Below are 42,076 nucleotides of genomic sequence, written 5' to 3' on the forward strand. Positions count from 1 at the left end.
GGCGAAAGTGCGCGCCCATATGCCGGAAATTCTGCAGTGGCAGCGCGACCGCCTGGTTGCCAAGCTGGAAGATGCGGAAGTACAGCTGGAAAACAACCGCCTGGAGCAGGAGCTGGTGCTGATGGCCCAGCGCATCGATGTGGCCGAAGAGCTGGATCGCCTGGAAGCCCACGTCAAAGAGACCTATAACATCCTGAAGAAAAAAGAGGCCGTTGGCCGTCGCCTGGACTTCATGATGCAGGAATTCAACCGTGAGTCGAATACGCTGGCCTCGAAGTCAATTAATGCCGATGTCACAAATTCAGCTATCGAGCTGAAAGTGCTGATCGAGCAAATGCGCGAGCAGATCCAGAACATAGAATAACCCGCCAAAGTATACAAAACATCAATGCCCGCAATATTGTGGGCATTTTCATTTCAGGTAGTTTCTTTTTTTGCAGCCGCATAGCATTATTATCGCCCCTTTCATTAAGGGTGATTATGGAAAAGACCCGATATATCAGTCCATTATTAAAAGATCAATTAACCCATTATTTTTTATCATTAAAAAGAATAGGTCTATCTGTTTCTGTGGTCTGAGAACGGTCTAATTATATCTTAAGCATTGGTAGCTAGACTGGCCGCCTTTACCTCACCATTAAGTTTAACATATGCAATTTATGACGACTCAGAGTACGCCAGCCTTCAGCTGGAAAGCCCTTGGCTGGGCTATATTGTATTTTTGTTTCTTTTCAACAGCATTACAGCTTGTTATTTATGTATCCGGCTATAGTGGCTCTAACGGCCTCAGAGACTCCATCCTGTTTAGCTTACTGTGGCTAGCTCCTGTCTTCTTGTTCCCTAAGAAAACCCGGCTTATTGGTGCCGTTATCGGCGTTATGCTCTGGGCTGCCTCACTCGCGGCAATAAGCTACTACGTTATTTACGGGCAGGAGTTCTCACAAAGCGTTTTATTCGTGATGTTTGAAACCAATACCAATGAGGCGGGCGAATTCTTCAGCCAGTATTTCAGCCTTAAAATTGTGCTGGTAGCGCTGGTCTACACCGCCATCGCGATTCTGCTCTGGACGCGTCTACGACCGGTTTATATTCCAAAGCCATGGCGTTGGCTGGTCTCTTTCGCCCTGGTCTATGGCCTGATTCTTAACCCACTCGTCTCCGGCGTCGTTATCAAAGGCAAGCCGGTTGGCGACGTGCTGGACGGTCTATCCACGCGCCTTGGGCCCGCTGCGCCCTGGCAGTTCATTACCGGCTATTACCAGTATCGCCATCAGCTGAATAGCCTGACCCAAATGCTCAATGAGAACCACTCTCTGCCGCCGCTGGCAAATTTAAAAGACAGCACCGGCGACGCGCCGCGTACGCTGGTGCTGGTTATCGGTGAATCGACCCAGCGTGGTCACATGAGTCTTTACGGCTACCCGCGTGAAACCACGCCGGGGCTAGACGCATTGCACAAGTCCGACCCGAACTTCACCGTCTTTAACGATGTCGTCACCTCGCGCCCGTATACCATCGAGATTCTGCAGCAGGCGCTGACCTTCGCCAACGAACAGAACCCGGATCTCTATCTGACCAGGCCATCGCTGATGAACCTGATGAAACAGGCAGGTTATAAAACCTTCTGGATCACCAATCAGCAGACGATGACCTCACGCAATACCATGCTGACCGTCTTCTCCCGACAGACCGACCAGCAGTTCTATATGAACCAGCAGCGCACCCAGAGCGCCCGCGAATACGATGCCAACGTACTGGCGCCGTTTAAGCAGGTACTGGCCGACCCTGCGCCGAAGAAGTTTATTATCGTTCACCTGCTGGGAACGCATATTAACTATGAGTACCGGTATCCTGAAAACTGGAACACGTTCTCTGGTAAAACCGATAGCATGCCGGCCGGTTTAAGTAAGGATCAGCAGGAGACGTACAACAACTATGACAATGCCAACCTGTATAACGACTATGTCGTTTCAACGTTGATTAAAGACTACAAGGCGACGGATCCAAACGGCTTTTTGCTGTACTTCTCTGACCATGGGGAAGAGGTGTACGACACGCCACCGCACCAGACCCAGGGGAGAAATGAGAAGGAGCCGACACGCCATATGTACACCATCCCGTTCCTGCTGTGGACGTCGGAAAAGTGGCATGAGGCTCATCCACGCGATTTCTCGCAGGACGTGAATCGCAAATACAGCAGCTCAGAGCTCATTCATACCTGGTCCGATCTGGCTGGGCTGAGCTACGACGGATTTGACCCAACCCGTGCACTGACCAACCCTCAGTTTGTTGAAAACACCCGCTGGATTGGTAACCCGTACGATAAGAAAGCACTTATCGATTACGACACGCTGCCGTACGGCGAGCAGACTGGCAACCAGTAACCGCTGCAATGGCCACTTCAGCATGAGGTGGCCATTTACGCAGCCAGCCAATCAAAACAATTAGATTTTCTAATGAAAAAAATCATATCAGAATTCACCCATCCTCAATATACCTGCGATAAAACCCAACATCTGTATTATTTTTTATAATCTAAAACCACTCACCTTAGAAAATCTCAATCGTGACTCAGCGCGCAAATCGCTACCCTGCTGTCATTCATTCTGGGAGCAAATATGTTACTGCACATCCTCTACCTGATTGGCATCACCGCTGAAGCCATGACCGGCGCCCTGGCAGCCGGCCGTCGTCGCATGGACACATTCGGCGTCATTATTATTGCCACCGCAACGGCGCTGGGCGGCGGATCCGTGCGCGATATGCTGCTCGGCCACTATCCGCTAGGCTGGGTGCAGCATCCGGAATACATCATCACCGTCGCCGTGGCGGCCGTGCTGACCACCATCGTCGCACCGGTCATGCCGCACCTGCGCCGCCTGTTTCTGGTTCTCGATGCCGTGGGGCTTATCGTGTTCTCGATCATCGGGGCTCAAATCGCGCTGGATATGGGCGAAGGCCCGATTATCGCCGTCATTGCCGCGGTGATTACCGGCGTTTTTGGCGGCGTGCTGCGCGATATGTTTTGCAAGCGCATTCCGCTGGTCTTTCAGAAAGAACTTTACGCCGGGATCTCTTTTGCCGCCGCCGTGCTCTACGTTGCGCTACAGCACTATGTCAGCAGCCACGATGTAGTAGTGATTTCAACGCTGCTGTTCGGCTTTACCGCGCGCATGCTGGCCCTGAGGCTGAAGCTTGGCCTACCGGTGTTCCACTACCGTCACGAAACACACTAATCAAAACCCGTCACGCCCAGCGCGCGGAGCTTATCGGCAAGCAACACGATGGTGGGATGGTGGAGAAAAGCGACCAGGCTGCGGGCCCTCTCCCGCCCAATGCCCGGAAGCCTTTGCCAGGCTTGTTCATCACGCGATGTCATCTGTTGCCAGGCGCTATCGCCAGATGCCTTGAGCGCCGCCTCGGGCAACGGCACGCCCAGCGCCTTTACCCACAGCCGAAAGGGCTGACGGCGCGTCATGTCAAAACGATGCCATAGTTGTTCGGCACGCCCCGGCGATAACCCCGACGTCTCTTTTAGCTGAGCCGCCGTCCATTCAAGCCAGGAAAAAAGGTGGCTGAATGGCTGGGCTGTCATCAGCCTGATCCAGCCCGCCTCACCCACACCCTCCAGATTAAAAACCTGCGGCGAAGAGAGCCAGCGCAGGCGAGCCAGAAACTGCTCCCGGCAGCCATCCGTCAGGAAATAGCAGGTCAGCGAGTGGTATTCGCCCAGTGGAGGCGTCGGTTTCGTTCGATCCTGGCCGCGCCAGACCACGCTATCCAGCCGGGGAATACCCTGACCCGCCAGGCTCACCAGCAACTGATCGCCCATGGTGAAATCCAGGCTTCGCCAGCGAGCAACGGACCCCACGTTCACCCGTCGCACCTGTTTATCATCCAGCTGCACCGGCTCCAGCTCGGCAACAACCGAGATCTTGCCGCTACGCCCTATCGAGAAGTGGATGTCGTTGACCTGCGCTACCCGGGCAACCGGCGGATATTTCCACGCCGCTACCCAGCTACCCTGTGCGGGTAGCCAGTGGGTACCTTCCGGCTCTTTGGCTGCGCGAATAACAATGCCATCGGTTGCGAACGGCAGCGGCGTGGTCAGCCAACGCTCGCGCCACTCGGCCACCGCCTGAACGCTGGCAACGGCGTGAGAATAGTGCTGCGCAAGTTCGAAACCGGACGCCGCCAGCAGCGCCAGGCGCTCAGTCATAGCGGCAGGCCCATCCGGCCACGCCCAGATAAACAGCGATAGCGCCGACAAAGATTTCTGTTCACCCTCCCGCATCAGCATACCCGCCACCTTCGCGCGAGCGTTCATTCCACCCATTTTTCGCTGCACATGCCCGTCAGCGCGTAAAAAGATCTCACCCTGTAAAACGCTGTTTGCCAGCGCCCCCTGAACCGCCTTCGGCAGCGACGGGATCTGCCGTACTTTTTCCGTCCAGTCTTCCCCTGCCAGGCCATCACCTCGGCTAATGGCCTGGTAAAGCCGCCCCTGACGATAAACCAGCGTGACCGCGACGCCATCGACCTTTGGCTGCACCCACAGGTCTTTTTTACCCTGCATCCACTGCCCCACGGCGTTTGCATCCGCGAGCTTTCGTACCCCGGTATGGGCCACAGGATGCTTCAGCACACCGTTTAGCGGCGGCAAGCTCATACTCTCTACTGGCTGCACGCCAAAACAGCGCTGCCACTGCGCAAGCCGTGCCGCAAGCTGGTCATAGACGCCATCGCTGACCTCGCTGGCGCCCTGCCGCCAATAGTCCTCGTTCCACCGGGTCATCTGGCCCTGTAGCTGCGCAATCTCCTGCCCGGCCCGCGCGGGAGACCACACTGGACAGCTGGCTTGCGCCTGCGCCATCAGCAGCCAGCCCAGTGCTATCATCCATGCTTTCATACCTTTTCCCCGTCAGTACGCCTGGCCCGTTTGTAACGCAGCGGCTTTCAGGATGCGAGCGCGCGTGCGCCGTTTCACGAGCAGGCTTCAGGGAAAATGCATTCGTTGCTGCAACACGGGGATAAATCAGGAAAACGGCTCGCAAAATAAAAGAATCTGGCGCAAAAAGTGTGACAAAGGCTACGTCGGGCAGCGCCGCCGTGTATAATAGGCTCGTATGTAAGTTCTCTTTCGATAATCACATACAAAAGACACTCATGGCTCAAGGCACGCTCTATATTGTTTCCGCCCCTAGCGGCGCGGGTAAATCCAGCCTGATTCAGGCTTTATTAAAAACCCAACCGTTGTACGACTCCCAGGTCTCTGTTTCACATACCACGCGCGCGCCGCGTCCGGGTGAAGTGCACGGTGAACACTATTTCTTTGTAAATCACGACGAATTTCGTTCGATGATTGGCGAAGGTGCGTTTCTGGAACACGCTGAAGTCTTTGGTAACTATTACGGCACCTCGCGTCAGGCTATCGAGCAGGTACTGTCGACCGGCGTTGATGTCTTCCTGGACATCGACTGGCAGGGCGCACAGCAAATCCGCAAAAGCATGCCGGGCGCGCGCAGCATTTTTATTCTGCCGCCGTCTAAAATAGAACTGGACCGCCGCCTGCGTGGCCGCGGCCAGGATAGCGAAGAGGTTATCGCAAAACGTATGGCTCAGGCAGTTGCAGAAATGAGTCATTACGCGGAATATGATTACCTTATCGTCAATGATGATTTCGATACCGCGCTGGGTGATTTTAAAACCATCCTCCGCGCTGAACGTCTGCGTATGAGCCGCCAAAAGCAGCGACATGACGCTTTAATCAGCAAATTATTGGCAGACTGAACCCACTTTCAGTATCATGCCCCGTCATTTCTTCACCTGTGGAGCATTAAAGTATGGCACGCGTAACTGTTCAGGACGCTGTAGAGAAAATTGGTAACCGTTTTGACCTGGTACTGGTCGCCGCGCGTCGCGCTCGTCAGATGCAGGTAGGCGGCAAGGATCCGCTGGTACCGGAAGAAAACGATAAAACCACCGTAATCGCACTGCGCGAAATCGAAGAAGGTCTGATCAACAACCAGATCCTCGACGTGCGCGAGCGCCAGGAACAGCAAGAGCAGGAAGCCGCTGAATTACAAGCTGTTACCGCTATTGCTGAAGGTCGTCGTTAATTAGATAGCGGGTCGCCCTTGTATCTGTTTGAGAGCCTGAATCAGCTGATTCAAAATTACCTGCCGGAAGACCAGATCAAGCGTCTTCGGCAGGCCTATCTCGTTGCACGTGACGCTCACGAGGGGCAAACACGTTCAAGCGGTGAACCCTATATCACGCACCCGGTAGCGGTAGCCTGCATTCTGGCCGAGATGAAGCTCGACTATGAAACGCTGATGGCCGCCCTGCTGCACGACGTGATTGAAGATACCCCTGCCACCTACCAGGACATGGAGCAGCTGTTTGGCAAAAGCGTTGCCGAGCTGGTAGAGGGGGTTTCTAAACTTGATAAGCTCAAGTTCCGCGACAAGAAAGAGGCGCAGGCCGAAAACTTTCGCAAAATGATTATGGCGATGGTGCAGGATATTCGCGTCATCCTCATCAAGCTTGCCGACCGCACCCACAACATGCGCACGCTGGGCTCATTACGCCCGGACAAACGTCGCCGCATCGCCCGTGAAACCCTCGAAATTTACAGCCCGCTGGCGCACCGTTTAGGTATCCACCACATCAAAACCGAGCTGGAAGAGCTGGGCTTTGAAGCGCTGTATCCCAACCGTTATCGCGTCATTAAAGAAGTGGTGAAAGCCGCGCGCGGTAACCGTAAAGAGATGATTCAGAAGATCCTTTCTGAAATTGAAGGGCGTTTACAGGAAGCGGGAATTCCCTGTCGCGTCAGCGGTCGCGAGAAGCATCTGTACTCCATCTACTGCAAGATGGTGCTCAAAGAGCAGCGTTTCCACTCGATCATGGACATCTACGCCTTCCGCGTCATCGTCCACGATCTGGACACCTGCTACCGCGTGCTGGGCCAGATGCACAGCCTGTATAAGCCGCGCCCGGGCCGCGTAAAAGACTACATCGCGATACCCAAGGCGAACGGCTATCAGTCGCTGCACACCTCCATGATTGGGCCGCACGGCGTCCCGGTCGAAGTCCAGATCCGTACCGAAGACATGGATCAAATGGCAGAGATGGGTGTGGCCGCGCACTGGGCTTATAAAGAGCGCGGGGGCGAAAGCAGCACCACCGCGCAAATCCGCGCCCAGCGCTGGATGCAGAGCCTGCTGGAGCTGCAGCAAAGCGCCGGTAGCTCGTTTGAATTTATCGAGAGTGTTAAATCCGATCTGTTCCCGGATGAGATTTACGTTTTCACCCCGGAAGGCCGCATTGTCGAACTGCCCGCTGGCGCTACGCCGGTGGACTTCGCCTACGCCGTGCATACCGATATCGGCCATGCCTGCGTCGGCGCGCGCGTCGACCGTCAGCCTTACCCGCTGTCGCAGCCGCTTTCCAGCGGCCAGACGGTAGAAATCATTACCGCGCCGGGCGCCCGCCCGAACGCCGCGTGGCTCAACTTTGTCGTCAGCTCTAAAGCCCGCGCCAAAATTCGCCAGATGCTGAAAAACCTCAAGCGCGACGACTCCGTCAGCCTGGGGCGTCGTCTGCTGAACCACGCGCTTGGCGGCAGCCGCAAGCTGGCGGAAATTCCGGCGGATCACGTGCAGCGCGAGCTTGACCGTATGCGCCTGGCAACCCTTGACGATCTGCTGGCCGAAATCGGCCTTGGCAACGCCATGAGCGTGGTGGTCGCGAAGAACCTCCAGCAGGGTGAAGCCACGCCTTCGGCACCGGGCGCTTCCGGGCATAGCCATCTGCCAATTAAAGGCGCGGACGGCGTGCTGATCACCTTCGCGAAATGCTGTCGCCCGATCCCTGGCGACCCGATCATCGCCCACGTCAGCCCGGGTAAAGGGCTGGTTATCCACCATGAATCCTGCCGCAACATCCGCGGCTATCAGAAAGAACCTGAGAAATTCATGGCGGTAGAGTGGGACAAAGAGACGGCGCAGGAATTTATCACCGAAATTAAGGTCGATATGTTCAACCATCAGGGGGCGCTGGCCAACCTGACGGCAGCCATCAATACTGCGACGTCCAACATTCAAAGCCTGAATACGGAAGAGAAAGACGGCCGCGTGTACAGCGCCTTTATCCGTCTGACGGCGCGTGACCGCGTGCATCTGGCCAATATCATGCGCAAAATTCGCGTGATGCCGGACGTTATCAAAGTCACCCGTAATCGAAACTAGTTTTATGAATTCACAGCGTTATGCGCGTATCCGCGAGATGCTCGCCAGGCGTCAGCCTGACCTGACGGTCTGCATAGAGCAGGTCCACAAACCTCACAACGTCTCGGCGATCATTCGCACCGCTGATGCGGTAGGCGTCCACGAAGTGCACGCCGTCTGGCCAGGTAGCCGCATGCGCACCATGGCCTCGGCGGCGGCAGGCAGCAACAGCTGGGTGCAGGTGAAAACCCACCCAACCATTGGTGACGCGGTCGGGCACCTGAAAAGCCAGGGCATGCAGGTTCTGGCAACCCATCTGTCCGACAAAGCCGTCGACTTCCGCGAAATCGACTACACCCGCCCCACCTGTATTCTGATGGGTCAGGAAAAAACCGGCATCACCCAGGAAGCGTTAGATCTCGCAGACCAGGACATTATCATCCCGATGATCGGCATGGTGCAGTCGCTGAACGTCTCCGTCGCTTCCGCATTGATTCTTTACGAAGCGCAGCGCCAGCGGCAGAACGCCGGCATGTATCGCCGGGAAAACAGCATGCTGCCGGGCGACGAGCAGCAGCGCCTGCTGTTTGAAGGCGGCTATCCGGTGCTGGCGAACGTCGCCAGACGTAAAGGTCTTCCGTATCCCCACGTCAACGAGCAGGGCGAAATTGAAGCCGATGCTACGTGGTGGTCCACCATGCAGGCCACGGAGTAACCGCCATGCAAAGCCGTCTGCTGGATGCCGTTCCGCTCAACACATTGACCGGCGTAGGCGCCGCGCAGAGCAGCCGGCTGGCAAAAATTGGTCTGCACACGGTGCAGGATTTGCTCCTGCACCTGCCGCTCCGCTACGAAGACCGCACCCAACTTTATCCCATCGGTGATCTGCTTCCCGGCATCTATGTGACCGTGGAAGGCGAAGTCATGAACTGCAACATCACCTTCGGCGGCCGCCGGATGATGACCTGCCAGATTAGCGACGGCACCGGCATCCTGACGATGCGCTTCTTCAACTTCAACGCGGCGATGAAAAACAGCCTCGCCACCGGGCGGCGCGTGCTGGCCTATGGCGAAGCGAAGCGCGGCAAGTACGGCGCGGAGATGATCCACCCGGAATACCGCGTGCAGGGCGACCTCAGCACGCCGGATTTGCAGGAGACCTTAACGCCGGTCTATCCCACCACCGAAGGCATCAAACAGGCCACGCTGCGTAAGCTGACCGATCAGGCGCTGGATCTACTGGACACCTGTGCCATCAGCGAACTGCTGCCGCCGGAACTGGCGCAGGGAATGATGAGCCTGCCGGAGGCGCTGCGCACGCTGCATCGCCCACCGCCAACGCTCCAGCTCGCCGATTTAGAAACCGGTAAGCACCCCGCACAGCAGCGGCTAATTCTGGAAGAGCTGCTGGCGCACAACCTGAGCATGCTGGCGCTGCGCGCGGGCGCACAGCGCTTCCATGCCCAGCCGCTCAGCGCCAACGACACGCTGAAAGATAAGCTGCTGGCGGCGCTGCCGTTTAAGCCCACCGGCGCGCAGGCGCGGGTCACCGCCGAAATTGAACACGATATGGCGCTGGATGTGCCGATGATGCGCCTGGTGCAGGGCGACGTCGGCTCCGGTAAAACGCTGGTTGCCGCGCTGGCCGCGCTGCGCGCTATCGCCCACGGTAAGCAGGTGGCGCTGATGGCGCCGACCGAACTGCTCGCCGAACAGCACGCCAACAACTTCCGCAGCTGGTTTGCGCCGCTGGGCGTTGAAGTGGGCTGGCTGGCGGGCAAGCAGAAAGGCAAGGCGCGTCAGGCCCAGCAGGACGCCATTGCCAGCGGCCAGGTGCAGATGATTGTCGGCACCCACGCCATTTTTCAGGAACAGGTGCAGTTTCACGGCCTGGCGCTGGTCATCATTGATGAACAGCACCGCTTCGGCGTCCACCAGCGTCTGGCGCTGTGGGAGAAAGGCCAGCAGCAGGGTTTCCATCCGCATCAGCTGATCATGACCGCCACGCCGATCCCGCGCACCCTGGCGATGACCGCCTATGCTGACCTCGATACATCGGTCATCGACGAGCTGCCGCCGGGCCGAACCCCGGTCACCACGGTCGCGATTCCGGACACCCGCCGCCACGATATCATCGACCGCGTACGCAACGCCTGCACCACCGAAGGCCGCCAGGCCTACTGGGTGTGCACGCTGATTGAAGAGTCTGACCTGCTGGAGGCTCAGGCGGCGGAAGCCACCTGTGAAGAGCTGAAACTGGCGCTGCCCGAATTGAATATCGGCCTGGTGCACGGGCGCATGAAACCCGCCGAGAAACAGGCGGTAATGCAGGCGTTCAAGCAGGGCGAACTGCATCTGCTGATTGCCACCACGGTAATTGAAGTCGGCGTCGACGTGCCTAACGCCAGTCTGATGATTATCGAAAACCCGGAGCGTCTGGGTCTGGCGCAGCTTCACCAGCTCAGAGGGCGCGTAGGCCGTGGCGCGGTGGCCTCACACTGCGTACTGCTGTACAAAGCGCCGCTGTCGAAGACCGCACAGATGCGCCTGCAGGTACTGCGCGACAGCAACGACGGCTTCGTGATCGCTCAAAAGGACCTTGAGATTCGCGGCCCCGGAGAGCTGCTCGGCACCCGCCAGACCGGCAACGCCGAATTTAAGGTTGCCGACCTGCTGCGCGATCAGGCGATGATCCCCGAAGTTCAGCGCCTGGCGCGTCATATTCACGACCGCTACCCGCAGCAGGCTAACGCGCTGATTGAGCGCTGGATGCCGGAAACCGAGCGATATTCCAACGCGTAGCCATACCCACAGCCCGAGAAGGGCTGTGCTAAACTTCGCACAATTTTACTTCCCTGGACGAGTTTGTAATGAGACGAGAACTGGCTATCGAATTTTCGCGCGTCACCGAAGCGGCGGCGCTGGCAGGCTACAAATGGCTGGGCCGTGGCGACAAGAACACCGCCGACGGCGCGGCGGTCAACGCCATGCGTATTATGCTCAACAAGGTCAATATTGACGGCACCATCGTCATTGGCGAAGGCGAAATCGATGAAGCGCCGATGCTCTACATCGGCGAGTCGGTCGGCACCGGCAACGGCGACGCGGTGGATATCGCCGTCGATCCGATTGAAGGCACCCGCATGACCGCCATGGGCCAGGCCAACGCGCTGGCGGTGCTGGCGGTGGGCGATAAAGGCTGCTTCCTCAACGCACCGGACATGTACATGGAAAAGCTGATTGTCGGCCCGGGCGCGAAAGGCGCTATCGATCTCAATAAACCGCTGGAAGAGAACCTGCGTAACATCGCCGCCGCGCTGAACAAGTCGCTGGGCGAGCTAACGGTGACCATTCTGGCTAAACCGCGCCACGACGACGTGATTGCACAGCTGCAAAAGCTGGGCGTGCGCGTGTTTGCCATTCCCGACGGTGATGTGGCGGCATCTATCCTGACCTGCATGCCGGACAGCGAAGTCGACGTGATGTACGGCATCGGCGGCGCGCCGGAAGGCGTGGTCTCGGCGGCGGTCATCCGCGCGCTGGATGGCGACATGCACGGCCGTCTGTTAGCCCGTCATCACGTGAAGGGCGATAGCGAAGAGAACCGTCGTATCGGTGAAAATGAGCTGGAGCGCTGTAAAGCGATGGGTATTGAAGCGGGCATCGTGCTGACGCTGGACGATATGGCGCGCAGCGATAACGTCATCTTCTCCGCCACCGGCATCACCAAGGGCGACCTACTGGACGGCATTACCCGCAAGGGCAATATCGCTACCACCGAAACGCTGCTGATCCGCGGCAAGTCGCGCACCATTCGCCGCATTCAGTCCATTCACTACCTCGATCGCAAAGACACTGAAATCCAGCGTCACATTCTTTAAATCATTTGATCAATAGAGCTTTCCAGCCCTTTCGGGCTGGAAATCTTGTCTCGTCGCGGTGAAGATAAGATAACGCGAATGAGAGGAGATACGCCATGGCAGACTGGGTTACAGGCAAAGTCGTAAAAGTGCAGAACTGGACCGATGCGCTGTTTAGCCTGACCGTCCACGCGCCGGTTCATCCGTTCACCGCCGGGCAGTTCGCCAAGCTGGGCCTTGATGTCGACGGCGAGCGCGTGCAGCGCGCCTACTCTTACGTAAATGCCCCCAGCAACCCCGATCTCGAGTTCTATCTGGTGACCGTGCCAGAGGGCAAACTTAGCCCACGCTTAGCGGCGCTAAAACCGGGCGATGAAGTGCAAATCGTCAGCGAGGCGGCCGGCTTCTTTGTACTGGATGAAATCCCTGACTGTGAAACTCTGTGGATGGTGGCAACCGGCACGGCGATTGGCCCGTACCTGTCGATTCTGGAAGAAGGCAAAGACCTCGATCGCTTTAAAAATCTGGTGCTGGTGCACGCGGCGCGTTACGCCGCCGATTTAAGCTATCTGCCGCAAATGCAGTCATTAGCCGCGCGCTATCACGGCAAGCTGCGCATTCAGACCGTTGTCAGCCGGGAAAGCGTGCCGGGGATGCTGAATGGGCGCATTCCGCCGCTGATTGAAGGCGGCGCGCTGGAGGCTTCGGTAGGATTGCCGATCAACGCGGAAACCAGCCATATCATGCTGTGCGGCAACCCGCAGATGGTGCGCGATACCCAGCAGTTGCTGAAAGAGACCCGACAGATGGCTAAACACCTGCGCCGTCGCCCGGGCCACATCACCGCCGAACACTACTGGTGATCGGCGCGGTACTTCACGGCCTGGGTGTCTTTACCGTATTTATTTTCGCCCTGGGTGCCGACAAACGCGCCCAGGTCGAGCAGCATCATGACGATAATCAGCGTCGGAATAAAGCGCCCAACGCCCCACTGCCATACGCCGGGCAGCATTGACCAGTTGCCCGCCAGCAGCATCCACGCCAGCACCATCAGCAGCGCCCAGAGGCCGGATTTACCCCGGTCGTGCAGACGCTTAATGGTCACCGCCGCCGTTGGCCACAGCAGGCACACCAGCATAAACGCCGCCGTTTGTAGGCCGACGAGCCCGCCGCCCGCAAGGCTGAACAGCGCCACCATCGTTACCGCCCAGATGGCGATCCAGATCCAGAAGTCGCGGCGTCCAATGCGCCCTTTAATGGAAAATAACCATTGCTGTAGAGTCATGTACCTTTTCCTTTGTCGTTGTGGCGCGTAGTTTACCCTGAAGTGGGCACATTTTGACAAGCGAGGCGGTTCCCGTTTTAATCGTCATCTGAAAACAGGAGGACGATTGGCATGAAACAATGGATAACGCTCTGTCTGGCAGGACTCATTTCGCTGAGTCTAAGTCAGGCCGCGCTGTCGGCGCAAACGCCCGCAGCGGTAGCCCCGTATCTGCTGACTGGCGCGCCGGCGTTTGATCTGTCGATCAGCCAGTTCAGGGAGAAATTTAATACCGACAACCCCACTCTGCCGCTCGGCGAATTTCGCTCCATCTCCTCCAGCCGCGATCAGCAAACCATTACCCGTGCCGCCAGTAAGATTAACGAAAACCTCTACGCCTCCACGGCGCTAGAGCGCGGTACGCTGAAGATAAAGTCGATTCAGATTACCTGGCTGCCGATTCAGGGGCCGGAGCAGAAAGCGGCAAAGGCCAAAGCGCAGGAGTACATGAGCGCGCTGATGCGGGCGGTGATCCCCACGCTGACCAAACCGCAAAGCCTGCAGAAACTGCAAAAGCTGCTGGCGCAGGGTAAAGGAAAGCATTACTTCGCCAGCACCGAAGGCGCCGTACGCTATGTTGTCGCAGATAACGGCGAAAAAGGGCTGACCTTCGCCGTTGAACCGATTAAGCTGGCGCTATCTGAAAATCTTGAAGGGGAGAATAAATGATAAAAAGCAAAGCCTTCATGGTGATCAATCTCTATACTGTTTCACAGACCATGCTGCCCTGACGGGCGGCCATATTCCTTAATTCGCTGACAAGCGTGGAGAATCGAAATGCGACATCCTTTAGTGATGGGTAACTGGAAACTGAACGGCAGCCGCCACATGGTAAACGAGCTGATTGCCAACCTGCGTAAAGAGCTGGCCGGTGTTGCAGGCTGCGGCGTGGCTATCGCACCGCCGGAAATGTATATCGATATGGCTAAGCACGCCGCTGCGGGCAGCCACATTCACCTGGGCGCGCAGAACGTTGACCTGAACCTGTCCGGCGCATTCACCGGTGAAACCTCTGCCGAAATGCTGAAAGATGTTGGCGCGACCTACATCATCATCGGCCACTCCGAACGTCGTACCTACCACAAAGAGTCCGACGAGCTGATCGCTAAGAAATTCGCCGTACTGAAAGAGCAGGGTCTGATCCCGGTTCTGTGCATCGGTGAAACCGAAGCAGAAAACGAAGCGGGCAAAACCGAAGAAGTGTGTGCACGTCAGATTGACGCCGTTCTGAAAACTCAGGGCGCGGCCGCTTTCGAAGGCGCGGTTATCGCTTACGAACCAGTATGGGCGATCGGTACCGGCAAATCCGCGACTCCGGCGCAGGCTCAGGCAGTTCACAAATTCATCCGTGACCACATTGCTAAAGCTGACGCGAAAATCGCTGAACAGGTTATCATCCAGTACGGCGGTTCCGTCAACGCGGGCAACGCAGCTGAGCTGTTCACCCAGCCGGACATCGACGGCGCGCTGGTTGGCGGTGCTTCCCTGAAAGCTGACGCTTTCGCGGTGATCGTTAAAGCAGCAGAAGCCGCTAAAAACGCGTAAGACATTGACGCGGCCTTCGTGCCGGATGGCGGCGTAAACGCCTTATCCGGCCTACGAGTTACGCACGCAATGCCTGGTAAAACCGGCCCTACGGCCGGTTTTATTATTTTGTAGGCCGGATAAGCGCAGCGCCATCCGGCAAGTTATTATAATTTCCCCAGTACCTGATACCACGCGTAGTCCAGCGGCAGCAGCAGCAAATAACTCACCGCAGCCAGCGCCAGGCACAGCAGCATCCCCGCGCGCGCAGGCACCTTCCCAAGCGCCATCGCCACCACTATCGGCGACGCCTGATACGGCAGCAGCGGCGTGGAGTAACCCAGCACCTGAATCATAATCACGCTCAGCAGCGGGAAGCCGGTCGCGTCAGAGAAGCTCTGGGCAAAGGTGGTATACAGCGCCGGAACGCCGTTGGCGGTCATAATGAAGTTCAGCGCGCTGGTGATGCCGGTCAGGGCGAGGAAGCTGGTAAACGGCGCGTCTTCACTTAGTGGCATGATATGCAGCAGCGCATTGCCCACCACCGCGCCAATACCCGTCTGGGTGACGGTAATCGCCAGCCCGAGAATACCGGCTACGTAGATACAGGTGCGGATATTCACCCCGCTGGCAAACTCTTCGCCATTGATAAAGCCAACGCGCGGCAGCAGCGTGACCACGGCAGCCACCAGCCCCGTCCACGCAGGCCCTACGCCGTGCCAGCTTTCGGTCACCCACAGCGTCAACACCACCGCCAGCAGCCATGCCAGACGCTTCTCATCGCCGCTCATCGGCGGCAGAGGTTCAAGATCGCGCGGCCGATGCGGTTTTCCCGGAAACAGCCAGCAGATAAGCACGATCAGCGCCGCCCCCTTCAGCCAGCCCAGTACCGGGGTGTGCAGCAGCAGATACGGGACATAGTTCAGGTGGATCCCGTAGGCCCCTTCCGCCGCCCCGCTCATCACCAGGTTGGGCACGTTGGCGGGCAAAATGGTGGCGGATAGCTGAAAGGTACCGAACCCCACCGCCAGCGCCAGGCCATACCACGCGCGGGTGCCATCCTCGATACCGGCGCGCTTCGCCATCGCCGCCACAATCGGCATCAGCAGCGCGATACGCCCCATGTTGGAAGGCATCACAAACGCCAGCGCGTAGCTCAGCAGCACAACGCTGGCGACCATCAGCGGCCAGGAGTCCGTCAGCCGCGCCGACAGCGCCCGCGCAGCGCGGTCGGCCAGCCCGGTCTTGCGAATCGCCACCCCCAGCACAAAGCCGCTAAACACCAGCCAGAAGGCCGAGGACGCGAAGCCGCCAAAGATGACGTCCGGCGGGGCAATTTTCGCCGTCATCGCCGCGGCAAAGAACAGCAGCGCGGTAATAAATTCCGGCAGTAGCGAGGTGGCCCACAGTAGGATGGTGACGCCAATAATCAGTGAAGGGAGGAACAGAGGGTGAGAAAGCCAGAGCGACATACCTGTCTCCTGTCGTTTTTTTCAGCAAGAATACGACGACAGGCCAGACAGGTAAACGCTAGATATGGTGGGGTTATTGCAGGATCGCGCAGGTATGATCCTGAATTTCTTCCGCCGAGGCGCGATTTAGCGCCAGAAGGTTGCGCTTCGTCGCCAGTAGCACCAGAGATCCGTCGCTCTGCTGCGCCATCGCCAGCGCAAAGCGCCCCATATGGCCACGCGCTTCCGGCACCTCTTCCGCCAGCATCAGGAACGGGCTGCGCTTTGCCAGCTCGGCTTCCGTGACCCGTCGCGCCAGATACTCATGCCCCAGCAGCCCGCCCGGGAGCGGCAGCCAGCGGCTGCTGATGGCAGCCAGATCGCCATCAAGCTGGTCGCGAACGTCTTTACGCAGGCAGGAAATATGGATGTGGAAATGGTTCTGCGTCCTTCCGGTCCGGGAGTTGATGGCCAGGGAGATCGCGCTATCCGGCACCTCTGAGCCCCGTTTGTCGCTCATGATCATCCGACGCTGCCACGCCTGCCAGAAGAAGTTTGGCGTGTGCGGGTTGAGCAGCAGCGGGCTTTCGGTGCCGTTAATACGGTAAGTTGGCATCAGCAGATATTGCAGCGGGCCATTGCGATCTTTGAACAGCACGTAACCGCCTGTCGGGTTGACGTCGGCGCAAGGTGCGGGGGTGCGATGGTTCAGCTGATTGGGTACGCACTGCTCCAGCGCAATATGGCGCAACGCGTCCGGGTTGCCGGAATGCAGCCAGTACCAGCCGCCTGCGCCCGCCGCTATCACCATCACCAGCAGCGCGGCCAGCAGGTATTTTAACCTTGTCATGTTGTCTCCCCAGAAAATACCAGGGGGAAGAGTAACCCAGTTTGATGACCAAAAGAAAACGCCCGACAACGTTGCCGGGCGTCAGAGGGAGATTAACGCTTACTAATCTGGTCGAAGGTACCACCGTTGGAGAAGTGCTCTTTCTGCGCTTTCGTCCAGCCGCCGAACTCATCATCGATGGTGAACAGCTTCAGTTTCGGGAATTCGTTTTCATACTTCTTCGCCACCGCCGGGTCACGCGGGCGGTAGTAGTTCTTCGCCGCGATCTCCTGGCCTTCCGGCGAATAGAGGTACTTCAGGTAGGCTTCCGCCACCGCGGTGGTGCCTTTTTTCTCTGCGACTTTGTCAACCACGGAGACGGTCGGCTCGGCGAGAATAGACTCGCTCGGGGTGACGATTTCAAACTTGTCTTTACCCAGTTCGTTCGCCGCCAGCAGCGCTTCGTTTTCCCACGCAATCAGCACGTCGCCGATACCGCGTTCAACGAAGGTGTTTGTCGAGCCGCGAGCGCCGGAGTCCAGCACTTCCACGTTTTTATACAGCGCCTTCACGAAGTCCTGAGCTTTAGCCTGATCGTTGTTGTTGTGATGCAGCGCGTAGCCCCAGGCCGCCAGATAGTTCCAGCGTGCGCCGCCGGAGCTTTTCGGGTTCGGGGTGATGACGGAAACGCCCGGTTTCACGAGATCGTTCCAGTCTTTAATCTGTTTCGGGTTGCCTTTGCGCACCAGGAACACGATGGTAGAGGTGTACGGGGCGGAGTTATCCGGCAGGCGTTTGATCCAGTTTTTGTCGATGCGGCCACGCTCGGCAATCGCATCCACGTCATAGGCCAGCGCCAGGGTTACCACGTCCGCTTCAATCCCGTTAATCACGGAAGTGGCCTGCTTGCCGGAACCACCGTGCGACTGACGAATCACCACGTTATCACCGGTCTCTTTTTTCCAGTGCGCGCTGAACGCCTTGTTGTATTGTTCGTACAGTTCACGCGTCGGATCGTAAGACACGTTCAGTAATTGGATATCCTTAGCCAGTACGCTGGTGGAAGCCAGCAAAAGAGTCAACCCTACGCCCCACTTGTTCATCGCCCGCTCTCTTATCTGTTGTGTTGTAATGAGGCTAGCCTGCCAGAAATCGAAACGATGATTAAAGAATAAAAAAAGATTGATTATGCCGTTTTGAAATATACGAAAACGGACAATGCGCGGGTATGCGCGAATTCACTCAGGGGGAAGGGGGACAAAGGGGAAGCTTCCCCAGGCGGCAATAGACTGCCCGGGGAGAGGTGGAATCAGACTTCTTCCATACGGCCCAGCAGCGCCTGCAGACGATCCTGCCAGCCACTCTGCTGTTCTCTCAGCTGGCTGTTTTCACGCTCCAGCTCTTCACGGCTCTGCTGTGCAGACTGTACATCCTGCGCCAGCGTGTTGTTCTTTTCTTTCAGCTCTTCGATTTCCATCTGCAACAGCGTGATGGTATCAATCGCCTGCTGAACTTTCGCTTCCAGTTTCTCAAACACTTCTAATGACATCGTCATACCTCTCCTGATCTTGCAAGGCGTTGATATCGTCCCGGAACCCCGGTGACGCCTTAACGTAAATAAGCGCACGGCTTGTGGTCGATTGTATGAAGCCCCGCCGCCCCTGTCCAGCGCCAGAGCCTGTAGATTGCGGTTCTCCGCAATTTTCGGCGTAGACCTGGAGCGTTTGCGCGAATATGCAATAAATTGTTAACGCTTTAGCGATCGGAATGTTTTCCTCCTCACACTTTTTGCGGCGAAATCGTTCGCTTTTTGGCGCGAAAACGCTCATTTCTTGACGAGCAACACACATTTTGATTTCGATATTTCTCGTTTACGCTCGTTAACGATAAATTAACACTATACCTACAAGGTAACGTGAGCGTGACGAATGCTCATGAACACAATAATCATCAATTAGTCTTCAGGATTCCGATTATGAGCCAGACATCAACGCTAAAAGGCCAGTGCATCGCAGAGTTTCTCGGTACCGGATTGTTGATATTTTTCGGCGTGGGGTGTGTTGCAGCGCTGAAAGTTGCAGGAGCAAGCTTTGGTCAGTGGGAAATCAGCATCATCTGGGGTCTGGGCGTGGCGATGGCCATCTACCTGACCGCCGGGGTTTCCGGCGCGCATCTTAACCCGGCGGTCACCATCGCCCTGTGGCTGTTCGCCTGCTTTGACGGCCGCAAGGTCATCCCGTTCATCGTGGCCCAGTTTGCCGGGGCGTTCTGCGCCGCCGCGCTGGTGTACGGGCTTTACTACAATCTTTTCATCGACTTCGAACACACGCACAATATGGTGCGCGGCAGCGTCGAAAGCCTTGAGCTGGCCGGTATTTTCTCCACTTACCCGAACCCGCATATCAATCTTGTGCAGGCATTCGCAGTAGAAATGGTGATAACCGCTATCCTGATGGGCGTGATTCTGGCGCTCACCGACGATGGCAACGGTATTCCGCGCGGGCCGCTGGCACCGCTGCTGATTGGCCTGCTGATTGCCGTTATCGGCGCGTCGATGGGACCGCTGACCGGGTTTGCGATGAACCCGGCGCGTGATATCGGACCGAAAGCCTTCGCCTGGCTGGCGGGCTGGGGCGACGTCGCCTTCACCGGCGGCAAAGATATCCCGTATTTCCTGGTGCCGCTGTGCGCACCTATCGTCGGTGCAGCACTGGGCGCGTTCAGCTATCGCAAGCTGATCGGTCGCCACCTGCCCTGCGACACCTGCGAGGTTGAAGCGCCGAAAGCGGCCTCCAGCCAGAATCAACACAATGCTTCGCTGTAATCTGACTACGGAACGTTCATTATGACTGACAAAAAATATATCGTTGCGCTCGACCAGGGCACCACCAGTTCCCGCGCCGTCGTTATGGATCATGACGCCAACATTATCAGCGTGTCACAGCGTGAGTTTGAACAAATTTATCCGAAACCGGGCTGGGTAGAGCACGACCCGATGGAGATCTGGGCGACCCAAAGCTCCACGCTGGTGGAAGTGCTGGCGAAGGCCGACATTAACTCCGATCAGATTGCCGCGATCGGCATTACCAACCAGCGTGAAACCACCGTGGTGTGGGAGCGTGAAACCGGTAAGCCCATTTACAACGCCATCGTCTGGCAGTGCCGCCGCACGGCAGATATCTGCGAGCAGCTCAAGCGCGATGGCATGGAAGAGTACGTGCGCAAAGCCACCGGCCTGGTGGTGGACCCGTACTTCTCCGGCACCAAAGTGAAGTGGATCCTCGACCACGTGGAAGGCTCCCGCGAGCGCGCTCGCCGCGGCGAACTGCTGTTCGGCACCGTCGACACCTGGCTTATCTGGAAAATGACCCAGGGACGCGTGCACGTCACCGACTATACCAACGCCTCGCGTACCATGCTGTTCAACATCAACACCCTCGAGTGGGATGACAAGATGCTGGACGCGCTGGACATCCCGCGCGCCATGCTGCCGGAAGTGCGCAAATCGTCGGAAGTGTACGGCCAGACCAACATTGGCGGTAAGGGCGGCACCCGTATTCCGATCGCCGGTATTGCCGGTGACCAGCAGGCAGCGCTGTTCGGCCAGCTGTGCGTGAAAGAAGGGATGGCGAAAAACACCTACGGCACCGGCTGCTTTATGCTGATGAACACCGGGGAAAAAGCGGTAGCTTCCAGCCACGGCCTGCTAACCACCATCGCCTGTGGCCCGCGCGGCGAGGTGAACTATGCGCTGGAAGGCGCGGTGTTTATGGCCGGGGCCTCCATTCAGTGGCTGCGCGACGAAATGAAGCTGATTAGCGACGCCTTCGACTCCGAATACTTCGCCACCAAGGTCAAAGACACCAACGGCGTGTACGTGGTGCCGGCCTTTACCGGCCTCGGCGCGCCGTACTGGGACCCGTATGCCCGCGGCGCGATTTTCGGCCTGACCCGCGGCGTGAACTCGAACCACATTATTCGCGCCACCCTGGAATCCATCGCCTACCAGACGCGCGACGTGCTGGAAGCGATGCAGGCCGACTCCGGCATTCGTCTGCACGCCCTGCGCGTGGACGGCGGCGCGGTCGCCAACAATTTCCTGATGCAGTTCCAGTCCGACATTCTGGGTACCCGCGTAGAACGCCCGGAAGTGCGTGAGGTGACGGCGCTGGGCGCGGCCTACCTGGCCGGTTTAGCGGTTGGCTTCTGGCAGAACCTGGATGAGCTACAGGAGAAAGCGGTGATTGAGCGCGAGTTCCGCCCGGGCATTGAGACTACCGAACGTAACTACCGTTACAGCGGCTGGAAGAAGGCGGTGAAACGCGCGTTAGCGTGGGAAGAGCACGAAGAGTAAGCACCGAGCCTCCCCGGGGTCGGCGTAAACGCCTCGCCCGGGCTACGATTTACGGGTAGCCCGGCCGAGCGCAGCGACGCCGGGACGGGCTCCACCTCAACCAAATATCGGCAGCAGCAGGAACAGCTTAATCACCAGCGCGTTGACGATATCAATAAAGAACGCCCCCACCATTGGCACCACCAGGAACGCCATATGCGACGGCCCGAAACGCTCGGTAATGGCCTGCATGTTGGCAATCGCCGTTGGCGTCGCGCCAAGGCCAAAACCGCAGTGGCCCGCCGCCAGCACCGCCGCGTCGTAGTTTTTGCCCATCAGGCGGTAGGTGACGAAAATCGCGTACAGCGCCATGGCAAGCGTCTGCACCGCCAGGATAACCAGCATCGGTAGCGCCAGATCCGCCAGTTCCCACAGCTTCAGACTCATTAGCGCCATTGCCAGAAACAATGACAAGCTCACGTTGCCCAGTACCGACACCGCACGTTCAAAGACGCGATAAAAGCCCAGCAGCGCCAGACCATTACTGAGGATCACCCCAACAAACAGCACGCAGACAAACGTTGGCAGCTCAAGTACGGTTCCCACTAGCAGTTGCGCAATAATTTTGCCGATGGTCAGGCAAATTGCGATCAACGCAATGGTTTCAATCAGCACCAGCGAGGTAATCATGCGCCCTACGTCCGGCTTCTCAAATGCCGTCGGCACTTCCTGATCGTCCGGCGTGCCGTTTGGCGACGATGAGTGTTTCACCAGATAGCGCGCCACCGGGCCGCCAATTAAGCCACCGAGCACCAGCCCGAAGGTTGCGCAGGCCATCGCCACTTCGGTAGCATTATCAAAGCCATAGCGCTCAATAAACAGCTTACTCCACGCCGCGCCGGTACCGTGACCGCCGGACAGCGTAATCGAACCCGCCAGCAGCCCCATTAAAGGATCCAGCCCCAGCAGCTTCGCCATCCCGATGCCCAGCGAGTTTTGCAGCAGCAGCAGCCCGACCACCACGATCAGGAATGTGCCCACCACCTTCCCACCCGCGCGCAGGCTGGCGATGTTGGCGTTCAGACCGATGGTGGCGAAGAAGGCCAGCATCAGCGGGTCCTTCAGGCTCATATCAAAATCAATTTCCCAGCCAATGCTTTTTTTCAGCACCAGCAGCGCCAGCGCCACCAGCAGGCCGCCCGCTACAGGCTCGGGGATGGTGTATTTTTTTAGGAGGGGGACACTCTGGACCAGCTTTCTTCCCAGCAGCAACACCAGCGTTGCGGCAACGAGCGTCGATAAGGTATCGAGGTGAAACATAATTGCAGCTCCTTACTAAACGCATGATCCATTCATACGCGACCAATTTCCGATGTCGAGATCGCCTCTTCTTGAGACGCCGGCCCAAAGTGTAATCACGAAAAGTGCTAAAGTGATAGAAAAAGGTATGATTTCTCATCATTTTCTTTAACTTCTTCAGCCAAACACCCTGTTTTTATACGTCTATTTTCCGCAATAATTTATGCCACACCAAAGCAACCGTTTGCTTTTGCCCGCCAGTCCGCTAAAATCGCCACTTTTCCACCACGGGATTGCCTCTGAGATGTCCTCTAACACACTCGAACAAGCCAATGCGCAACCGATTGCGCATAAGCAAACCAGCGAATTGATTTACCGCCTGGAAGATCGTCCCCCGCTTCCGCAAACTCTCTTTGCCGCGCTCCAGCACCTGCTGGCGATGTTTGTTGCGGTGATCACGCCAGCGCTGCTGATCTGCCAGGCCCTTGGCCTGCCCGCTGAGGATACTCAGCACATCATCAGCATGTCGTTATTCGCTTCCGGTGTGGCATCTATCATCCAGATTAAAGCCTGGGGCCCGGTCGGCTCTGGCCTGCTGTCGATTCAGGGCACCAGCTTCAACTTCGTCGCGCCGCTGATTATGGGCGGCACGGCGCTAAAAACCGGCGGTGCGGATGTACCGACGATGATGGCGGCGCTGTTTGGCACCCTGATGCTGGCAAGCTGCACCGAGATGGTGTTATCGCGCGTGCTGCACCTGGCGCGCCGCGTGATTACGCCGCTGGTCTCCGGCGTGGTGGTGATGATTATCGGCCTGTCGCTGATTCAGGTGGGCCTGACCTCCATCGGCGGCGGCTATGCGGCCATGGCTGACAACTCCTTCGGCGCGCCGAAAAACCTGCTGCTGGCGGGCGTGGTGCTGGCGCTTATCATCCTGCTTAACCGTCAGCGTAACCCGTATCTGCGCATTGCTTCGCTGGTGATCGCCATGGCGGCGGGCTACCTGCTGGCGTGGTTCCTCGGCATGCTGCCGGAGAACACCGCGCCGACCAACACCAGCCTGATTATGGTCCCGACCCCGCTTTACTACGGCCTCGGCATCGACTGGAGCCTGCTGCTGCCGCTGATGCTGGTGTTTATGATCACCTCGCTGGAAACCATCGGCGACATCACCGCCACCTCCGACGTCTCCGAGCAGCCGGTTTCCGGCCCGGTGTACATGAAGCGTCTGAAAGGCGGCGTGCTGGCGAACGGCCTCAACTCCTGCGTTTCCGCCGTATTCAACACCTTCCCGAACTCCTGCTTTGGCCAGAACAACGGCGTGATTCAGCTGACCGGCGTCGCTAGCCGCTATGTAGGCTTCGTGGTCGCCCTGATGCTGATCGTGCTGGGCCTGTTCCCGGCGGTAAGTGGTTTCGTGCAGCACATTCCGGAACCGGTGCTCGGCGGTGCCACGCTGGTGATGTTCGGCACTATCGCCGCCTCCGGCGTGCGCATCGTCTCCCGCGAGCCGCTGAACCGCCGCGCCATCCTGATTATCGCGCTGTCGCTGGCCGTTGGCCTGGGCGTTTCCCAGCAGCCGCAGATTCTGCAGTTTGCCCCTGACTGGCTGAAAAACCTGCTCTCTTCCGGCATCGCCGCAGGCGGCATCACCGCCATCATTCTGAATCTGGTCTTCCCGCCAGAGAAAGAGTAATCCTCTTCGCGGCAGTGGCGCTGGCCACTGCCGCCGACATCGAATAATACGATTCCCGCCTTGAGGTATGCGCATAAATCATGCATAACAGGTTTATGTGCCCTTCTCAGGACGGAAGATCATGAAATTTCTTGGAAAGCTCATTATCTGGCTCCTCATCGCCCTGTTGCTGGTGATGCTGGCCTTCTACTTTCTGCTGCAAACGCGCTGGGGCGCGCGCCATATCAGCCAGTGGCTGAGCGATAACACCGCCTACCAGGTGACGTTCGACGCGATGGATCACCGCTTCTCGTCCCCTTCACACATTCTGCTGCAAAACGTCACCTTTGGTCGCGACGGCAAGCCCGCAACGCTGGTGGCGAAAGCCGTGGATATCGGGCTCAGTTCGCGCCAGATCACCGACCCGCAGCACGTCGATACCATCCTTTTACAGGACGGTACCCTGAACCTGTCGCCCTCCAACGCACCGCTGCCGTTTGCCGCCGACCGGCTACAGCTGAGTAATATGGCGCTCAACAGCCCGGAAACCGGCTGGGAGCTGAGCGCGCAGCGCGTCTCCGGCGGCGTAATGCCGTGGACACCAGAAGCGGGCAACGTGCTGGGCAAAAAAGCGCGGATTCAGGTGAGCGCCGGCTCGCTGGCGCTGAACGGCGTACCGGCTACCAACGTGCTGATTGAGGGCGATATCAATAACGGTGAAGTCACGCTGACCACCGTCGGCGCCGATATGGCGCGCGGCTCGCTCACCGGTAACGCCCGCCGCAATGCGGACGGCAGCTGGGTGGTGGAGAATCTGCGCCTGAACGATATTCGCATGCAAAGCGATAAATCGCTGCTCGACTTCCTGGCCCCGCTGACCACCGTACCGTCGTTGCAGATTGGCCGCCTCGACGTGACCGACGCCCGCTTGCAGGGGCCGGACTGGGCGGTGACCGATCTCGACCTCAACTTGCGCAACCTGACGCTCAGCCAGGGCGGCTGGCAGAGCAGCGACGGCAAGCTGTCGCTTAACGCCAGCGAGTTTATCTACGGCTCGCTGCACCTGCTCGACCCGATTCTCAACGCCGAATTCTCGCCGCAGGGCATTGCGCTACGCCAGTTCACCTCGCGCTGGGAAGGCGGCATGGTGCGCAGCTCAGGCAACTGGTTGCGCGACACTCACGCGCTGGTGCTGGACGACGCGGTCTTCGCCGGGCTGGAGTATACGCTGCCGGAGAACTGGAAAACGCTGTGGATGGAGCAGCTGCCGCCGTGGCTTCAAAGCGCCACGCTGAAGAAATTCGGCGCCAGCCGTAACCTGATTATCGATATCGACCCGGCCTTCCCGTGGCAGATCACCGCGCTGGACGGCTACGGCGCCAATCTCCAGCTGGTGAAAAACCGCCAGTGGGGCGTGTGGGGCGGTAGCGCCACGCTGAACGGCGCGGCGGCCACCTTTAACCGCATTGACGTGCGCCGTCCGTCGATGACGCTGAACGCCGACGCCTCTCAGGTCAACATCAGCGAGCTGAGCGCCTTTACCGAGAAAGGGATTCTGGAAGCCACCGCCACGGTCTCACAGCAGCCGCAGCGCCAGACCAGCGTGACGCTTAACGGCCGCGGCGTGCCGCTGAACGTGCTGCAGCAGTGGGGCTGGCCCGCACTGCCGATTACTGGCGACGGGAATATTCAGCTTACCGCAAGCGGTAATGTACAAGCAGAGGCACCGCTAAAACCGACGGTGAATGGACAGTTGCATGCGGTGAATATGGATAAGCAGGAAGTGACGCAGCAGATGCAGAGAGGCGTGGTTACTGAAGTGAAGTAACGCTGGCAGGCGTAAGTATTCTCCTGAAAAGAGATGTTCTTACGCCAGCCTTTACTCCGCGCAGGAAACACTACCGTAAGCGGGCATACTCGCTACATAACAGCCACTTTGCGGGGGTATCTTCTTCAACGGCCGGGAAGCGCCCTCCCGGTTCAAGAAAATGGTTGTCATGCTGGTCGTCATTGATCATTGAAATTTCCCAGCCCAATACAAAGGTTTTTTCCGCCCAGAACCGATGATATAGCTGCGGCGGCAGACACACTCCCTGCCCAGGTTTAAGCACCAGCGTCTCACCGGGCTTAATGCACCTCCTGCGGCCATCCACGCTGACTTCAACGCGCTTTTGTCGATCAAAATCGCCATCAGGGGTGGACCATACAAACTGCATACAGAGATCGCCGCCGCCGCGATTCACAATATCTTCCATTTTATACATATGAAAATGCCACGGCGTTTGTTGGTATTGCTGAATCTGCAGCATTTTTTCAGCGTAGGGTTTGGAGTAGCCCACGTGTCTTAACGAACCGTTGCGCAAGGTGAGAAGCGTTAGCCCCATCTGGTTGAAATCCCCGCGGCCAAAATCGGTAATATCCCAGCCCAGCTGAAGGTCCAGGACCTCACGCCATTCGTCGCAATTCTGCTGTTGCCAATCCTCAACGGTCAAAAATGCGAAATCCGGCAGGTATACTCTAAATGTCTCAGCAAGAGAGTGAGCTTTATCAATGAGATAGTTAATTTTCGAGCGTTTCATTTCACATGTCCTTATAGCAAAAAGGGCAGGTTTCCCCGCCCCTTATTTTCAGTACAGTGACGCTTTACCCGTTGAGCCGAACAGTTTCATCTTGTGGCGAATGACTTCCCGCGCCGCATTGATCGGCTCAGGATAAATGACATTCGGATCCCACCAGGTCTCTTTGGCCAGAATTTCACGCGCTTTCTGGAAATAGGCGTATTTCATATCGCTGGAAATATTGATTTTGCCGACACCAAGCGTAACGGATTCCGCAATTTCCGCATCCGGATTCGCCGAGCCGCCGTGCAGCACCAACGGAATCGACAGACGTCCGGCGATATCACGCAGGATGTTCATTTGCAGCTTCGGCTGCATCCCTTTCGGATAGATACCGTGCGCGGTACCAATCGCCACCGCCAGCGTATCCACGCCGGTACGAGTGACGAAATCTTCTGCCTGCGCCGGGTCGGTATAGGTAACCTCAGATACGCCGCCTTCAACGGAGGTTCCAGTCTGGCCGATAGTCCCCAGCTCACCTTCAACCGAGACGCCCACTGCATGCGCCAGGCGCACAACTTCGCTGGTCAGGGCCACGTTTTCCTCATAAGGCAGCAACGAACCATCGATCATCACCGACGTGAAGCCGCACTGAATCGCACGCAAAACATGCTCAACCGATGCGCCATGGTCCAGGTGCAGGGTAAACGGTACATGGCTGCGCATAGTGATATCCCGCACGTAGCTGAAAAACGCATCGCCAACAAAATCATGCTCGCTGGGGTGAATAGAAATAATCGCCGGGGTATTTGTCGCTTCCGCCTCTTCCACTACAGCGCGAATAAAACAGCTATCCGCTACATTAAAAGCGCCAATCGCAAAGCCATGCTGACGGGTAGGTTTCAGCAATTCTTTCATTGAAATTAACATGTTAATTCTCCAGTTTCAGGATGTAGCCAGCCCTGCCGATGCATTCAAGCAAAGGCATAGAGGGCGTGACAGAAAATAAATCAGGCGTTGTCGATAGACGGTTATTCCAGGGTAAAGGTAATTTCTTCGTCTTTCAGTTTGCGGTCATTTAACTCATCAAATTCCTCATCACGCTCGGTTACCGGCTTTTTCCAGAGTGACAGCATGACGCCACAGATGACGGTGCCGATCCCAAGCGCCAGGCAAAACAGCAACGGATGGGTAAACAACGGCACGACAAACATCCCGCCATGGGGAACCGGACTTTCTACTCCCCACGACATAATCAGCCCCCCAGCCATCGCCGACGCCACCACGCAGGAACCGACAACACGCAGCAGGTCACGAGCAGCAATAGGAATGACGCCTTCGGTAACCATGCACACGCCCATAGGAAACGCAGCTTTCAACGCTTCACGTTCAGCGCGAGTGTATTTGTGCCGCGTAAGCAGAAACGACAGGGAGATACCAAATGGAGGAATGATGGAGCCAACAAACTTCACCGCTTCAGGCCCATATACCCCGCTCACCAGCAGACCATCGGCAAATAGCGACATGGTTTTATTTACCGGGCCGCCAAAATCAAACGTTGCCATCGCCCCGAGAATCGCCCCCATCAGAAAGCGCGAGCCGCCCTGCATGGACTCAAGCATATGAATCAGCGCGTCTTGCAACCAGGAGATGGGCTTGCCAATCAACGTCATCATTAGTAAACCGCCGATAATGGTGCTCAGCACCGGTAATACCATGATAGGCATCAACCCCTGCATCGATTGCGGCAGGCGAATATAGCGTCGGAGTATTAATACGGTATAGCCAACCAGAAATCCCCCCAGCATCCCGCCAATAAAACCTGTATGAATTTCGCCGCATACGAAGCCGACAATAAGTCCCGGGGCAAAGCCAGGTCTATCGGCGATAGAATACGCGATTGCTGCGCTGATCAGCGGCACGATGAGCCCCATTCCCCAGCCACCAATTTGATTGAGCATCCAGGGTATAGAGCCTGTTTTCTCCCCGACATCGGTGCCACCAAGAATTTGGCCGAGGGCGATACAGATCCCCGCCGCCACGATCAGCGGGATCATCCATGAGATCCCTGTCAGCAGATGTTTTTTTATTTCCTGTGATACAGGAACTTTGGTTTCACTCATGTGGCCTCCACAATAAGGTTCACGCATTCGATAATGATTTTTCGACCTTCTCAAGGAATTGAACTGGCGACTTAATAACAATTTCAGTCTTTACTCGGACAATCCTTTTATTAACGAAGCGTTCTTCACCTTTTATTTTCACATCAATAGCCAGGATCACGACATCAGCAGCAGAAATATCTTCTGGTAGCAGCTCATTTTCCGTTCCAATAGTACCCTGAGTTTCTACTTTGATTGAGTGACCCAGGGATTTCGCGCCTTTAATGAGTTTCTCGCGCGCAATATAAGTATGTGCAATTCCTGCCGTACATGCGGCAACACAGACAACATTCATAAATCGTTCCCTTTTTATTTAACAAACGCCGGACTCAGCATATTGACTGAAAAGATCAACAATCTTTTGAGGACTGTCTTCTTTTAGCAATTGCTCAATAATGTCATCATCTGCTAATGCTCCTGCGACCTGGGAAAGCAGGCGAATATGCGTGGTGTTTTGGTCTTCAAGCCGGACGGCAAACAGAATAATGCAGCGAACCTTGCTACCATCCAACGTTTCCCAGGGGATCTCATGCTGTGTACGGCCAATTGCTAAAGTGGTATGAATGACCGCAGCTGATTTTCCGTGCGGAATGGCAATATGATTCTCAAAACCTGTCGAACCTTCCGATTCTCGTTGCCAGACATCGTTGATAAATGTCTTACGGCAGCTGATAGCACCATCTTTATGGAGGATATCAGTGAGTTCTTCAATTGCCTCCGTTTTATTTTTGGCCTGCATATTTAAAATAACACGATTTGTATTCAGGATTTTCATTATGTCCATCAATCATACCCCATGGAATTCAGCTATTAATTCTCTGTGACTAATGATGTTGCACGACGTAGTTTTTCCGTAATAACGGTTTCAGTCACCCGCTGGATATCCGCATCGTTAAAAAAAGCGGTAACATATACAACGGGCATAGAAATCGCTGGCATATTAATGGTTGAGACAACCAGATCAATCTCTTGTGCCAGCGCGGACTGCAGACTAGCAGCGGATACCACGCCAACAATTGTCCAGTCAGGGAAAGCCCGCAGAATGCGGCTTTTTAAGAGATGGGACGTACCAATCCCCGTCGAGCAAACGAGCAGCACACGCTTACGCGCAATTTGCCGCTCCATCGCCGCCTGAAAATGGACGGTCAGATAACCCACTTCATGTTCCGATACTGCCGACTCCCCCCGTTCACTAAATACCTGGTCGACCGCGCGCTGAGTCAGCCGCCAGACATCCTGAAGTTCTTGTTTGATATCATCAAGCAACGGATTACGAATATAGATTTGATAATTAAGTCTGTTTATTAGCGGCTTAAGATGAATAAGCAACCCATCATACAGCAGTGAATCTGCGCTAAAGTCACAGTCGGTCATTTCTGCAAAAGTGGTGATGAGCCGATGCGCCACCAGGCGGGCCTCATCGCTGGAATGCAGATGACCAATCATGCTGATATCGTTATGCTCTTCTATCATTACACCCGAAGAAATTATGTACTGATAAATAAACCAGACTTCGTCTTCAGGAAGCGGATGGTCAATTCTTTTTTCAATACGCTGAATCATGCGATGGGCAATAGAAAAAATTTTCTCCTCGCCAGATTTCACCTGTTCATCCTTACATAACAAGGCATTGCCACGGGTAATACGATACATCATGATCAGAATATGGGTAAAAATATTGACGTAGTAGGGTTCACCTAATGACCAACATAATTCATTTTCCATTTCCTGTAGCAAAGACTGTACAAACTGAACATCATCCTCACCAAAATAATGCACCAAAGCTCTGTAGCTGCCCGCATCAAGACGTGAATAAATCACACTGCTAGGTTCATTATGATGAATCACGCCGTTAATCAGCGATGCCATTGCCTGCCGTACGTTGTTCTCACTCCCTTCGATATGCGTACCGCTCTGGCTACGAATCAAAGATAATCCCATTGGGGCAATCCACGACTCAATAACTTTTAGATCATTAACAATCGAAGCACTGCTAATAAAATAACGCTCAGATAATTTACTTATAGAGGTTTCATGCGGTGTTTCATTAAGCAACTGAGAGGCTATCTTTATTCTCCGTGAGTTATTCATCATCCCATCCACATCATCATTTTCAACGCTAAGAAGATGGTCAAGTTGATGTATCTCAGAGAGATTATCAGCATTTAGCATAACGCCCACACCGGTTCTTTTATTTACCTTAATATTTAATTGCGCTAATGAAACCTCAAGTAAGCGTAGATCGCGCTGCACCGTTTTCTCTGAGACATTTAAATGCTCGGCGATGGTCAATATCGTGACATACTCTTTCTTTAATAGAAGGAACTTTAATAATCTGTTTTGCCGCGAGGTAATCATTTTCATTATTTCCCCTTTTCGCACAGCAGATTAAATAATTATGAAGCTCAAGCATCTGGCTTCACTTGCAATCCATGATGATAAATATAAAAGCATCGTAATTTCACAACAATACTAAACTGTGTCCTTAATTCCGGACAGAAATAAGACAAAAGAGACAAACTCGGGGTTATTTACAGCAGAGATCACATTTCTTCGGGAAATTAACGTGATGGTGCTCGCATAATGAGGATAAATAAAAACCCTCTGGCTGAATCACAGCAAGAGGGTTTATAGGATCGCTCTCGGAGGCAACGGTTGACGTCGCTATCCGGAAATGACGTGGAAATTACAAGGTAATCACCACCTCATCCCCCTGTGCCGTCACCACCACGCCGAGTTCACTCCCCGCCTGGCTTGCACCCTGCACGCCAGCCACCTGCTGGATATTGCGCAGGCACAGCGTCCAGCCGCTGGCTTTGCCGTTACCTTTCACGGTAATGACGTTACCCTGGCGTTTCGCGCTCAACGTATAGATGACGGAACCGTCCATCGCCGGGACTTCGCACACTGCTTCACGGCCGTCTTCCAGATGGAACAGCTGGAACGCGGTGCCTTCATGCCACGCGTAGTTCGGCACCTGGCTGTTGTTGCCCAGCGCCAGCAGGGTGTTGTCGCGCACGTACACCGGCAGGCTCAGGAAATCATGCTGCTGTTTATGCCAGCGGCTGCCCTGCACTTCGTCGTTGTGCCACAGGTGCGTCCAGCGGCCTTCCGGCAGGTAGAACTGCACGTCGCCCGCTTCGGTGAACACCGGCGCTACCGCCAGGGAATCGCCGAGCATGTACTGGCGGTCGAGATAGTCGCACGCCGGGTCGTCCGGGAACTCCAGCATCATGGCGCGCAGCATCGGCGTGCCCTGTTCGTTCGCCAGCGCGGCCTGACGATACAGGTACGGCATCATGCGACACTTCATTTCGGTGAAGTAGCGTACCACGTCGCAGGACTCTTCGTCGTACGCCCATGGCACACGATAGGATTTGCTGCCATGCAGGCGACTGTGACTGGAGAAAAGGCCAAAGGCGCACCAGCGCTTGTAGACATCCGCCGGCGCGGTGTTTTCAAAGCCGCCGATATCGTGGCTCCAGAAGCCAAACCCGGACAGACCAATCGACAGGCCGCCGCGCAGGCTTTCCGCCATAGATTCATAGTTGGCATAGCAGTCACCGCCCCAGTGCACCGGGAACTGTTGCGCGCCCACGGAGGCGGAACGGGCAAACAGCACCGCTTCTTCTACGCCGACGGTCTCTTTCAGCACGTTCCACACCAGCTCGTTATAGATATAGGCGTAGTGGTTGTGCATTTTCTGCGGGTCGGCATCATTGAACCAGCGCACGTCGGTCGGGATGCGTTCGCCGAAGTCGGTCTTGAAGCAGTCGACGCCCATCTCTACCAGGCCTTTCAGCTTGTCGGCGTACCACTGGCAGGCTTCCGGGTTGGTGAAGTCATAAATCGCCAGCCCCGGCTGCCATTTATCCCACTGCCAGACGGAACCGTCCGGGCGCTTCAGCAGGTAACCCTTCTCTTTCAGCTCTTTGAAAACAGGGGATTTCTGGCCGATGTACGGGTTGATCCATACGCAGACCTTCAGGCCCTTTTCTTTCAGGCGGCGGATCATGCCTTCCGGGTCCGGGAAGGTCACCGGATCCCATTCAAAGTCGCACCACTGGAAGGCCTTCATCCAGAAGCAGTCGAAGTGGAAGACATGCAGCGGCAGGTTGCGCTCCGCCATGCCGTCGATAAAGCTGTTTACCGTCGCTTCGTCGTAGTTGGTGGTGAACGAGGTGGTCAGCCACAGGCCAAAGGACCAGGCCGGCGGCAGCGCCGGGCGGCCGGTGAACTGGGTGTAGCGGTTGAGGACCTCTTTCGGGGTCGGGCCGTCGATGACGAAGTATTCCAGGTGTTCGCCTTCCACGCTGAACTGCACCTTCGACACCTTCTCGGAGCCTATCTCAAAGGAGACGTTTTCCGGGTGATTCACCAGCACGCCGTAACCGCGGTTGGTCAGATAGCACGGGATGTTTTGATAAGACTGCTCGGTGCTGGTGCCGCCGTCGCGGTTCCAGGTTTCGACGTTCTGGCCGTTGCGCACCAGCGCGGTAAAGCGCTCGCCCAGGCCGTACACGGTTTCGCCGACGCCCAGATCCAGACGCTCGAACATGTAGTTGCGGTTGTCGTTAGTGTCCTGCACGTAGCCGTTGTTTTTCAGCTGGCTGCCGGTGATCCGCACGCCGTTGCGCAGGAAGTCCAGCGACCAGAATTCGCCTTTGGTGACGCGCACGCTCAGGTTGCCGCTTTTCAGCTCGGCCAACTCGGCGGTGTTTTGAATCTGCACGTTCACGTCTTTCAGGACATTCAGCGGGTAGTGCGGGCCGTTATCGAGCGCCCCCTGGAAGTGCTCGATGCGCACGCCCACCACCCCTTCCTGAGGAGAGAAAAAGCGAATGGTGAACATCGGCGTATCCAGCTGCCATGTACGTTCGCGCACGTCGCGCGGCGCCACGTAAACCACCAACTCATTCCCATGCTGTTCAACATCAAACACCTGGACAGGATGAATTAAGTTGAGACCCGGCTGGGTCATCCAGTTTCCATCACTGATCTTCATAGTTTGTCCTCTTAATTCCTAACGGATTGTTCCATAGATACGTTTTCAAAATCCTGCTGAGTGCGGTGTGCGCCGCTCGCCAGTTCGGCCATCATCTTGACCAGGAACGGCGTTTTCAGGGTATAGAAGCGCTTGGCCACGATGGCGCTCAGCAGGTAGCAAATTGCCGGTACGATAGTGAACAGCGCGATAATGATGCTGATAGTAGCTGGGTTCTGCGTCTTGGCGGCCGCGTCGTAGCCGCCACCCGCCAGCATCCAGCCAATCATCGCGCCGCCCAGCGCCAGGCCCAGCTTCAGCACGAACAGCGTGCCCGCAAAGCTGATGCCGGTGAGGCGTTTCCCGTTACGCCACTCGCCGTAGTCCACGGTGTCGGACATCATCACCCATTGGATCGGCGTCACCAGCTGATGCAGCACGCCAATCACGAAGATAAAGGCGAACATGATGATGCTGGCGTTCATCGGCACGAAGAACATCGCCAGGCTCAGCACCGCCAGAATGGCGTTGGTCCACCAGAAGACGCTGACTTTGCATTTCCAGTCGGTCAGCGGCTTGGCCAGCGCCGAGCCAATCAGGTTGCCGACGCAGTAGGTGGTGAGGAAAGCGGTAAACAGCGCCGGAGAACCCATAATCCAGGTGACGTAGTACATCATCGCGCCGCCGCGAATGCAGACCGCCATGATGTTGAGGATGGTGAGCAGGCCGACGATGCGCCACTGGTCGTTTTGCCAGATATCGCGCAGATCTTCGCGCATTGAGTTGTTGGTCGGCGGCGCTTCCACGCGTTCTTTGGTGGTGAAGAAGCAGAAGGCCAGCATCAGGAACGCCACCACCGAGAGCACCGCGATACCGCCCTGGAAGCCCAGCGCTTTATCGTCGCCGCCAATCAGATTCACCAGCGGCATCATCAGCACGGTAGAGAGCATGCCGCCCGCCGTCGCCAGCACGAAGCGCCAGGACTGGAGCGAAATACGCTGCGTCGGGTCGTTGGTGATCACCCCACCCAGCGCGCAGTAAGGAATATTGACCACGGTGTAGAACAGGGTCAGCAGCGTGTAGGTGATAGCCGCATAAATCAGTTTGCCGTTGTGGCTGAAGTCCGGCGTGCTGTAGGCCAGTACGCAGACCACGCCAAACGGCAGCGCGCCGAATAGCACCCACGGACGAAACTTGCCCCAGCGGCTGCGGGTACGGTCCGCCAGCAGCCCCATGCACGGGTCGGAGATGGCGTCGAGCGCGCGCGCCAGGAGGAACATGGTGCCGACGAATCCTGCGGGTATACCGAAAATATCGGTATAGAAGAACATCATGTACAACATGACGTTATCGAAAATGATATGGCTGGCGGCATCGCCCATGCCATAGCCAATTTTCTCTTTGACAGATAATACTTCACTCTTCATCTTTCAAACCCTTTTCGCACCGAGGCCACACTGGAACCGGTTACTCGTTTTGTAAACCATCCGGCTTATAAGGTGAATTGCGATATCTCGTTATCAAATTACGTTTCTTAATTTCTGTGATCTGGGTTGGCGGGTAGAGTGTGACGAAGTGTAACTTGCGGATTTTGCAGCCATTTCTAACCATGCCGTGCGGAAGACGTAAAAAAGATGCGAAAAAATGTAAGTAAAGATGTGGTAAGCGATTGAAAGTAGCTATAATGCGCCCCGCCTCCATGTAGCAATCGAGGCGCGGAAGATCGTCGTCTCCGGTGAGACGATTGGACTTCATTTCCAGTGGTCGCCGTCTTCGGCTCCCGGCAGGTTCGACTCCTGCGATCTCCGCCAAAATTCGCGCGTTTTCCCCTCAAAGCATCACTCTGGTTTATCGATAGTTCTTCGGTTCAGGGCATCCTCCCACCTTCCGTCTGTTCAGCTTGCCAGCAGCAGAGAAAAACCGTCTAAAATGGTTAGTTCATGGGCATTGTTCCGCCATTCACGGTGGTTTTTGCAGCATCCAGTGGGCTGAGAAAAGGATTATGTAAAAATGGACAAGAAAGGGAAAATCGTAACCACTGGAAAAGGAAGGGTTTTATCCCAGGGGTGCGGAAATGCGGGCGAAAGGGCGAGAAAAATGTACCCTGGGGGGATGTGGTAAATGATTGAAAGTAGCTATAATGCGCCCGCCTCCATGTAGCAATGCAGGCGCGGAAGATCGTCGTCTCCGGTGAGGCGGCTGGACTTCAAATCCAGTTGGGGCCGCCAGCGGTCCCGGGCAGGTTCGACTCCTGTGATCTTCCGCCAAACTTCCTCCTCACCCATCCGAGAAAGTCTTAAAAACCCTTTATTTTCAATCATCATTGTGGGTTAATCATCCGTAGAAGTCCGACAAGATCTCCCTGAATCCATGAAAAATATGTATAGTTATGTGTATAGATTTTTTATACACATTATTGGCTTATACACATGGCACTTACAGATATACAAATCAAACGAGCAAAGCCCCAAGACAAGCCATACACATTGAACGACGGGCAAGGCCTGTCATTGCTTATCAATCCCGATGGCTCGAAGGGATGGCGTTTCCGTTTCCGCTTTGCCGGTAAAGCGCGGTTAATGTCATTTGGCAGCTACGATTTGGTAAGCCTTGCAGAAGCGCGTGAGAAGCGTGACACCGCCCGTAAGCAAGTTGCTAATGGCATTGACCCAGTAGAAGAACGCAAAGCATTAAAACTCGCTCAAAAGCTATCAACAGAAAACTCTTTCGAATCAGTAAGCCGTGAGTGGCATTCAACTAAAGCCGATCGTTGGACGGTTGCTTATCGTGAGGAAATCATCAAAACATTTGAGCAGGATGTTTTCCCTTTTATTGGTAAACGGCCTATAGGTGAGATTAAGCCACTAGAGTTGCTTGAGGTGCTGCGACGTATTGAAAAACGTGGGGCTTTAGAGAAAACTCGAAAGGTACGACAGAGGTGTGGAGAGGTGTTTCGCTATGCCATCATAACAGGGCGTGCTGAGTACAATCCTGCACCTGATTTGGCTATCGCATTGGCCGTTCCCAAGCAAAAACACCACCCGTTCCTATCTGCAGAAGAACTATCTCATTTTGTTCAGGATTTGGAGGCGTACACAGGAAGCATCATTACTAAAAACGCGACAAAAATTGTGATGCTTACCGGAGTCAGGACACAGGAGATGCGCTTTGCCACATGGGGTGAAATTGATTTTGATAAGGGGGTTTGGGAGATACCAGCAGAACGAATGAAGATGCGCCGACCTCATTTAGTACCACTTTCAGTACAGGTAATCGATTTGTTTCAACAGCTAAAACCCATCACTGGTCACTATCCCTACATTTTTATTGGACGGAATAACCGTAAAAAGCCTATAAGTAAGGAAAGCGTCAACCAAGTGATTGAGTTGTTGGGCTATAAAGGGAGAGCCACTGGACATGGTTTCAGACACACAATGTCAACAATACTGCATGAGGAGGGCTTCGATAGTGCATGGATCGAGACGCAACTTGCCCATGTGGATAAGAATAGCATTCGTGGTATCTATAACCATGCTCAGTATCTTGATGGCAGGGCTCGCATGCTTCAATTTTATGCCGAACAACTATACCCCCAAAAGTAATTATTAGTTAACTAATTAAGGGCGATTAAAATGTCTTATTTTTTTGACACAGCAGTAAATATCGAAGGTAATACAAAACTTAGAGCTCCGCAGATCGAAGCCTATATAAAAATAAAAGATTTCTTCAGCGATGAAGAAAATAAAGAGGCTCTAGTTGTCTTGCCTACAGGAACAGGAAAGAGTGGTCTTATCTCAATAGCTCCGTTTGGTGTTGCACATAAAAAAGTTTTAATTATCACCCCAGGGCTCATCACAAAAGATAGCATAAGAAAAACCCAAGAAGTTCTCGCTGATAACTTTTGGGTAAACTTCGATATTGTATTTAGTAGTAAAGACATACCCATTGTTAATGAATATTCTGCCGAGTTATCAGACGAACATCTTTTAAGTAGCCACATTGTTTACTCTAATATACAAAAGGTTGCGTCAACTCGCGATAGTGCATTAATCAATAGAGTTCCTTCGGATTTCTTTGATTTAATTATCATTGATGAGGCTCATCATGCACCGGCTCAGAGCTGGCGTGATACGCTCCGTTATTTCTCTAATGCGAAAATACTTCATGTAACAGGAACGCCCTACCGGGGAGATAATCAGGATATTCCGGGAGTAAGAATTCATGAAACACCTTTATCTGAAGTTATGAGAGATAAATATGTAAAATGGTTAAGAAAAGAAACAGTCAATGCGCATGAGTTATTTTTTTCAACTCCAGAACAGCCCGGTGTAAAATTATCTAAAGAGCAAATACTAATGCTCAAAGATAAAGAATGGATTGAAAAAAGTATTGCATTATCTAAAGAGTGCTCTTTAGATGTTATAGACCATAGCATTAGTAAACTCAGAGAACTTAAAGAAGCCTCGCCAAACGTTCCTCACAAAATTTTAGCTGTGGGTTGTAGTATCGCTCATGCTGAAGATTTACTTACTTGGTATAAAGACAGAGGCATGACCTCTGTAATAGTACATAGTGAAATGGAACAAAGTGAATTAGCTGATGCATTAATGAAAGTTGAACATCACCAGTGTGATGTTGTCATTTCCGTAAATATGTTAATGGAAGGCTACGACCATAAATACTTAACTGTTCTTGCGATATTTAGGCCATATAGAAGCCTTAATGCTTTTGCTCAAGTTGTTGGTCGTATTTTACGAGTTATTCCTGAATCTGAAATCACACATTTCGAAATTGATAATAACGGCATAGTGATATTTCATGAGGAAATAGGCCTAAATGTAATGTGGGAGAATTTCCAGAATGAGGTAGAAAAAGCTCGTAGAGCAACTGCACGCGAGTATACGTTTACTGACAGAGACTATGTCGAAAGAGGCAACGAATTAGCAGGAGTCGAAAGTGAAAGTGCTTATATCAGCGATAAAGATTCTTACTTAAATGACATTGACTTCAATGCGTTATTCGAACAAAAACGCCATGAGATAAGCGATTCGGTAAATCAGCAAATAGAAAAAATCAGACTGGCAGGGCTAGACCTTCCAGAGGACACATTAGAAGAGTTACGCCAGAAATTAGCTGAAAAAGAAGTTCAGAAAGCTGCTGAATACATTGATCCTGAGTTAATTGAGAAAAGACCTCACCAGGCAAGAAAATTAATGAGGGATATTCTGAAAACACGCACTCAAGATGCGGTATCTAATCTACTGATTGATAATGGTATTGGTGAGAAAAGCTCAGAGCTTTATCCGATTTTTAGCCGTTACATGCCATATTTAAAGACAACCGAGGCTAATGATGCTATATTAGTGAGATATGTTTTTATAAAGCTAGCCAAAGCTTATGGCCCAGTTGATAAGCGAGATAACAAAGCCCTTCTCCAGTCGATTAATGATTTAGATAAGGTTCTCGCAGAAGTTGAGAGGATGATTAAATGACAAACTATGCACAAATCATGAAAGAGATTAATAAAATAATTTCTTTTTGCATGGTAAAAGGGGTGCAGCCTCATGAGTTAGTTACATCTATTTTTGAGCGTGAATATCAACACATCGAAACTTATAAAAAAGGTGAGCTAGTTCATTTCATTTTAACTTATTCTGACATTCATGATGATGGAGTCAATTTAATTAAAATGAAATATGTCTATAACGATAGACAACAATTACTATCGATTGCTCAAAAAATTGATTCCTCAAGCTATAAGATCCAATGGGATCGCAGTGAAAAGCTTGATGCGCTGCTCAGTAACCTGGCATCGCAGTTGCCTAAGAACAGTTCGATTATCAGTCAACTTCGAGAGGCGATTCCTGATGATTTTAAAGCTATTTTTTATCCAGTTTTAAAAGTTGCCTGATAGTCCAGTTCCTTCATATCAAAGCCGCCAGCAGGCGGCTTTTTCATACCCTGCCACTATTTCACCTTAGACGCACCACGCACGCACGATTACAACCAACCACTAACGAACTAACATCGACCACGCCCTCGCCGTTACAACACACTCAGACAATAATAATTAATATTAAACACCACTGCTGGCGCGCAATGCTCTCCCCGCCACGCCTGCCCGCTTAATGGGCCGTTTTTAATGCAGGTGCAAAGGTGGTCTCAAGCCGCGCCACGACTGGCGCTGGTCTGGCATGCCGGAGCGATAAAACGCATGCAAAACCATGCACCTTATGGATGCATGGCTTTTTTCGGGAAAAATAGCGGAATTTCCGGGGATTTTTTGACAGGCTACTGCGCGGCCAGTCCGGCACGTCGACGGGTGTAAATCATGTTCTGTGCAGGGGTGAATTTTTCACGATTATCATCCCGCGAAGGCGCGTCAGGCCTGTATCCGATGGCCGTTAAAATGTCGTTATCCTGTGCCGAATAATTAATTTCATTTCCAGCGGTCAGCCAGACGGAAAGAGCTTCTCTCAGGTAAGAGGCTGAACGGTCAAGCGCGCGATTTTTTATCATCGCGGGCTGGTTTTTAATCCCCATCAGCTCCGGTGCCAGTGCGGCGGCCAGCTCTGCGCCGTTCTGCTGCATAAAATCATGCAGCCGGTTACGGATGCTGATGCGCTGCGCCTCCTCATGCGAGAAGATGTAGCGACCGGCGGCCTGATTAACTTCCCATTTTTTTACGTCAATCAGATCACGCAGCGTCTGTAATCTGCGGGAGCCTGATGCATTGTCATCCAGCAATAATTCCTGATATTCCTGCATTGCGGCGGCCAGTTCGGTTTTACGGTTCAGCCACGCGGTTTTGTTCGTCTGACAGGCTTCATAGGCCTGCTGTAAGGTCAGGGTGGTCACGGGTTGTCTCTCCTGATTAATGGCGGAACGGCGAGCTGTAGCAGCCTTTTACCCGACGGGGTGCCACGGGGGCTGTCGGAACCGACGCGGGTTTCTCATCGACGACTGGCGAACGTATCACTTCAAAGATGGACTCATGCGTTTTGAATGTCGCCGAGCAGTGCACATTCTGGCACTGCAGGTAACTCTCTTTGACGCTGTCAGACATATAGCGGCTGGTGCGAACGTGTGCCGCTGTGCGGCAGAAAGGGCAGCGCATCATGACAATAACCCCCGTGCTTTCAGGTCAGCTTCACGTTCCCGCATTTTTTCCTGCCAGACTTTTCGCTGACCGGGCGTGGTCGCAACGTCATGCTCCATATGTGGCAGCGTGGAGGCCGACAGCCCTGTTTTAAACAGCACCGGTTCATCGGTCAGACGGATATTGCAGCCCTTTACGGCCTGTTCAAGCCGGTCTTTTACCTGCTGCATCACAACCTTTTCCGGTTCGGTATATCCCTGATGCCCGGTGGTATTGGCAAGCGGATTATTCAGAACCAGTATGTTGAGTTTCATTGCTCTGATGAGGGCACCGCAGCTTTCACGCAGGGCTGCATTAAGTTCATGCTCTGCATACTTACTGAGGACGCCGTGATGTGCCTGACGGTATGCTCTGGCCGTGCGGTCACAGGCTCCTTTGAGCCTGTCCAGCTCAAAAGACAGTACCTCGTTCATGCTGTCACATTCCTGCGCCAGTTCCCGCCGTGCCACGCGCGCCAGATGGCGTTGTTTCAGCTCGTCGGTAATGACAGCACCACCGGCACGAAAGGCGGCGCGCCATGCGCCGGAATCATTGCCGTTTTCCTGCTCCAGTTCATTTTTTTGCGTTTGCACCTGGCTGATGGCCGTCGTGGTTTCATCCATACGGCTGGCACTGGCGAGATGCGCCGAGCGGGCAGTCTCAAGGTGTTCCATTGCAGGTTTAAGGTAGTCGGGAATAACAGCGGTA

37 protein-coding genes and 2 tRNA genes are annotated in these 42,076 nt (G+C 54.8%); 21 read left to right on the top strand and 18 right to left on the bottom strand.

What is annotated here, in order from left to right:
• The 3 genes from ACK5JN_RS19370 to ACK5JN_RS19380 all read left to right on the top strand — a co-directional run.
• A partial coding sequence (locus tag ACK5JN_RS19370) for a YicC/YloC family endoribonuclease (protein ID WP_416871639.1) occupies positions 1-364 on the top strand: 364 nt, incomplete at its 5' end.
• 286 nt (positions 365-650) lie between these two features.
• On the top strand, positions 651-2,384 hold the full coding sequence (locus tag ACK5JN_RS19375; RefSeq protein WP_416871640.1) for a phosphoethanolamine transferase CptA: 1,734 nt from the start codon (positions 651-653) through the stop codon (positions 2,382-2,384).
• 234 nt (positions 2,385-2,618) lie between these two features.
• Complete coding sequence (locus tag ACK5JN_RS19380; protein WP_416871641.1) at positions 2,619-3,236, top strand: trimeric intracellular cation channel family protein; 618 nt, start codon at positions 2,619-2,621, stop codon at positions 3,234-3,236.
• On the opposite strand, the gene ligB is transcribed toward ACK5JN_RS19380, so the two are convergent.
• Complete coding sequence (gene ligB / locus ACK5JN_RS19385; protein ID WP_416871642.1) at positions 3,233-4,909, bottom strand: NAD-dependent DNA ligase LigB; 1,677 nt, start codon at positions 4,907-4,909, stop codon at positions 3,233-3,235. The genes ACK5JN_RS19380 and ligB overlap by 4 nt on opposite strands.
• A gap of 257 nt (positions 4,910-5,166) precedes the next feature.
• Here ligB and gmk point away from each other — a divergent pair, with 257 nt between their 5' ends.
• The 7 genes from gmk to fpr all read left to right on the top strand — a co-directional run bounded on the left by gmk (position 5,167) and on the right by fpr (position 12,954).
• On the top strand, positions 5,167-5,790 hold the full coding sequence (gene gmk, locus ACK5JN_RS19390; protein ID WP_416871643.1) for a guanylate kinase: 624 nt from the start codon (positions 5,167-5,169) through the stop codon (positions 5,788-5,790).
• A gap of 53 nt (positions 5,791-5,843) precedes the next feature.
• A complete protein-coding gene (rpoZ, locus tag ACK5JN_RS19395) occupies positions 5,844-6,119 on the top strand; it encodes a DNA-directed RNA polymerase subunit omega (protein WP_000135058.1) in 276 nt (91 codons plus the stop codon).
• An 18-nt stretch (positions 6,120-6,137) separates the two neighbouring features.
• Positions 6,138-8,252: a bifunctional GTP diphosphokinase/guanosine-3',5'-bis pyrophosphate 3'-pyrophosphohydrolase gene (gene spoT, locus ACK5JN_RS19400; protein ID WP_416871644.1), complete on the top strand. Its 2,115-nt coding sequence runs from the start codon at positions 6,138-6,140 to the stop codon at positions 8,250-8,252.
• A 4-nt stretch (positions 8,253-8,256) separates the two neighbouring features.
• Complete coding sequence (trmH, locus tag ACK5JN_RS19405; protein WP_416871645.1) at positions 8,257-8,946, top strand: tRNA (guanosine(18)-2'-O)-methyltransferase TrmH; 690 nt, start codon at positions 8,257-8,259, stop codon at positions 8,944-8,946.
• Positions 8,947-8,951: 5 nt separating this feature from the next.
• The gene (recG, locus tag ACK5JN_RS19410; RefSeq protein ID WP_416871646.1) at positions 8,952-11,033 is read left to right on the top strand and encodes an ATP-dependent DNA helicase RecG; all 2,082 of its coding nucleotides are present in this window, start codon (positions 8,952-8,954) and stop codon (positions 11,031-11,033) included.
• A 68-nt stretch (positions 11,034-11,101) separates the two neighbouring features.
• On the top strand, positions 11,102-12,112 hold the full coding sequence (gene glpX / locus ACK5JN_RS19415; RefSeq protein ID WP_416871647.1) for a class II fructose-bisphosphatase: 1,011 nt from the start codon (positions 11,102-11,104) through the stop codon (positions 12,110-12,112).
• 95 nt (positions 12,113-12,207) lie between these two features.
• Positions 12,208-12,954: a ferredoxin--NADP(+) reductase gene (fpr, locus tag ACK5JN_RS19420; RefSeq protein WP_416871648.1), complete on the top strand. Its 747-nt coding sequence runs from the start codon at positions 12,208-12,210 to the stop codon at positions 12,952-12,954.
• Here fpr and ACK5JN_RS19425 read toward each other — a convergent pair.
• Positions 12,945-13,376, bottom strand: coding sequence for a DUF805 domain-containing protein (locus ACK5JN_RS19425; RefSeq protein WP_416871649.1), 432 nt, complete (start codon positions 13,374-13,376; stop codon positions 12,945-12,947). The two genes, fpr and ACK5JN_RS19425, sit on opposite strands and share 10 nt — an antisense overlap.
• A gap of 111 nt (positions 13,377-13,487) precedes the next feature.
• Here ACK5JN_RS19425 and ACK5JN_RS19430 point away from each other — a divergent pair, with 111 nt between their 5' ends.
• Positions 13,488-14,084 (top strand): DUF1454 family protein, encoded by a 597-nt coding sequence (locus ACK5JN_RS19430; protein WP_416871650.1) that lies wholly within the window; start codon positions 13,488-13,490, stop codon positions 14,082-14,084.
• A 108-nt stretch (positions 14,085-14,192) separates the two neighbouring features.
• On the top strand, positions 14,193-14,960 hold the full coding sequence (tpiA, locus tag ACK5JN_RS19435; protein ID WP_064540923.1) for a triose-phosphate isomerase: 768 nt from the start codon (positions 14,193-14,195) through the stop codon (positions 14,958-14,960).
• A gap of 146 nt (positions 14,961-15,106) precedes the next feature.
• Here tpiA and ACK5JN_RS19440 read toward each other — a convergent pair whose 3' ends face one another.
• The 4 genes from ACK5JN_RS19440 to zapB form a co-directional block, all read right to left on the bottom strand.
• Positions 15,107-16,411 carry an SLC13 family permease gene (locus ACK5JN_RS19440; protein ID WP_416871651.1) on the bottom strand — a complete coding sequence of 435 codons (1,305 nt, stop codon included), beginning with the start codon at positions 16,409-16,411 and terminating at the stop codon, positions 15,107-15,109.
• A 73-nt stretch (positions 16,412-16,484) separates the two neighbouring features.
• Positions 16,485-17,240, bottom strand: coding sequence for a CDP-diacylglycerol diphosphatase (locus ACK5JN_RS19445; protein ID WP_416871652.1), 756 nt, complete (start codon positions 17,238-17,240; stop codon positions 16,485-16,487).
• A gap of 92 nt (positions 17,241-17,332) precedes the next feature.
• A complete protein-coding gene (gene sbp / locus ACK5JN_RS19450) occupies positions 17,333-18,322 on the bottom strand; it encodes a sulfate/thiosulfate ABC transporter substrate-binding protein Sbp (protein WP_416871653.1) in 990 nt (329 codons plus the stop codon).
• Positions 18,323-18,528: 206 nt separating this feature from the next.
• On the bottom strand, positions 18,529-18,774 hold the full coding sequence (zapB, locus tag ACK5JN_RS19455) for a septal ring assembly protein ZapB (RefSeq protein WP_416871654.1): 246 nt from the start codon (positions 18,772-18,774) through the stop codon (positions 18,529-18,531).
• Between the two features lie 420 nt (positions 18,775-19,194).
• Between zapB and ACK5JN_RS19460 the strand changes: the two genes are divergently transcribed.
• Together ACK5JN_RS19460 and glpK are read left to right on the top strand one after the other, a co-directional pair.
• Positions 19,195-20,043 carry an MIP/aquaporin family protein gene (locus tag ACK5JN_RS19460; protein WP_416871655.1) on the top strand — a complete coding sequence of 283 codons (849 nt, stop codon included), beginning with the start codon at positions 19,195-19,197 and terminating at the stop codon, positions 20,041-20,043.
• 21 nt (positions 20,044-20,064) lie between these two features.
• The gene (gene glpK / locus ACK5JN_RS19465; protein WP_416871656.1) at positions 20,065-21,573 is read left to right on the top strand and encodes a glycerol kinase GlpK; all 1,509 of its coding nucleotides are present in this window, start codon (positions 20,065-20,067) and stop codon (positions 21,571-21,573) included.
• Between the two features lie 96 nt (positions 21,574-21,669).
• Here the strand turns inward: glpK and gltS are convergent, their stop codons facing one another.
• A complete protein-coding gene (gltS, locus tag ACK5JN_RS19470; protein WP_416871657.1) occupies positions 21,670-22,872 on the bottom strand; it encodes a sodium/glutamate symporter in 1,203 nt (400 codons plus the stop codon).
• A 283-nt stretch (positions 22,873-23,155) separates the two neighbouring features.
• Between gltS and ACK5JN_RS19475 the strand changes: the two genes are divergently transcribed.
• On the top strand, positions 23,156-24,547 hold the full coding sequence (locus ACK5JN_RS19475; protein ID WP_416871658.1) for a nucleobase:cation symporter-2 family protein: 1,392 nt from the start codon (positions 23,156-23,158) through the stop codon (positions 24,545-24,547).
• 121 nt (positions 24,548-24,668) lie between these two features.
• The gene (locus ACK5JN_RS19480; RefSeq protein ID WP_416871659.1) at positions 24,669-26,354 is read left to right on the top strand and encodes an AsmA family protein; all 1,686 of its coding nucleotides are present in this window, start codon (positions 24,669-24,671) and stop codon (positions 26,352-26,354) included.
• A 70-nt stretch (positions 26,355-26,424) separates the two neighbouring features.
• Here ACK5JN_RS19480 and ACK5JN_RS19485 read toward each other — a convergent pair whose 3' ends face one another.
• From ACK5JN_RS19485 to ACK5JN_RS19520, 8 genes are all read right to left on the bottom strand, one after another.
• Positions 26,425-27,105: a D-lyxose/D-mannose family sugar isomerase gene (locus ACK5JN_RS19485; RefSeq protein WP_416871660.1), complete on the bottom strand. Its 681-nt coding sequence runs from the start codon at positions 27,103-27,105 to the stop codon at positions 26,425-26,427.
• Between the two features lie 48 nt (positions 27,106-27,153).
• Complete coding sequence (locus tag ACK5JN_RS19490) at positions 27,154-28,014, bottom strand: ketose-bisphosphate aldolase (protein WP_416871661.1); 861 nt, start codon at positions 28,012-28,014, stop codon at positions 27,154-27,156.
• Between the two features lie 101 nt (positions 28,015-28,115).
• Positions 28,116-29,207, bottom strand: a complete 1,092-nt coding sequence (locus tag ACK5JN_RS19495; RefSeq protein ID WP_416871662.1) for a PTS fructose transporter subunit IIC — start codon at positions 29,205-29,207, stop codon at positions 28,116-28,118.
• 19 nt (positions 29,208-29,226) lie between these two features.
• Positions 29,227-29,541, bottom strand: a complete 315-nt coding sequence (locus ACK5JN_RS19500; RefSeq protein WP_416871663.1) for a PTS fructose transporter subunit IIB — start codon at positions 29,539-29,541, stop codon at positions 29,227-29,229.
• An 18-nt stretch (positions 29,542-29,559) separates the two neighbouring features.
• Entirely contained in the window at positions 29,560-30,030 is a 471-nt protein-coding gene (locus ACK5JN_RS19505) for a PTS sugar transporter subunit IIA (protein WP_416871664.1), read from the bottom strand.
• Positions 30,031-30,056: 26 nt separating this feature from the next.
• Entirely contained in the window at positions 30,057-31,610 is a 1,554-nt protein-coding gene (locus ACK5JN_RS19510; protein WP_416871665.1) for a BglG family transcription antiterminator, read from the bottom strand.
• Between the two features lie 322 nt (positions 31,611-31,932).
• Positions 31,933-34,251 carry an alpha-xylosidase gene (gene yicI / locus ACK5JN_RS19515; RefSeq protein WP_416871666.1) on the bottom strand — a complete coding sequence of 773 codons (2,319 nt, stop codon included), beginning with the start codon at positions 34,249-34,251 and terminating at the stop codon, positions 31,933-31,935.
• Between the two features lie 11 nt (positions 34,252-34,262).
• Complete coding sequence (locus ACK5JN_RS19520; RefSeq protein ID WP_416871667.1) at positions 34,263-35,657, bottom strand: glycoside-pentoside-hexuronide family transporter; 1,395 nt, start codon at positions 35,655-35,657, stop codon at positions 34,263-34,265.
• A gap of 290 nt (positions 35,658-35,947) precedes the next feature.
• Here ACK5JN_RS19520 and ACK5JN_RS19525 point away from each other — a divergent pair.
• From ACK5JN_RS19525 to ACK5JN_RS19545, 5 genes are all read left to right on the top strand, one after another.
• Positions 35,948-36,041, top strand: a tRNA-Sec gene (locus ACK5JN_RS19525).
• A 361-nt stretch (positions 36,042-36,402) separates the two neighbouring features.
• Positions 36,403-36,497, top strand: a tRNA-Sec gene (locus ACK5JN_RS19530).
• A 162-nt stretch (positions 36,498-36,659) separates the two neighbouring features.
• Positions 36,660-37,832 (top strand): tyrosine-type recombinase/integrase, encoded by a 1,173-nt coding sequence (locus ACK5JN_RS19535; RefSeq protein ID WP_416871668.1) that lies wholly within the window; start codon positions 36,660-36,662, stop codon positions 37,830-37,832.
• Positions 37,833-37,862: 30 nt separating this feature from the next.
• Positions 37,863-39,722 (top strand): DEAD/DEAH box helicase, encoded by a 1,860-nt coding sequence (locus tag ACK5JN_RS19540; protein ID WP_416871669.1) that lies wholly within the window; start codon positions 37,863-37,865, stop codon positions 39,720-39,722.
• On the top strand, positions 39,719-40,141 hold the full coding sequence (locus ACK5JN_RS19545) for a hypothetical protein (RefSeq protein ID WP_416871670.1): 423 nt from the start codon (positions 39,719-39,721) through the stop codon (positions 40,139-40,141). Before ACK5JN_RS19540 ends, ACK5JN_RS19545 begins: the two co-directional genes overlap by 4 nt.
• Positions 40,142-40,521: 380 nt before the next feature.
• Here the strand turns inward: ACK5JN_RS19545 and ACK5JN_RS19550 are convergent, their stop codons facing one another.
• The 3 genes from ACK5JN_RS19550 to ACK5JN_RS19560 form a co-directional block, all read right to left on the bottom strand.
• Complete coding sequence (locus ACK5JN_RS19550; RefSeq protein WP_416871671.1) at positions 40,522-41,088, bottom strand: phage polarity suppression protein; 567 nt, start codon at positions 41,086-41,088, stop codon at positions 40,522-40,524.
• A 16-nt stretch (positions 41,089-41,104) separates the two neighbouring features.
• Positions 41,105-41,350, bottom strand: a complete 246-nt coding sequence (locus tag ACK5JN_RS19555; protein ID WP_416871672.1) for an ogr/Delta-like zinc finger family protein — start codon at positions 41,348-41,350, stop codon at positions 41,105-41,107.
• Positions 41,347-42,076, bottom strand: a 730-nt coding sequence (locus ACK5JN_RS19560) for a glycoprotein 3 (RefSeq protein WP_416871673.1), incomplete at its 5' end; no start/stop codon positions are given. The genes ACK5JN_RS19560 and ACK5JN_RS19555, both read right to left, overlap by 4 nt.

The organism is Kluyvera sp., assembly GCF_047971185.1.
In the GTDB taxonomy this organism is placed as follows: domain Bacteria; phylum Pseudomonadota; class Gammaproteobacteria; order Enterobacterales; family Enterobacteriaceae; genus Kluyvera.

What these genes read in the sequence shown, in the direction of transcription:
- gltS (WP_416871657.1), bottom strand. Translation starts at nt 22,872, where the DNA reads ATGTTTCACCTCGATACCTTATCGACGCTCGTTGCCGCAACGCTGGTG.
- ACK5JN_RS19425 (WP_416871649.1), bottom strand. Translation starts at nt 13,376, where the DNA reads ATGACTCTACAGCAATGGTTATTTTCCATTAAAGGGCGCATTGGACGC.
- ACK5JN_RS19490 (WP_416871661.1), bottom strand. Translation starts at nt 28,014, where the DNA reads ATGTTAATTTCAATGAAAGAATTGCTGAAACCTACCCGTCAGCATGGC.
- ACK5JN_RS19380 (WP_416871641.1), top strand. Translation starts at nt 2,619, where the DNA reads ATGTTACTGCACATCCTCTACCTGATTGGCATCACCGCTGAAGCCATG.
- ACK5JN_RS19495 (WP_416871662.1), bottom strand. Translation starts at nt 29,207, where the DNA reads ATGAGTGAAACCAAAGTTCCTGTATCACAGGAAATAAAAAAACATCTG.
- ACK5JN_RS19500 (WP_416871663.1), bottom strand. Translation starts at nt 29,541, where the DNA reads ATGAATGTTGTCTGTGTTGCCGCATGTACGGCAGGAATTGCACATACT.
- glpX (WP_416871647.1), top strand. Translation starts at nt 11,102, where the DNA reads ATGAGACGAGAACTGGCTATCGAATTTTCGCGCGTCACCGAAGCGGCG.
- glpK (WP_416871656.1), top strand. Translation starts at nt 20,065, where the DNA reads ATGACTGACAAAAAATATATCGTTGCGCTCGACCAGGGCACCACCAGT.
- ACK5JN_RS19540 (WP_416871669.1), top strand. Translation starts at nt 37,863, where the DNA reads ATGTCTTATTTTTTTGACACAGCAGTAAATATCGAAGGTAATACAAAA.
- trmH (WP_416871645.1), top strand. Translation starts at nt 8,257, where the DNA reads ATGAATTCACAGCGTTATGCGCGTATCCGCGAGATGCTCGCCAGGCGT.
- ACK5JN_RS19460 (WP_416871655.1), top strand. Translation starts at nt 19,195, where the DNA reads ATGAGCCAGACATCAACGCTAAAAGGCCAGTGCATCGCAGAGTTTCTC.
- ACK5JN_RS19440 (WP_416871651.1), bottom strand. Translation starts at nt 16,411, where the DNA reads ATGTCGCTCTGGCTTTCTCACCCTCTGTTCCTCCCTTCACTGATTATT.
- sbp (WP_416871653.1), bottom strand. Translation starts at nt 18,322, where the DNA reads ATGAACAAGTGGGGCGTAGGGTTGACTCTTTTGCTGGCTTCCACCAGC.
- ACK5JN_RS19445 (WP_416871652.1), bottom strand. Translation starts at nt 17,240, where the DNA reads ATGACAAGGTTAAAATACCTGCTGGCCGCGCTGCTGGTGATGGTGATA.
- ACK5JN_RS19480 (WP_416871659.1), top strand. Translation starts at nt 24,669, where the DNA reads ATGAAATTTCTTGGAAAGCTCATTATCTGGCTCCTCATCGCCCTGTTG.
- rpoZ (WP_000135058.1), top strand. Translation starts at nt 5,844, where the DNA reads ATGGCACGCGTAACTGTTCAGGACGCTGTAGAGAAAATTGGTAACCGT.
- ACK5JN_RS19485 (WP_416871660.1), bottom strand. Translation starts at nt 27,105, where the DNA reads ATGAAACGCTCGAAAATTAACTATCTCATTGATAAAGCTCACTCTCTT.
- gmk (WP_416871643.1), top strand. Translation starts at nt 5,167, where the DNA reads ATGGCTCAAGGCACGCTCTATATTGTTTCCGCCCCTAGCGGCGCGGGT.
- ACK5JN_RS19535 (WP_416871668.1), top strand. Translation starts at nt 36,660, where the DNA reads ATGGCACTTACAGATATACAAATCAAACGAGCAAAGCCCCAAGACAAG.
- ACK5JN_RS19475 (WP_416871658.1), top strand. Translation starts at nt 23,156, where the DNA reads ATGTCCTCTAACACACTCGAACAAGCCAATGCGCAACCGATTGCGCAT.
- ACK5JN_RS19430 (WP_416871650.1), top strand. Translation starts at nt 13,488, where the DNA reads ATGAAACAATGGATAACGCTCTGTCTGGCAGGACTCATTTCGCTGAGT.
- ACK5JN_RS19375 (WP_416871640.1), top strand. Translation starts at nt 651, where the DNA reads ATGCAATTTATGACGACTCAGAGTACGCCAGCCTTCAGCTGGAAAGCC.
- ACK5JN_RS19510 (WP_416871665.1), bottom strand. Translation starts at nt 31,610, where the DNA reads ATGAAAATGATTACCTCGCGGCAAAACAGATTATTAAAGTTCCTTCTA.
- recG (WP_416871646.1), top strand. Translation starts at nt 8,952, where the DNA reads ATGCAAAGCCGTCTGCTGGATGCCGTTCCGCTCAACACATTGACCGGC.
- ACK5JN_RS19555 (WP_416871672.1), bottom strand. Translation starts at nt 41,350, where the DNA reads ATGATGCGCTGCCCTTTCTGCCGCACAGCGGCACACGTTCGCACCAGC.
- fpr (WP_416871648.1), top strand. Translation starts at nt 12,208, where the DNA reads ATGGCAGACTGGGTTACAGGCAAAGTCGTAAAAGTGCAGAACTGGACC.
- zapB (WP_416871654.1), bottom strand. Translation starts at nt 18,774, where the DNA reads ATGACGATGTCATTAGAAGTGTTTGAGAAACTGGAAGCGAAAGTTCAG.
- yicI (WP_416871666.1), bottom strand. Translation starts at nt 34,251, where the DNA reads ATGAAGATCAGTGATGGAAACTGGATGACCCAGCCGGGTCTCAACTTA.
- ligB (WP_416871642.1), bottom strand. Translation starts at nt 4,909, where the DNA reads ATGAAAGCATGGATGATAGCACTGGGCTGGCTGCTGATGGCGCAGGCG.
- tpiA (WP_064540923.1), top strand. Translation starts at nt 14,193, where the DNA reads ATGCGACATCCTTTAGTGATGGGTAACTGGAAACTGAACGGCAGCCGC.
- ACK5JN_RS19545 (WP_416871670.1), top strand. Translation starts at nt 39,719, where the DNA reads ATGACAAACTATGCACAAATCATGAAAGAGATTAATAAAATAATTTCT.
- ACK5JN_RS19505 (WP_416871664.1), bottom strand. Translation starts at nt 30,030, where the DNA reads ATGGACATAATGAAAATCCTGAATACAAATCGTGTTATTTTAAATATG.
- ACK5JN_RS19520 (WP_416871667.1), bottom strand. Translation starts at nt 35,657, where the DNA reads ATGAAGAGTGAAGTATTATCTGTCAAAGAGAAAATTGGCTATGGCATG.